Source organism: Achromobacter insolitus (genome assembly GCF_002209555.1).
GTDB classification, from domain to species: domain Bacteria; phylum Pseudomonadota; class Gammaproteobacteria; order Burkholderiales; family Burkholderiaceae_B; genus Achromobacter; species Achromobacter insolitus.
This window is the reverse complement of sequence record NZ_NJIF01000008.1, coordinates 167960-222586: the sequence shown is the minus strand read 5'-3', so window position 1 is coordinate 222586 and position 54627 is coordinate 167960. Positions and strand designations below refer to the sequence as shown.

General features: G+C 65.9%; 58 protein-coding genes (1 of these 58 running past the window's edge). 32 read left to right on the top strand and 26 right to left on the bottom strand.

The window, feature by feature from the left end; all coding sequences use genetic code 11:
- Positions 1–86 precede the first annotated feature (86 nt).
- From infA to CEY08_RS22950, 4 genes are all read right to left on the bottom strand, one after another.
- Positions 87–350, bottom strand: coding sequence for a translation initiation factor IF-1 (gene infA / locus CEY08_RS22965; protein WP_042794781.1), 264 nt, complete (start codon positions 348–350; stop codon positions 87–89).
- 500 nt (positions 351–850) lie between these two features.
- Positions 851–1387, bottom strand: a complete 537-nt coding sequence (locus tag CEY08_RS22960) for an SRPBCC family protein (protein ID WP_042794780.1) — start codon at positions 1385–1387, stop codon at positions 851–853.
- Positions 1384–1746, bottom strand: coding sequence for an ArsR/SmtB family transcription factor (locus tag CEY08_RS22955; RefSeq protein ID WP_076815091.1), 363 nt, complete (start codon positions 1744–1746; stop codon positions 1384–1386). The genes CEY08_RS22960 and CEY08_RS22955 overlap by 4 nt, the downstream gene beginning before the upstream one ends.
- 53 nt (positions 1747–1799) lie before the next feature.
- Positions 1800–2231, bottom strand: a complete 432-nt coding sequence (locus CEY08_RS22950) for a GFA family protein (RefSeq protein ID WP_063643339.1) — start codon at positions 2229–2231, stop codon at positions 1800–1802.
- 196 nt (positions 2232–2427) lie between these two features.
- Here CEY08_RS22950 and phnC point away from each other — a divergent pair, with 196 nt between their 5' ends.
- The 3 genes from phnC to phnE all read left to right on the top strand — a co-directional run bounded on the left by phnC (position 2428) and on the right by phnE (position 5154).
- On the top strand, positions 2428–3264 hold the full coding sequence (gene phnC, locus CEY08_RS22945) for a phosphonate ABC transporter ATP-binding protein (RefSeq protein WP_042794778.1): 837 nt from the start codon (positions 2428–2430) through the stop codon (positions 3262–3264).
- A gap of 32 nt (positions 3265–3296) precedes the next feature.
- Entirely contained in the window at positions 3297–4277 is a 981-nt protein-coding gene (gene phnD / locus CEY08_RS22940; protein WP_063961579.1) for a phosphonate ABC transporter substrate-binding protein, read from the top strand.
- Positions 4278–4359: 82 nt separating this feature from the next.
- Complete coding sequence (gene phnE / locus CEY08_RS22935) at positions 4360–5154, top strand: phosphonate ABC transporter, permease protein PhnE (protein ID WP_063643335.1); 795 nt, start codon at positions 4360–4362, stop codon at positions 5152–5154.
- A gap of 31 nt (positions 5155–5185) precedes the next feature.
- Here phnE and CEY08_RS22930 read toward each other — a convergent pair whose 3' ends face one another.
- Genes CEY08_RS22930 through CEY08_RS22920 form a run of 3 tightly spaced genes read right to left on the bottom strand, consistent with a single transcriptional unit; the run spans position 5186 to position 8566 of the window.
- A complete protein-coding gene (locus tag CEY08_RS22930; RefSeq protein ID WP_076815089.1) occupies positions 5186–5704 on the bottom strand; it encodes a GAF domain-containing protein in 519 nt (172 codons plus the stop codon).
- Positions 5701–6675, bottom strand: a complete 975-nt coding sequence (locus CEY08_RS22925) for a Bug family tripartite tricarboxylate transporter substrate binding protein (protein ID WP_063643330.1) — start codon at positions 6673–6675, stop codon at positions 5701–5703. The genes CEY08_RS22930 and CEY08_RS22925 overlap by 4 nt, the downstream gene beginning before the upstream one ends.
- 55 nt (positions 6676–6730) lie before the next feature.
- Complete coding sequence (locus CEY08_RS22920) at positions 6731–8566, bottom strand: gamma-glutamyltransferase family protein (protein WP_076815087.1); 1836 nt, start codon at positions 8564–8566, stop codon at positions 6731–6733.
- 106 nt (positions 8567–8672) lie between these two features.
- On the opposite strand from CEY08_RS22920, the gene CEY08_RS22915 reads away from it, so the two are divergent.
- Complete coding sequence (locus CEY08_RS22915; RefSeq protein WP_076815085.1) at positions 8673–9638, top strand: LysR family transcriptional regulator; 966 nt, start codon at positions 8673–8675, stop codon at positions 9636–9638.
- Positions 9639–9647: 9 nt separating this feature from the next.
- Here the strand turns inward: CEY08_RS22915 and phnN are convergent, their stop codons facing one another.
- The 4 genes from phnN to phnF form a co-directional block, all read right to left on the bottom strand.
- Positions 9648–10226 carry a phosphonate metabolism protein/1,5-bisphosphokinase (PRPP-forming) PhnN gene (gene phnN / locus CEY08_RS22910; protein ID WP_042794773.1) on the bottom strand — a complete coding sequence of 193 codons (579 nt, stop codon included), beginning with the start codon at positions 10224–10226 and terminating at the stop codon, positions 9648–9650.
- On the bottom strand, positions 10223–10966 hold the full coding sequence (locus tag CEY08_RS22905; protein ID WP_076815083.1) for a DUF1045 domain-containing protein: 744 nt from the start codon (positions 10964–10966) through the stop codon (positions 10223–10225). Before CEY08_RS22905 ends, phnN begins: the two co-directional genes overlap by 4 nt.
- Before the next feature lie 2 nt (positions 10967–10968).
- Positions 10969–12168, bottom strand: coding sequence for an alpha-D-ribose 1-methylphosphonate 5-triphosphate diphosphatase (locus CEY08_RS22900; RefSeq protein WP_063643319.1), 1200 nt, complete (start codon positions 12166–12168; stop codon positions 10969–10971).
- 113 nt (positions 12169–12281) lie between these two features.
- On the bottom strand, positions 12282–13004 hold the full coding sequence (gene phnF / locus CEY08_RS22895) for a phosphonate metabolism transcriptional regulator PhnF (RefSeq protein ID WP_042794770.1): 723 nt from the start codon (positions 13002–13004) through the stop codon (positions 12282–12284).
- 184 nt (positions 13005–13188) lie between these two features.
- On the opposite strand from phnF, the gene phnG reads away from it, so the two are divergent.
- From phnG to CEY08_RS22850, 9 genes are all read left to right on the top strand, one after another.
- Complete coding sequence (gene phnG, locus CEY08_RS22890; protein ID WP_042794769.1) at positions 13189–13659, top strand: phosphonate C-P lyase system protein PhnG; 471 nt, start codon at positions 13189–13191, stop codon at positions 13657–13659.
- A gap of 1 nt (position 13660) precedes the next feature.
- Positions 13661–14278, top strand: a complete 618-nt coding sequence (gene phnH / locus CEY08_RS22885) for a phosphonate C-P lyase system protein PhnH (RefSeq protein ID WP_076815081.1) — start codon at positions 13661–13663, stop codon at positions 14276–14278.
- A gap of 1 nt (position 14279) precedes the next feature.
- Positions 14280–15395, top strand: a complete 1116-nt coding sequence (locus CEY08_RS22880; protein WP_076815079.1) for a carbon-phosphorus lyase complex subunit — start codon at positions 14280–14282, stop codon at positions 15393–15395.
- Entirely contained in the window at positions 15392–16285 is an 894-nt protein-coding gene (locus CEY08_RS22875) for an alpha-D-ribose 1-methylphosphonate 5-phosphate C-P-lyase PhnJ (RefSeq protein WP_076815077.1), read from the top strand. The genes CEY08_RS22880 and CEY08_RS22875 overlap by 4 nt, the downstream gene beginning before the upstream one ends.
- The gene (phnK, locus tag CEY08_RS22870; protein WP_042794765.1) at positions 16282–17058 is read left to right on the top strand and encodes a phosphonate C-P lyase system protein PhnK; all 777 of its coding nucleotides are present in this window, start codon (positions 16282–16284) and stop codon (positions 17056–17058) included. Before CEY08_RS22875 ends, phnK begins: the two co-directional genes overlap by 4 nt.
- A 2-nt stretch (positions 17059–17060) precedes the next feature.
- Positions 17061–17783 carry a phosphonate C-P lyase system protein PhnL gene (phnL, locus tag CEY08_RS22865; RefSeq protein ID WP_076815075.1) on the top strand — a complete coding sequence of 241 codons (723 nt, stop codon included), beginning with the start codon at positions 17061–17063 and terminating at the stop codon, positions 17781–17783.
- On the top strand, positions 17783–18994 hold the full coding sequence (locus tag CEY08_RS22860; protein WP_076815073.1) for an alpha-D-ribose 1-methylphosphonate 5-triphosphate diphosphatase: 1212 nt from the start codon (positions 17783–17785) through the stop codon (positions 18992–18994). Before phnL ends, CEY08_RS22860 begins: the two co-directional genes overlap by 1 nt.
- Before the next feature lie 21 nt (positions 18995–19015).
- A complete protein-coding gene (locus tag CEY08_RS22855) occupies positions 19016–19558 on the top strand; it encodes an MOSC domain-containing protein (RefSeq protein ID WP_042797276.1) in 543 nt (180 codons plus the stop codon).
- A 140-nt stretch (positions 19559–19698) separates the two neighbouring features.
- Positions 19699–20133, top strand: coding sequence for a hypothetical protein (locus CEY08_RS22850; RefSeq protein WP_042797275.1), 435 nt, complete (start codon positions 19699–19701; stop codon positions 20131–20133).
- 16 nt (positions 20134–20149) lie between these two features.
- Here CEY08_RS22850 and CEY08_RS22845 read toward each other — a convergent pair whose 3' ends face one another.
- A complete protein-coding gene (locus CEY08_RS22845; protein WP_232033805.1) occupies positions 20150–20542 on the bottom strand; it encodes a hypothetical protein in 393 nt (130 codons plus the stop codon).
- 148 nt (positions 20543–20690) lie between these two features.
- Positions 20691–21986 carry a dicarboxylate/amino acid:cation symporter gene (locus CEY08_RS22840; RefSeq protein ID WP_088607809.1) on the bottom strand — a complete coding sequence of 432 codons (1296 nt, stop codon included), beginning with the start codon at positions 21984–21986 and terminating at the stop codon, positions 20691–20693.
- Positions 21987–22344: 358 nt separating this feature from the next.
- Here CEY08_RS22840 and CEY08_RS22835 point away from each other — a divergent pair, with 358 nt between their 5' ends.
- Both CEY08_RS22835 and fba read left to right on the top strand, forming a co-directional pair.
- Positions 22345–23244: an SMP-30/gluconolactonase/LRE family protein gene (locus CEY08_RS22835; protein ID WP_076815070.1), complete on the top strand. Its 900-nt coding sequence runs from the start codon at positions 22345–22347 to the stop codon at positions 23242–23244.
- A gap of 205 nt (positions 23245–23449) precedes the next feature.
- Positions 23450–24514 carry a class II fructose-bisphosphate aldolase gene (fba, locus tag CEY08_RS22830; RefSeq protein WP_042794761.1) on the top strand — a complete coding sequence of 355 codons (1065 nt, stop codon included), beginning with the start codon at positions 23450–23452 and terminating at the stop codon, positions 24512–24514.
- Positions 24515–24619: 105 nt separating this feature from the next.
- Here fba and CEY08_RS22825 read toward each other — a convergent pair whose 3' ends face one another.
- On the bottom strand, positions 24620–25075 hold the full coding sequence (locus CEY08_RS22825) for a GFA family protein (RefSeq protein WP_042794760.1): 456 nt from the start codon (positions 25073–25075) through the stop codon (positions 24620–24622).
- A 259-nt stretch (positions 25076–25334) separates the two neighbouring features.
- Here CEY08_RS22825 and CEY08_RS22820 point away from each other — a divergent pair, with 259 nt between their 5' ends.
- From CEY08_RS22820 to CEY08_RS22800, 6 genes are all read left to right on the top strand, one after another.
- Positions 25335–26216: a phosphoribosylaminoimidazolesuccinocarboxamide synthase gene (locus CEY08_RS22820; RefSeq protein WP_049075485.1), complete on the top strand. Its 882-nt coding sequence runs from the start codon at positions 25335–25337 to the stop codon at positions 26214–26216.
- A gap of 1380 nt (positions 26217–27596) precedes the next feature.
- Complete coding sequence (locus CEY08_RS30020; protein ID WP_042794758.1) at positions 27597–27755, top strand: DUF5993 family protein; 159 nt, start codon at positions 27597–27599, stop codon at positions 27753–27755.
- A 10-nt stretch (positions 27756–27765) separates the two neighbouring features.
- Positions 27766–28338: a disulfide bond formation protein B gene (locus tag CEY08_RS22815; RefSeq protein WP_042794757.1), complete on the top strand. Its 573-nt coding sequence runs from the start codon at positions 27766–27768 to the stop codon at positions 28336–28338.
- Between the two features lie 104 nt (positions 28339–28442).
- Positions 28443–28964, top strand: coding sequence for a 5-(carboxyamino)imidazole ribonucleotide mutase (gene purE, locus CEY08_RS22810; protein ID WP_042794756.1), 522 nt, complete (start codon positions 28443–28445; stop codon positions 28962–28964).
- Positions 28965–28969: 5 nt separating this feature from the next.
- Entirely contained in the window at positions 28970–30160 is a 1191-nt protein-coding gene (locus tag CEY08_RS22805; RefSeq protein ID WP_042794754.1) for a 5-(carboxyamino)imidazole ribonucleotide synthase, read from the top strand.
- 14 nt (positions 30161–30174) lie between these two features.
- Positions 30175–31227, top strand: a complete 1053-nt coding sequence (locus tag CEY08_RS22800) for an L-threonylcarbamoyladenylate synthase (protein ID WP_042794753.1) — start codon at positions 30175–30177, stop codon at positions 31225–31227.
- A 38-nt stretch (positions 31228–31265) separates the two neighbouring features.
- Here CEY08_RS22800 and CEY08_RS22795 read toward each other — a convergent pair whose 3' ends face one another.
- The 4 genes from CEY08_RS22795 to CEY08_RS22780 are packed head-to-tail and all read right to left on the bottom strand — an operon-like array spanning position 31266 to position 34456.
- Positions 31266–32093, bottom strand: a complete 828-nt coding sequence (locus tag CEY08_RS22795) for an IclR family transcriptional regulator domain-containing protein (RefSeq protein ID WP_042794752.1) — start codon at positions 32091–32093, stop codon at positions 31266–31268.
- Positions 32093–32734, bottom strand: coding sequence for a 3-oxoacid CoA-transferase subunit B (locus CEY08_RS22790; RefSeq protein WP_042794751.1), 642 nt, complete (start codon positions 32732–32734; stop codon positions 32093–32095). Before CEY08_RS22790 ends, CEY08_RS22795 begins: the two co-directional genes overlap by 1 nt.
- 27 nt (positions 32735–32761) lie before the next feature.
- Complete coding sequence (locus tag CEY08_RS22785) at positions 32762–33442, bottom strand: 3-oxoacid CoA-transferase subunit A (protein WP_063643258.1); 681 nt, start codon at positions 33440–33442, stop codon at positions 32762–32764.
- Between the two features lie 15 nt (positions 33443–33457).
- Positions 33458–34456, bottom strand: a complete 999-nt coding sequence (locus CEY08_RS22780) for a Bug family tripartite tricarboxylate transporter substrate binding protein (protein ID WP_042794749.1) — start codon at positions 34454–34456, stop codon at positions 33458–33460.
- A gap of 334 nt (positions 34457–34790) precedes the next feature.
- Here CEY08_RS22780 and CEY08_RS22775 point away from each other — a divergent pair, with 334 nt between their 5' ends.
- The 7 genes from CEY08_RS22775 (at position 34791) to CEY08_RS22745 (ending at position 42041) form a co-directional block, all read left to right on the top strand.
- Positions 34791–35813 carry an amino acid ABC transporter substrate-binding protein gene (locus CEY08_RS22775; RefSeq protein WP_063643251.1) on the top strand — a complete coding sequence of 341 codons (1023 nt, stop codon included), beginning with the start codon at positions 34791–34793 and terminating at the stop codon, positions 35811–35813.
- Positions 35814–35959: 146 nt separating this feature from the next.
- Complete coding sequence (locus CEY08_RS22770) at positions 35960–36826, top strand: IclR family transcriptional regulator (protein ID WP_063643488.1); 867 nt, start codon at positions 35960–35962, stop codon at positions 36824–36826.
- A 274-nt stretch (positions 36827–37100) separates the two neighbouring features.
- A complete protein-coding gene (locus tag CEY08_RS22765; protein WP_063643487.1) occupies positions 37101–38009 on the top strand; it encodes an arginase family protein in 909 nt (302 codons plus the stop codon).
- 42 nt (positions 38010–38051) lie between these two features.
- Positions 38052–38840 (top strand): ABC transporter substrate-binding protein, encoded by a 789-nt coding sequence (locus CEY08_RS22760; RefSeq protein ID WP_042794747.1) that lies wholly within the window; start codon positions 38052–38054, stop codon positions 38838–38840.
- A gap of 30 nt (positions 38841–38870) precedes the next feature.
- On the top strand, positions 38871–39563 hold the full coding sequence (locus CEY08_RS22755; protein ID WP_076815068.1) for an amino acid ABC transporter permease: 693 nt from the start codon (positions 38871–38873) through the stop codon (positions 39561–39563).
- 4 nt (positions 39564–39567) lie between these two features.
- Positions 39568–40320 (top strand): amino acid ABC transporter ATP-binding protein, encoded by a 753-nt coding sequence (locus tag CEY08_RS22750; protein ID WP_042794745.1) that lies wholly within the window; start codon positions 39568–39570, stop codon positions 40318–40320.
- A 161-nt stretch (positions 40321–40481) separates the two neighbouring features.
- Positions 40482–42041, top strand: a complete 1560-nt coding sequence (locus tag CEY08_RS22745; protein ID WP_076815066.1) for an acetolactate synthase large subunit — start codon at positions 40482–40484, stop codon at positions 42039–42041.
- Here the strand turns inward: CEY08_RS22745 and CEY08_RS22740 are convergent.
- The 8 genes from CEY08_RS22740 to CEY08_RS22705 all read right to left on the bottom strand — a co-directional run bounded on the left by CEY08_RS22740 (position 42038) and on the right by CEY08_RS22705 (position 49560).
- Positions 42038–42748, bottom strand: coding sequence for an ABC transporter ATP-binding protein (locus CEY08_RS22740; RefSeq protein ID WP_076815064.1), 711 nt, complete (start codon positions 42746–42748; stop codon positions 42038–42040). The genes CEY08_RS22745 and CEY08_RS22740 overlap by 4 nt on opposite strands.
- Positions 42745–43509 carry an ABC transporter ATP-binding protein gene (locus tag CEY08_RS22735; protein ID WP_042794743.1) on the bottom strand — a complete coding sequence of 255 codons (765 nt, stop codon included), beginning with the start codon at positions 43507–43509 and terminating at the stop codon, positions 42745–42747. Before CEY08_RS22735 ends, CEY08_RS22740 begins: the two co-directional genes overlap by 4 nt.
- A complete protein-coding gene (locus CEY08_RS22730; RefSeq protein ID WP_063643235.1) occupies positions 43502–44530 on the bottom strand; it encodes a branched-chain amino acid ABC transporter permease in 1029 nt (342 codons plus the stop codon). Before CEY08_RS22730 ends, CEY08_RS22735 begins: the two co-directional genes overlap by 8 nt.
- A gap of 2 nt (positions 44531–44532) precedes the next feature.
- Positions 44533–45414, bottom strand: coding sequence for a branched-chain amino acid ABC transporter permease (locus CEY08_RS22725; protein WP_042794742.1), 882 nt, complete (start codon positions 45412–45414; stop codon positions 44533–44535).
- 31 nt (positions 45415–45445) lie between these two features.
- A complete protein-coding gene (locus tag CEY08_RS22720; protein WP_059380192.1) occupies positions 45446–46606 on the bottom strand; it encodes an ABC transporter substrate-binding protein in 1161 nt (386 codons plus the stop codon).
- Positions 46607–46642: 36 nt separating this feature from the next.
- On the bottom strand, positions 46643–47467 hold the full coding sequence (locus CEY08_RS22715; protein WP_076815063.1) for an alpha/beta fold hydrolase: 825 nt from the start codon (positions 47465–47467) through the stop codon (positions 46643–46645).
- Positions 47464–49023 carry a benzoate-CoA ligase family protein gene (locus tag CEY08_RS22710; protein ID WP_076815061.1) on the bottom strand — a complete coding sequence of 520 codons (1560 nt, stop codon included), beginning with the start codon at positions 49021–49023 and terminating at the stop codon, positions 47464–47466. The genes CEY08_RS22715 and CEY08_RS22710 overlap by 4 nt, the downstream gene beginning before the upstream one ends.
- A gap of 66 nt (positions 49024–49089) precedes the next feature.
- Entirely contained in the window at positions 49090–49560 is a 471-nt protein-coding gene (locus CEY08_RS22705; protein ID WP_076815059.1) for a DUF4863 family protein, read from the bottom strand.
- Between the two features lie 176 nt (positions 49561–49736).
- On the opposite strand from CEY08_RS22705, the gene CEY08_RS22700 reads away from it, so the two are divergent.
- From CEY08_RS22700 to boxA, 4 genes are all read left to right on the top strand, one after another.
- The gene (locus CEY08_RS22700) at positions 49737–50645 is read left to right on the top strand and encodes a helix-turn-helix transcriptional regulator (RefSeq protein ID WP_042794737.1); all 909 of its coding nucleotides are present in this window, start codon (positions 49737–49739) and stop codon (positions 50643–50645) included.
- 144 nt (positions 50646–50789) lie between these two features.
- Entirely contained in the window at positions 50790–52448 is a 1659-nt protein-coding gene (gene boxC, locus CEY08_RS22695; protein ID WP_076815058.1) for a 2,3-epoxybenzoyl-CoA dihydrolase, read from the top strand.
- Between the two features lie 57 nt (positions 52449–52505).
- Positions 52506–53933, top strand: a complete 1428-nt coding sequence (gene boxB, locus CEY08_RS22690; protein WP_042794736.1) for a benzoyl-CoA 2,3-epoxidase subunit BoxB — start codon at positions 52506–52508, stop codon at positions 53931–53933.
- A gap of 54 nt (positions 53934–53987) precedes the next feature.
- Positions 53988–54627, top strand: partial view of a benzoyl-CoA 2,3-epoxidase subunit BoxA gene (gene boxA / locus CEY08_RS22685; RefSeq protein WP_076817849.1) — the 5' portion only. It continues 596 nt past the right edge of the window; only the first 640 of its 1236 coding nucleotides appear in the window; it begins with the start codon at positions 53988–53990; its stop codon lies off the right edge, out of view.

Sequence of the window (54627 nt, the reverse complement as noted above, 5' to 3'; positions counted from 1 at the left end):
CTCCACGCATTACGGCATCGCGCGGCCCAAGGTTAAGGCTCGCGAGAAAAGGGGAGCCGGCGCAAGGCCGGCCCTGTCGCGCCGGCTTAGCGGCGGTATTGCTGAGGACGCTGCGGCGCGGGACCGCGTTCGTCCTTGTGGCGGAAGTTGATGCGGCCCTTGGTCAGGTCATACGGCGACATTTCCAGGGTGACGCGGTCGCCAGCCAGGATGCGGATGCGGTGCTTGCGGATGCGGCCGGAGGCGTAGGCGCCGACTTCGATGCCGTTATCCAGCGTGACACGGTAGCGGCTATCGGGCAGCACTTCGTCAACGATGCCATCCAGTTCGATGAGTTCTTCTTTAGCCATTCTTTTCTCCTATCAAAACGCGCAGCCATACCGGCGGCATGGCGCGCCGCGCGAAGCGGCAAGCGCGTCGGACCCGGACTAGCAGGTCCAGCGGTTTGAACGTAAAACGTCCGGGCAAGCGCGGGTATGGGCCATGGCATCCGAAGCGGATGTCTGAATTGACGGATACTCGCGCCGCGTGGGCAGTGTGCGCGCGATGCGCGGCTTGGTCGCGGCGGCGCGTTTTGCGCAAATCGCCGGAAGAAGCGGGGTGGAGCGTTTGCTGCCAGGCCGCGCAACGGTAGAGAAGCAGGCGCGCCTGGCGGCGGGTTTGTTCCGGGAAAACCGGGCGAGTTCCGGGTTGCCCCGGAGCGTTGCCCGCACGCGGTACAGGTTGGCACTCAGAGTGACCGAAGCCCGGTTTTTGCGGAAAAATCACGGACTTATGTTACTGCATCGAGCAATAATTAGCCAGTATTTATCTGTAGCCACGCCGTGATAGTTGCTACTCGGCGACTCTGCTAGCCGGAGATCCGGCCCCGGTATTCCTGTTCCACTTGACCCAGGACGGACCAGAACGGGCCGGGGGCGCGGCCGGCCAGCCGGGCCTCCAGCACGCCCAGGTGCACATGCCAGCCGCCGGCCACGTCCACCATGGCGTCGCGCGAGGCCAGCTTGCGGTGCGTCAGCACCAGGCGCGTTTCCTGGCCTTGCGGCGTCAGCTCGAACGTGACTTCGGAAGGATGGCCGGGGGAACCGCCCCAGGTAAACGCGAGCAGCCGTGGCGGCTCGCAGCGCGTGACGATGCCTTGCGTCGTCACGCCGTCTTCATATGGCTTGTACGCTTCTGGGACCGGCTCGGCGACCGAAGACAGGTCGGCATGCATGAAACGCAGCGTGACGCCGCCGCCTTCGCGCAGGTCCATGTCGCCTGTGGCCAGCCAGCGGCCGCGTTTTTCCGATTCGGTCAAGAATGCCCAGACCTCCTCGACGCTGGCGGGCAGGATCCGCGTGAAGCGGATGGAGGTGGGGTCAAGAACGACGCCGTGATCACTCATTGAGGTTCTCCAGGAGACGCGGCCGGGGAACGGCTGGCGACGAGCGCGGCTTCCAGCGCGCCCAGCTTGCCCGACCAGAATTGTTCATAGAAGCGCAGCCATTGCATGGCCTCGGCCATGGGCTCGGGATTGAGGCTGCATATGTGCGTGCGGCCATGGATGGCCCGCCGGACCAGGCCGGCGCGTTCCAGGGCCTGCACGTGCTTGGAGGCGCCCGCGAAACTCATGCGGTGGGGCGCCGCCAGCTCGCCGATGGTCTGCTCGCCCTGGGCCAGGCTGCGCAGCATGTCGCGGCGCGTGGGGTCTGCCAGCGCGCGAAAGACGGCATCAAGGATGGGGGAGGGGATTGATTCAACCATGAGGTTGAATATAGGCCAGCCTCCGCGGGAGATTCAACTATATGGTTGAATTTTTATGTAACCGCCTGCGGATGATCTTCTTCCATTGCGCCATACGCGTCCGGGTACTGCGGCAGGTCGTCGGTAATGTCGTACCAGGGCGCCTTGCTGGCCACATGGCAGTGCGCAGCTGGCTTGATCCCCGGATCGTCGTCCAGCGGACCCAGCGGCAGGCCGTAGACGTCCGGGGTCTGGTCGAAGCGGGTGAGCAAGGGCGTCCCGCAGGCTTCGCAGAAGCCACGATAGCTGCCCGGGGACGAGCAGTACCAGGTGACGTGGTTTTCTCCGCGTGTCCAGGCAAAGTCCTTGGCCTGGACCGTCGCGCGGCTGCGGAATGCGGCGCCATGTGCTTTGCGGCAGATCGTGCAGTGGCAATTGAGGGCGTCGGTGAGCGGGCCGGTGATCTCGTAGGCGACTCGGCCGCACAGGCAGGAACCTTTGATCATGATGAACGCCAGGCTGGTGGGGGAATATCCCCAATATACCTGCGGCGCGTGGCGCGGGAACCGGCTTTTATGACGAACGTCTTTCAGATCGTTGCGGCGTCCCTATTTTCAGCCAAATGAATCAATCCGCGGGTCATCGTGCTGTCATGCCACGAAAACAGAATGCCGCCATGAACACAACCATGGGGATTCAACGATGACTTACGCCATCGAAGTACAAGGGCTCTGCAAGAGCTTTCACGCTGGCGCCAAGGCGCTTGACGGCGTGAACCTGCAGGTCGCCGACGGCGAGATGGTTGCCTTGCTGGGCGCTTCGGGGTCAGGCAAGTCGACGCTGCTGCGCCATCTGTCGGGTTTCGTGGCGGGAGACTCGGGCAGCGTCGCCGTCAACGGCCGCATGATCCAGCGCGACGGCCGCCTCAGCCGCGACGTGCGCGCCGCGCGCGCCAGCATCGGGTTCGTGTTTCAGCAATTCAACCTGGTGGGCCGTCTGCCGGTCATCACGAATGTGTTGACCGGCTTGCTGCCGCGCGTGCCCCTGTGGCGCAGCCTGACGCGCTGGTTCCTGCGCGGCGAAGTGCGCCAGGGTCTCGAAGCGCTTGCCCAGGTTGGTATAGACGACTACGCATTTCAGCGTGCCTCCACGCTGTCCGGCGGCCAGCAGCAGCGCGCAGCCATCGCCCGAACCCTGGTGCAGAACGCCCGCGTCATCCTGGCCGATGAGCCCATCGCATCGCTGGACCCCGAATCGTCGCGCCGCGTGATGGACACGCTGGCCCAGATCAACCGCAGCCGCAAGGTGGCCGTGGTGGTGTCGCTGCACCAGGTGGACGTGGCCCTGCGCTATTGCCCTCGCGTGGTGGCGCTGCGCCACGGCAAAGTCGTCTATGACGGTCCCTCCGCGAACCTGACGCCCGCCATGCTGAGCGAGCTGTACGGCTCCGAGCTAAGCGAGCTGCTTCCCGAATACGCGCCGCAAGCGCCCGCCAGGCCGGGCATGGCGCCGCTGTCCCGTTTGGCGCGAGCCGCGTGATCTTCCGAACCCTTTCTCCCCGGAGCCTTTCCATGCTACGCAGAACCTTTGTCACCCTGATCGCCGCCGCCGCCCTGTCCACCCAGGCCTACGCGCAAGATGCCAAGACCTTGAACTTCGGCATCATCTCGACGGAGTCGTCCACCAACCTGAAGTCGGTGTGGCAGCCCGTCATCGACGACCTGAGCCGCGCCATCGGCGTGCCGGTCAAGCCTTTCTTCGCCTCCGACTACGCCGGCATCATCGAAGGCATGCGCTTTAACAAGGTGCAGATGGGCTGGTTCGGCAACAAATCCGCCATCGAAGCCGTGGACCGCGCCCAGGGCGAGGTGTTTGCCTCCGTCATCGACAAGGACGGCAACCCCGGCTACTGGTCGTTGCTGATCGTCAACAAGGACAGCGACCTGAAGACGCTGGACGACGTGCTCAAGCGCGGCGGCGCGCTCAGCTACGGCGCGGGCGATCCCAACTCGACTTCGGGCACGGCCGTGCCGGGCTATTACCTGTGGGCCGCCAACAAGATTGAACCCAAGACCTTCTTCAAGACGGTGCGCGCCAGCAACCACGAAACCAATCTGCTGTCGGTCATCAACAAGCAGGTGGACGTGGCCGTCAACAACACCGAGGCGCTGGAGCGCTATCGCCTGAACACGGGCAAGGACGCCAACGACAGCGTGCGCGTGCTGTGGAAGTCGCCGCTGATTCCCGCGGATCCCCTGGTCATGCGCAGCGACCTGCCTGCGGACCTGAAGGCCCGCATCCGCGACTTCTTCGTCAACTACGGCAAAGGCAAGGACGCCGAGCGTGAACTCGCGAATCTGAAGGCGCTGACCTACCAGGGCTTCCGCGCTTCCGATAACCAGCAACTGGTGCCGATCCGCCAGATCGAACTGGCGCGCGAGAAGGCCAAGGTCGAAGCCGACACCACGCTGGGCCAGGCCGAAAAGCAGAAACAGTTGGCCGAACTGGACAGCAAGCTGGCCAGCCTGGGCCAGCCCGCCGCCAAGCAATAAGCCTCGTACCGGCAAGCCGGAACGCCGCGGGGCGCGCCGGCTTGTCCGCCACTGATCACTACAACGCGGATCGCCTTTTCATATGAACGTAGCCATGCAGACCTCTCGCCTTTCCGCCGCGCCGCGCTCGTCGCTGCCAGTCCTGCTCGTATGGGCCGTCGTGCTGGCGCTGCTGGTCATGTCGTGGAAGGGCGCGGACATGCGGCCGCTGGACCTGTTGCGCGATTCGGGCAACATGGCGCAGTTCGCGGCCGACTTCTTTCCGCCGAATTTCCGCGATTGGCGCATGTACCTGGACGAGATGATCGTCACCGTGCAGATCGCTGTCTGGGGCACCTTCATGGCCATTGTGGTAGCCGTGCCGCTGGGGCTGCTGTGCTCGTCGAACATGGTGCCTGCCTGGGTGTACCAGCCCATGCGGCGCCTGATGGATGCCTGCCGCGCCATCAATGAAATGGTGTTCGCGATGCTATTCATCGTGGCGGTGGGCCTGGGCCCATTCGCCGGGGTGCTGGCGCTGTGGGTGCACACCACGGGCGTGCTGGCCAAACTGTTCTCGGAAGCGGTCGAGGCGATCGACCCGCGTCCCGTGGAGGGCGTGCGCGCGACCGGCGCCAATGCGTTGGAGGAAATCGTCTATGGCGTGATCCCGCAGGTGTTGCCGCTGTGGATCTCGTACTCGTTGTACCGCTTCGAGTCCAACGTGCGTTCGGCTTCGGTGGTCGGCATCGTGGGCGCGGGCGGCATCGGCACCGTGCTGTGGGAAATCATCCGCAGCTTCCGCTACGCCGAAACGTGCGCAGTGATGATCATCATCGTCGCCTTCGTGGTGGTGATCGACATGGCGTCGGCCCGCATCCGGCGCGCGCTGATCTGAGACGACGGGGCCCTTGCGGGCCCCGCCATGCTCACGCCGGCGGCTGCAGCGCCTGGAACGCCGGCAAGGCCAGCAGGCCCGCGAGCTGCGCCGCTTCTACGTCGGCGTCCGAGACCGCCACGCGGGGCATCAGGAAGTTGACGGTGCCCAGGCAGACTCCGCCATACACGACCGGCACATTGATGACGGACCGCAGGCCCAGCCGCTGGATGGCGTCATGGTCGTCGAAGAACTCGCGGATTGCTTCCTCGCCTTCGCCCACGAACAGCTTTTGCTCCAGCAGGACATGGCGGCCCCACGCCGTGCCGTTCTTGTCCTTGCTGCCGCCCGGCGGATAGGCTTCGGGGTTGGAACTGTACAAGCGCACCACCCGCATCGCTTGCGCGTCATAGCGGTTGACGGTGCACAGCGCATGCCCAAGGGCGGCGTGCGCATGGGCGTCGATGGCGCGGAAGGCGGCCGCCGGATCGGCGGCGGCGTAGGCGAGGACGACGGCGGATACGCCAGCTTGCGCCGGCGGCGGCGAGACGCGGTTGCTGCTGACGGTCATTCGGCGGTGATTCCCAGTTCTTTGATGAGCTTGCCGTACTTGTCGGCGTCGCGCGCCAGGATCTGGCTGAATTGTTCGGGCGTGGTGTCGGTCAGCAGCACGCCCATGTCGGCCATCTTCTTGATGACCTCGGGGCGCTTGAGGATCAGGTTGATCTCGCGGTTCAGGCGCGCCGTCAGTTCGGGCGGCATGCCGGCCGGGCCAAAGGCGCCATACCAGACCGACAGTTCATAGCCCGGCAGCGTCTCGGCGACCGTGGGCACGTCGGGCAGCAACGGCGAACGCGCTTCCTCGGTGACCGCCAGGAGCTTGAGCTTGTTGCTCTGCACGTGCGGCAGCGTCTGCGTGCCGGCGCTGAACAGCACCTGCGTGCGGCCCGCCACGGTATCCAGCACCGCGGGCGCGCCGCCGCGATAAGGGATGTGCATCATCTTCACGCCGGCGGCTTTCTCGAACAGCGCCGCGCTCAGGTGGTTGGTGGAACCCTGGCCGGCGGAGGCGTAGGCCACCGTGCCGGGATTGGCCTTCAGGTAGGCGATGAATTCCTTCAGGTTGGAGGCGGGCACGGACGGGTTTACCACCATGGTGTTGGTGACCAGGGCGAGCTCGGCAATGGGCGTGAAGTCCTTCACGCCGTCGAACGGCATGCTGGAATACAGGGCCTGGTTCATCGTGTGCGTGCTCATCGAGCCCACCAGCAAGGTGTAGCCGTCGGGCTTGGCGCGCGCCACGAAGGTGGTGCCGATATTGCCGGATGCGCCCGAGCGGTTTTCCACGATGACCGGCTGGCCCAGCGATTGGGTCAGTCCCTCGGACAGCACGCGTGCCAGGATGTCGGTAGAGCCGCCGGCGGCCCACGGCACGACCAGCGTGATGGGTTTTTCGGGCCACGCGGCATGGGCCAGCGCGGGCGCGGACAGCGCCAGTCCCAGCGCGAACGTGCGCAGCAGTCGTTTGAATTGCAGTTTCATGGTGTTTACCCCTTTGCTTGGTGTCCGGTCTGTGTGCCGGTTGAATGAAACAGGTTCAGCGGCCAGCGGCATAGCCCTGCATGCCGCGCGGGTTGGCGCCGGCGCGCAGCAGCAGCCGTCCGCCGGCCGCGGGCTCGCGGGTGCAGGCGCTGATGCGGCCTTCGGACCAGTCCGGTCCCACCTTGACCTCGTGGCCCGCCGCGCGCAAGGCATCCAGCGTCGCGGACGGCATCCGCGATTCCACGGTCAGCCGGTTCAAGGTCAGGTTGCGGGGCCAGAACGAGCCCGGAAAATGATCGATATGCCAGGAGGGCGACTCGATTGCCTCCTGCAGGTTCATACCCATGGCATGGCGCAGGAAAAACGCCACGGTCCATTGGTCCTGCTGGTCGCCGCCTGGCGTGCCGAAAGCCATATAGGGCTGCCCGTCGCGCAAAGCCAGGCCGGGCGACAGCGTGGTGCAGGGCCGCTTGCCCGGCTGCAGCTGGCCCGGCACGCCTTCGTCCAGCCAGGTCATCTGCAGGCGGGTGGTCAGCGGGAAACCCAGGCCGGGCACGACCGGGCTGGAGGACAGCCAGCCGCCCGAGGGCGTGGCGGCCACCATATTGCCGTCGCGGTCGATGACGTCTATCTGGCAGGTGTCGCCCACGAAGATCTCGCGCGCGGCCCACTCGGCCACCGGCGGCAGCGCCGCGAAGGTCGGTTCGCCCACGCCGAAGCGGGTATCGGACGCGGCCAACGTGCGCGCGGCTGCGTCCAGGTCGGGCAAGCGCGGCGCCAGCCCCCCGGGGCTGCCCGGCCGAAACTCGGACGAGGCGTGATCGCCGATGCCGGCCGCGCGGGCGCGCGCGTAATCGTCGCCGAGCAGGGCGGCTAGCGGTACTTGCGTGAAATCGGGGTCGCCATACCAGGCGCAGCGGTCGGCGAAAGCCAGCTTCGCCGCTTCGGCCACGCGGTGCACGAATTGCGGGGAAGTGGGCTCCAGCCCGTCCAGCTTCAGATGCCGCAGCATCGCCAATTGCTGCAGATGGACCGGCCCTTGCGACCAGACGCCGCATTTGGCTACGGTGTAGCGGCCGTACTGGACCGTGAGGGGTTCGTCGTAGGTGGCGCGCCAGTCCGCCAGGTCGGCCTTGCGCAGCAGGCCGCGGTTGCGCTGGCCGGTGGTATCGCGCACCGCCGCCTGGGTGTAGTAGTCGTCGATGGCGTCGGCCACGAAACCGCGGTACCAGATATCCAGCGCGGCATCGATGCGGCCGCGGCGGTCGGTGCTCTTGGCGTGCGCATCGTCCAGGATGCGCGTATAGGTGGCGGCGATGGCGGGCGTGCGGAACAGCGCGTCTGGCGCGGGCACGCGGCCGTCGGGGAGCCACACGTCGCGCGAGCTGGTCCATTCGTCGCGAAACAGCGCCTGTACCGCCAATATGGCCTGCGAGATGCGCGGCACCAGGGGAAATCCTTCGCGCGCATAGTCGATGGCCGGGCGCAGGACCTCGGCCAGCTCCCAGGTGCCGTAGTCGCGCAGCAAGGTCAGCCAGGCGCCGAACGCACCGGGGACGGTGGCGGGCAGCAGGCCTATGCCGGGCACCAGTTCCACGCCCAGGCCGCGAAAGTATGCGGGCGTGGCAAGCGCGGGCGCGGGGCCCTGGCCGCATAGCGCCCGCATGCGCTGTTCCCGCTCGCTCCACAGCAGGATGGGCACTTCGCCGCCGGGTCCGTTCAGGTGCGGTTCGACGATCTGCAATGTGAAGCCGCCCGCGACCGCCGCATCGTAGGCGTTCCCGCCGCGTTCCAGCACGCTCATGGCCACTTGCGAGGCCAGCCAGTGGGTGGAGGAAACCACGCCGAAGGTGCCGCGTATTTCAGGGCGAGTGGTGAAGGATGCGCTCATGGGACCATTCCGGGCTGCGAGGAGGTGTTTCAGTATAGGGTCATGAAATAACTGTTTTTTCCTTTGTTGGCATAATTGAATAACCGTTTGGTTATAGGAAAAGCTCTTGAACTGGGATGCCGCACGTCTTGCCAACCGTCTCAAGCATCGTCACCTTACGCTGCTGATCGATATCGCCAAGCACGGTTCGCTCACGCGGGTGGCGGCGGCTGCGGGCATCAGCCAGCCGGCCGTTACCAAGGCCTTGACGGAAATCGAGGACATCTTCGGCGCGCCGCTCTTCACGCGCACCGGGCGAGGCCTGCAGCCCACGCCATTGGGCAACCTGGCCCTGGTGCGCGCGCGCCACATGCTGAACGACCTGGATTTGTGGGCGCGCGAGGTCGAAGCGCTGCACGCCGGCCGTTCCGCGCATCTGCACGTGGGCGTAGTGCCCTACGTGTCCAGCGCGCTGTTGACGGTGGCGATCAGCCGACTGCACCAGCGCCACGGGGTGACGCTAAGCCTGCACCGCGCCACGACCGACCACCTGGTTCCCATGCTGCGCCAGCATGAGCTGGATTGCATCATCAGCCGTGCCACCTCCACCCTGGCGCCGGACGACCTGATCCACCGCGTGCTATACCGCCAGCGGCCCCGCCTCATCGCGCATGGCCGGCTTGCGCAGCGGCTTGCGCGGCGCAAGCCGGATTGGGCCGCGGTGGCGGCGATGGACTGGGTGCTGCCGGCGGCGAATACGCCCACGCGGCAACTTATCGTGGAGCATTTCATCCGCGCCGAGCTGCGGCCGCCGTCACCAGTGCTGGAGGCCTATTCCACCGACGTGATCGAGGGCATGTTGACGATGAACGAGACCTTTGTTTCGGTCGTGCCGGAAGATATCGCTCGTGAACTCTGCCAGCGCGGCAAATTGGGCATGGTGCCCTGGGACTTCGGTTGGGAACTGCCGCCGATCAACCTGATCCGGCGCAGGCGGGACCAGCCGCTGGCAGCGGAAGAGTGCTTTTCGGAGATTTTGCTGGACCTGTGCGGAGACGCTGCCGCGCCTTGGGCGCAGGGCGCTTCGCGCTGAAGCGCCGCGCTACGCGCCGAGCTTGCCGCGGGCGATATCCAGCAGGACCGCTGCGGCGGTCTCCGGCGCCGCATCGTTGCAGACCCGCAGCAGCCGACATTGCCGCGGCACCGGAAATGCCTGCGTGGCGCGCGCCAGGCGCAGCGCGATCTGCTCCGTGCTTTCCCGGCCGCGTCCCGCCAGGCGGCGCGCGAGCAGAGCAGGGTCCACCGTGACTTCCACCGCCGTCAGCGCCGGATAGCGCGAATGCGCTTCTTCCAGGTGCGCGCGCGAGCCGTTGACGATGACCGCGGCGCCGCAGGACAGCCAGGCGTCGATCTCGATGCCGATGCCGTATTGCAGGCCGTGGCTGGTCCAGCGCAGCGCGAAGCACCCCAGCGCGGCGCGGCGTCCGAACTCGTCTTCGGTCAAGCGCAGCGCGTCCTCGGTGCCGCCGCTGTCGCGCGTGATGTAGCGGTGCGCAACCAGCACCGGCTCGTCGCCGCGCAACTCGGCGCGCAGCAGGCGCAGCATGGTGTCCTTGCCGCTGCCGGACGCGCCCATCAAGTAGATCAGCCGCGTGCCGTCGGCGGGAGCGTAGGCCGTCATGTGGCCGCGGGACCCTGCAGATAGGCGGCGCCCGCTGCGTCGGTGCAGGAGCCGTCAAAGCCATAGTGGCGCGCGGCGACGAAGTCCGCGCCCGGGGCGGACTGCACATAGACGCTGATTCCGGGCACGTACATGGCCTGGCCGCGCAAGGGCTGCGCGAACGTGGCAATGCCGGCCTGCGCCTGGGCAAGCGCATCGTCTCGCAGCTTGCCGGTCAGGGTGATGTGAAAAACGTAGGTGTCGAATACGTACGGATAGCCCCAGCGCGCCAGCATCGATTGCTGCGCCGGGCTCAACGACTGCGGTTGGCGGCGCGCGATTTCCTCGGGCGTTGCGGGCGCGCGCAAGGAATCCAGGTCGCGCACGGCCGCCTCGGCCAGCGTCTGGATCCGGGCCCGGCCTGGCGCATCGGACGCTGCGATGCGCCAGGCCAGGAAACCGCGCAGCGGTTCGCATTCCAATTCCAGCGAGAAAGGAGCGTTGCCTTCGGCCAGTCGGCGCGCGGCGGCGTCGACCTGTTGCGGGCTGGCGCCCGGACTCAGGCGAAAGGGCGGTTTCAGCGTTGCGTGCAGGCCGTAGTGGCGAGGTGCTTCGGTCCAGGCGCGCGACTCGGCGGGTTGGTCCGGCAGCGGCGGCAGGGCCTCGCCGGTGTCGGCGCAACGGCCCAGCCAGCGGCTGCCGTGTTCGCGCCAGAGGCCCGTGGGCGCCAGGTACAGGGCGTAGCGATGGGCAAGCGGCATGGTCAGGCGGCCATCCTCTGGCTGTGGCTGTCGCCGAAGGCGCGTGTGGCATAGCGCAGCTCGCCGCCCACGATGGCGGCGCAGACGCGGGGCAGGCCCGGCACCTGGTCGTCCACCACGATGGCATCGGCGATCAGCCCTGGCGCCAGCGCGCCGCGGTCCTTCAGGCCGGCGGCGCGCGCCGGGTTCAGCGACACCAGCTCCCAGGCTTGCGCCAGCGGCAGCACGCCATCGTTGACCAGCCGCATCACGGCGGCCAATGGAGCTGGGTAGTAGTAGTCGGAGGTCAGGATGTCGCACAGGCCCGCGCGGATCATCTCGGTGGCGCTGGGCGCGCCTGTGTGGCTGCCTCCGCGCACGACATTGGGCGCACCGAAGACCACGGAGTCCCCCAGGTCGCGGGCGACGCCGGCAGCCTCGCGGGTCAACGGAAATTCCGCCACGCCGCAGCCCAACTGGTGGTAGTAGCGGCGCGTGGCGGCATCCGGATCGTCGTGCGAGGCCACCTTTAAGCCGGCTTCCTGCGCGCAGGCGGTCAGCTCGCGCATTGCGTCCGCCACCGAATCGGCCGCGGACATGGCGGCGCGGATGCGATCCTGGAAGACGTCCAGGTCGCACTCTGCGCGGTTCGCGTACTGCATCAGCTTGCGTTCGTCACCGAGGCGGCGCGCCATGCTGGGCAAGTGGTCGTTCAGCGCCAGGAAGCGGACACGGCCATCGCGTATCCACTGCTGGGCGGTTTCCAGGCCGCCCACGTGATGCGTTTCGAAGCGCAGATGCACATAGTGCCGGGCGCCCATGATGTGGCGCATGGTTTCCAACGCGCTGAACATGCGCTCGGCATAGGCTTCGCCGCGCAGTCCGCCTTCCCAGGACAGGGTGACGCCATGGAATTCGGTCGTAATGCCATTGGCCAACAATTGGCGATCCACGTCGAGCAGGGCGCTGTCATACGGAAACGTCACACTGGGCCGCGGCATGATGGCGCGTTCGAAGGCGTCGCCGTGCAAGTCCACGATACCGGGCAGCACCAGCAGATTTCCGGCGTCGAACCACGGCGCCGCGCTCCGCTGCGCCGCGGGCGAGCCTTCAATGAGTCCGCCATGGAACCGCAGGCTGGCCTGTTCGACGCCGCGCGGCGTCAGGATGCGTTGGCCTGTTACACCGGCCAGGGGCGATGGGGCGTGCGTGTGTGTGTTCATGGCGTGACGTTAGCGGGATTGCATTACAACCAGATGTCTAGATGAGTTGGGCGGCGTGGCGGGCAATCGTCTACCGCCTGCGCGCTATTGCGCGCGCAGGCGGAGGTATGCGGTCAGCTGTCGTCCGTCACCATCAACTGCACCATGTCGCCCACGAAGCGGGCGACGCTGTATTGCAGCGGCGCGCCTTCCTGGTCCACGTTCAATGCCTCCACTTGCAGAATGGGGCGGGTCTTGGGTTGGCCCAGCAGGCGGGCGATTTCAGGCGTGGGCAGGGCGGCGGTGATGCGCGACCACTTCCGTGTGTAGTCGCCGATGCCATAGTGGGCATAGACCTTGGAGATCGAGCGCAGGGATGCCAGCCGTTCCGCGAAATCGGGAAACCGCTTTTCGTCGAAGAAATGTTCCGACGCGCTGATCGGGCGGTTCTCCGCCTTGCCGACGATCTGCACGCGCAGCAGCGGCGCGGTGCGGCCCAGGCCCAGGTGCTTGGCGATGTCGCCCGCCCGCAGGCTCTGGCTGCCCAGGACTTCCTGGTGGCCCAACATGCCTTGGCTGCGCAGGTTTTCGGAAAAGCGCGTGCGTTTGCCGATGGCGTAGTCGATCGCATGTTCCTGGACGAAGGTGCCGCGTCCTTGCTCGATGCGGACCAGTCCGCCCTGTTCGAGTTCGCCCATCGCGCGGCGGATTGTGTGGCGGTTGACGGAAAACTTGGCGGCCAGCTCGGGCTCGGACGGCAATTGCTCGCCTGCCGCATAGAGCTTGTTGCGGATGTCGTCCGCAAGCGCTTCGCCGATTTGCCGCCAGACGGCGATGCCGGAACCTCTTTCGACCATAGGTTGTGCTCGTGCTGTCACATCAGCTTCATGAAGAATGGCTGTGATTGTGCACCATGCCGCGGCCGCCGGAAAGGCGCTGCGCGCACGCTGCAACTGTCATCAAAAATTCACGCCAGGCTGTTGAACTTCCATTTCGGAGCGATCATACTCCATCCGGTCGTCTAGACGTTTAGAGGAAAAAATGGATCACCCGAAGACAGGGCAGGATGCGGCGAACGCCCGGCGCGCCGCCTGGATGCGCGTGCTGGCGCTGGCCGACCCGGCCGCGCTGGACGGCGCTTTTAGCGCGCTGGCGGGCAAACCCGAGCACCAGACTCTGCGCCCCGCGCAGACCGGCATGGCCATGGTGCGCGCCCGCAGCGGCGGCACCGGCGCCCGCTTCAACCTGGGCGAAATGACCGTGACACGTTGCGCGGTGACGATGGGCGAGGGCGTGGTCGGCGTGGCGTACGTACAGGGCCGCTCGCAGCGCCACGCCGAACAGGCCGCCGTGGCCGACGCGCTCCTGCAATTGCCGGAATGGCACGACACGGTACAGGCGCAGTTGATCCAGCCGTTGGCGCGCCAGCATGCCGAACGGATCGAGCGCCAGGCCCGCGTGGCCGCGCAGACCAAGGTGGAATTCTTCACGATGGTACGAGGCGAGGACTGATATGCAGCAACAGATAACTGCCGCCGCGGCCTCGGGCCGGGCTCTGCTTGCGGGTTTCGCGGATCCTGTCGGCGATGCGCAGGCCACGTTCCGCGCCGCGCTCAATGCGATGGCGCATCCGGGACGCATCCATGACATCGTGGCCGCGCCGGGCGTTCCCGCGGGCCTCTCTCCCGCCATGACAGCAATGCTGCTGACGCTGGTGGACGTGGACACGCCGCTTTGGCTGCCGGAGACCGTCAGCGCGGATGCGATCGCGTTCCTGCGCTTTCACTGTGGTTGCCCCATCGTGCCCTCGCCATCGCTGGCGCGCTTTGCGGCGGTGCCCGCTGGCGGCAAAGCGCCCGCGCTGTCGGCCTGCCACCAGGGCGATCCTGCCTATCCCGATTTGTCGACCACCTTGCTGATCGAGGTCGAATCGCTATCGACAGGCGAGCCCGCGATTCTCAGCGGCCCAGGCATCAAGGGCCAGCAGACCCTCGCCGCGTCAGGTCTGCCCGAAGGCTTCTGGCGCGAATGGCGCATCAATCATCAACGGTTTCCGCTGGGCGTCGATGTGTTCCTGACGCAGGAACGGCGGATTTGCGCGTTGCCGCGCAGCACGCGCAGGGAGAACTGACATGTACGTAGCCGTCAAAGGGGGCGAACGCGCCATCCTCAATTCCTACCGCATGCTGGACGACTACCGGCGCGGCGATCGTGAAGTGCCCGAGCTGAGCCTGGACCAGATCCGTGAACAGATGCCGCTGGCGGTATCGCGGGTCATGGCGGAGGGCTCGCTCTACGATCCGCAGCTTGCGGCGCTGGCGATCAAACAGGCTGCGGGCGATGTGATCGAAGCGGTGTTCCTGCTGCGCGCCTACCGCACGACCTTGTCGCGCTTCGGCTACACGCAGCCTGTCGATACCGGCCGCATGCGTTTGCAGCGGCGCATTTCGTCCACGTTCAAGGACGTGCCTGGCGGCCAGGTCCTTGGGCCGACTTATGACTACACCCAGCGGCTGCTGGACTTTTCGCTGGAAGCGCAGCGCGAGGCCGATGCCTTGCCTGCGGGCGACGAGGTCCTGGACAGTGCGATGCCGCGCGTCACCGATCTGCTGGCGCATGACGACCTGATCGATGCGGAGCCCGTGCCCGAGGGCGATCCAGAACCGTTCGACCTGACCCGGCAGCCACTGGACTTTCCGGCATCGCGCGCGGCCCGCTTGCAGAACCTGGCGCGCGCAGACGAAGGTTTCCTGCTGTCCATGGGCTACTCGACCCAACGTGGCTACGGCAACACCCACCCGTTCGCCGCCGAGATCCGCTACGGCTCGCTGGAAGTGGATATGCACATCGAGGAACTTGGATTCGCCGTCACTGTAGGCGAAATCGAAGTCACCGAATGCCAGATGGTCAGCCAATTTGCCGGCTCCGCCGCGGAAGGCCCGAAGTTCACCCGGGGTTACGGACTGACTTTCGGCTATGGCGAGCGCAAGTCCATGTCGATGGCGCTTGTGGACCGCGCGCTCAAGGCGCGCGACCTGGGCGAGCGCGCGGATTCCCCGGCCAATGACCACGAGTTCGTGCTCTACCACAGCGACAACGTCGAAGCCTCCGGCTTTGTGCAGCACTTGAAGCTGCCGCACTACGTGGACTTCCAGGCCAATCTGGAACTATTGCGGCGCATGCGCGCCGAACGCGCCGCGCCCGAGGCCGCGCGCAACGATCTGATGGACGAGGCCGTTTCCTCATGACTACGCAACATGCAACGGTCGCACGCGACGACCATTACAACTTCGCCTATCTGGACGAATCCACCAAGCGCATGCTGCGCCGCGCTCTGCTCAAGGCGGTTGCCATCCCCGGCTATCAGGTGCCTTTCGGCAGCCGCGAAATGCCTTTGCCCTATGGCTGGGGAACCGGGGGCATCCAGGTCACGGCGTCCATCATCGGTTCCGGCGACGTGCTCAAAGTGATAGACCAGGGATCGGACGACACGACCAACGCAATCAACATCCGCCGCTTCTTCGGCCGCGTCACGGGCGTGGCGACGACGGAATCCACCCCGGCGGCCACCATCGTCCAGACGCGCCACCGCATTCCGGAGACGCCGCTGGCGGAGGGGCAGATCATGGTGTTCCAGGTGCCCATTCCCGAACCGCTGCGCTGGCTGGAGCCAAGTGAAACCGAAACGCGCACCATGCATGCGCTGGCCGAATACGGCGGCATGCACGTCAAGCTGTACGAAGATATCGCCCAGCACGGCCATATCGCCACCACCTACGACTATCCGGTCATCGTGAACGGCCGCTACATGATGCGGCCTTCGCCCATCCCCAAGTTCGACAATCCCAAGCTGGACGGCAGTCCCGCCCTGATGCTGTTTGGCGCGGGCCGCGAGAAGCGGGTCTACGCCGTGCCGCCCTACACCGAGGTGAAAAGCCTGGACTTCGAGGATCACCCGTTCCGGGTGGAGACCTGGAGCGAATGCTGCGACCTGTGCGGATCGCGGGAGAGCTATCTGGATGAGATCATCCTGGACGACGCGGGCACGCGCCGCTTCGTCTGCTCGGACACTGAATATTGCAATGCGCGCCAGCTGGGGCAGGGCGTAAATCCATTCACCGACGAGGCCACGGCATGAACGCCCAACCTTTGCTTTCCGTGCGCAACATGACGCGCACCTGGGACGGCGTGCACGGCTGCCGCGACGTCAACTTCGATCTGTATCCCGGTGAAGTGCTGTGCGTGGTCGGCGAATCCGGCTCTGGCAAGAGCACGCTGCTGTCGGCCGTGTCGTACCAGACACGGCCCGACGCGGGCAGCGTCTGGTACGACACGCGTGACCAGGGCTTTACCGACCTCGCCGCGCTGCCGGGCGCGCGCCTGCGATTGCTGTCGCGCACCGACTGGGGCTTTGTGCGGCAGAACGCCAGGGACGGCCTGCGGATGCAGGTCAGCGCGGGCGCCAATATCGCGGAACGCCTGATGGCCGTGGGCGACCGGCACTACGGCGACCTGCGCCAGGCCGCCGGCAACTGGCTGCAGAAGATGGAGATCGACGCGGGCCGGCTGGACGACAGGCCCACCGCATTTTCGGGCGGCATGCAGCAGCGCTTGCAGATCGCCCGCAACCTGGTGACGCATCCCCGCCTGGTGTTCATGGATGAGCCCACGGCCTCGCTTGACGTGTCGGTGCAGGCGCGCCTGCTGGACTTGCTGCGCCAGTTGGTGGCGGACTTGGGCCTGGCCGCCATCGTCGTCACCCACGACCTGGCCGTGGCGCGCCTGCTGGCGCACAGGACCCTGGTCATGCGCGGTGGCGAGGTGGTGGAAAGCGGCTTGACCGACCAGATCCTCGACGACCCGCAGCATCCCTACACCCAGTTGCTGGTGTCTTCCATTTTGCAGAGCTGACCATGCGCCAAAAGACTCCCATGATCGAGGTGCGGGGCCTCGGAAAGATGTTCACCCTGCACAACCAGGGCGGCATGCGCCTGCCCGTGCTGGAATCGGTGGACTTCGACGCGTCCGCTGGCGACTGCCTGGTGCTGGCGGGCCCGTCGGGCACCGGCAAGAGCACATTGCTGCGCTGCCTGTACGGCAACTATCTGGCGACCGAGGGCAGCATCCGGGTGCGTTGGAACGATGAGTGGGTGGAGCTGGCGGGCGCGCCCGAACAGCGCATCCTGGCGCTGCGCCGCGAGGTGATCGGCTACGTCAGCCAGTTCCTGCGCGTGATTCCGCGCGTGTCCGCGCTGGACGTGGTGGCCGAACCCTTGCGCGCGGCGGGCGTGGACGCCGAGGAGGCTCGGGCGCGCGCCGCCGAGCTGCTGCAACGTTTGAACGTCCCCCCGCGCCTGTGGGGCCTGGCTCCCGCCACCTTTTCAGGCGGCGAGCAGCAGCGCGTGAACATCGCGCGCGGCTTCATCGCCCGCCATCCCATCCTGCTGCTGGACGAACCCACTGCCTCTCTGGATGCGGACAATCGCCAGGTGGTGATCGCGCTGATCCGCGAGGCCATGGCCGAGGGCCGTTGCCTGCTGGGCATCTTCCACGATGCCGAAGTGCGCGATGCCGTCGCTACGCAGATCCTGGCATTGCGTCCCGCCCAACCCGCCCTGGCCGATCTGGAGCAATGATGCAGAGCACCTATCTCACCCATGCCCGCGTGGTCCTGCAAGACCGCGTCCTCGAGGACAGCGCCGTGCTGATCGACGACGGCCGCATCGTCGCCATCGAGCCGGCCGGTGCGCGCGCGGACCGCGAGATCGATCTTGGCGGCCAGACCCTGCTGCCGGGTTTGATCGACCTGCATTGCGACGCCATCGAAAAGGAAGCCGAGCCGCGTTCGCGCGTGCTGTTTCCACTGGATTTCGCGGTGGCCCAGGTGGATCGCCGCAACGCCGCGGCCGGCATCACCACGCCTTATCACGCGCTGTCGTTCGCGAACAGCGAATGGGGCGTGCGCAATAACCAGACGGCGGCGGAAGTGGTGCGCACCCTGCGGGCCTTTCGTCAGCACAGCCTGGTCGACAATCGCGTCCACTGCCGGTATGAAGTCACCGACGCCACCTCGGTGGACGTGCTGCGCGCGCTGATGGACGAGGGCGCGGTGGACCTGCTGTCGGTCATGGATCATTCGCCCGGGCAGGGCCAGTTCAAGACGCTGGAGTCCTATCTGCAATACATGATGGGCAACCACGCGATGAGCCGAGAACAGGCCGAAGAAGCTGCCCAGGCCAAGACGCGCGCCAAGGATGGCGCGGTGGCGCGGGTGGAGGCGCTGCTGACGCATGCGCAGGGGCGGGGCATTCCCACCGCCAGCCATGATGACGATTCGATCCATCGCATCGCCACCATGCGCAACCTGGGCGTGGCCATGAGCGAATTCCCGATCACGCTGGATACCGCGCGCGCCGCGGTGTCTTGCGGCCTGCCCACCATCCTGGGCGCGCCCAATGTGCTGCGAGGCCAGAGCCAGAGCGGCTCCATGCGCGCCATCGACGCCATCCGGGCCGGCGTGGCCAGCTGCCTGTGCTCGGACTACCAGCCCTCTGCACTGATTGCGGCCGCGTTCACGGTGGCTGCGCAGACGGACCTGACGCTGCCGCAGGCGGTTGCGCTGGTCACGCTGAATCCCGCGCAGGCTTGCGGCCTTTCCGACCGCGGGCGGATCGCGCCGGGGCTGCGCGCGGACTTGGTGGCGGTGGCGCAGGTAGGGGCGCAGCCCCTGATCAGCCACACCTGGTCGGCGGGACGGCTGGTATTCTCGGCGCACTATCCGCAAGCGCAAGCGCACGCGCACGCGAACGAGCAGCGGGCGCCCGAGGCGCAGGCCATGATGGCCTGAACCGGATACTGGAGAGAAATGATGCATCCCATCGTGACAGCCGTGGCCTGCAGCCCGATGCACGGGTTCAGCAAGCCGGTCGTGTCCGCCATCATGCTGTTGAAGGGGCTGGGGGTGGAAGGCGACGCCCACATGGGCGTCACCGTGAAACACCGCTCCCGCGTCCGGGCGGATCCCACCCAGCCCAATCTGCGGCAGGTCCACCTGATCCACGGCGAGCTGCACGACGAGCTGCAACTGGCCGGCTTCAATGTGGCGGAAGGCACCATGGGCGAAAACATCACCACCCGAGGCATCGACCTGTTGGGCCTGCCGCGCGGCGCGCGCCTCTGTTTCGGGGCGCAAGCGATCGTCGAGATTACCGGCCTGCGCAATCCCTGCTCACAGCTCGACAACTACCAGAAAGGGCTGACCGCCGCCGTGCTGGGCCGGCATCCTGACGGCAGCCTGATGCGCCGCGCCGGCATCATGGGCATCGTGATCGAAGGAGGGCGGGTGAGCGCGGGCGATGAGATCCGCGTGGTGCTGCCGGACTTGCCGCACCTGCCCCTGGAGCGCGTCTGAGGCCGGGCGGCGCAGCAGACGCGTTCCGTCGCAAAAACATCGCCGATATGCGCAGCCGGGACGCCGCGCATCTGGTTAAATGGCGGGAAAGGCGTGACCACGATTTCCGCGGCGCGCCGGCCCTTTTTCCGGAGCGCGCGATGGCACGATTCAATTTCACCCAAGATCCCGAGGAACCCGATCTGTGGGCCGCGGAAAACGTCGCCGCCGGCAAGGGACGCCCGCCGATCCACGTGATGGTCCAGACCGACGGCGAAGAACCCGACAGCAGCGCCTCCAAGGTGGTCAAGGCCATCATCGACGACCTCGACGACCAGATCCTGGCTGCGGCCGAGTTCCTGTTGGAAAACTACTCCTACGAGCACTACAAGAAGCTCGGCCTGGACGACAACCAGCTGCTGCAGGAAGAAACCCCGGAAGCCATGGCGCAACACGCGGTGCTGCGCGCCCTGTGGCTGTTCGATGAAGACGGCGACGGTTACGAACTGTGGTTCACGCTGCCCTGGGATCCGGTGCACACCTACGACGTGGAATTCGAGGACGGCGCGCCCGTCTCGTGCTCCGTCAACGATTAGGACCCGCCAAGAGCCGCTAGGGCCGTTGGTTTCGGTCCAGCTCGAACTTCGTCGCCTGGCTTTGGCCCAGCGAATCGTCATAGCGGTAAAGCATCTTCAGGGACTTGCCCTTGCGGACCGCGTTGGCGGCTATGTCCTCAAGCACGACGTCGATCTCGCGGCCGACGAATTCAGTGCAGTCCGTATCGGCGCGGGCGCCCTCGGGGATGTCCGCGTTCCTGACCCTGAGCCTGAACATCAATTGCGTCAGTTCCGTGCCGTCGGTGCGGTACTGGCGCATCACTACCGGCAGGTTGGTCACGGTGCCGCCCAGCTCGCAGGAAATGCGGGTCCAGGCGTATGAGGCGGGCGTGGCGGACATCAGGGCCGCAGCCACCAGGGCGCAGCAGCGCAGGCTCGGGCGTTTCATGGCATGAGAACTGAGCGTGGCGCCCATGCGCGCCGCGCCGGGATAGGTCGCGAAGGGCTTATATGTTGCTCTCGGCCATGCCGCCGGTCAAGCAGGCGCAAGCCATAAAAAAACGGGCCATGCGGCCCGTTTTTCATGGCCTGTTGCTTCAGGCGTGCTGGCTCGCGGCCTGTTCCGCGGGGGCCTCGTCAGAGGCGTCCGCGGTTTCGGCCGGGACTTCGCGATTGCCTTCCAGTTTGGAGATGACGGCGGTAGCCAGGCTATTGCCGACCACATTGGTTGCCGTGCGGCCCATATCGAAGAATTGGTCGATGCCCATGATCAGCAGCAGGCCGCCTTCCGGCAGGTTGAACATCGGCAGCGTCGCTGCGACCACCACGAGCGAGGCGCGCGCCACGCCGGCCATGCCTTTGCTGGTCACCATCAGCACCAGCAGCAGCGTCAGCTGCTGGGCAAAGCTCATCTGAAGGTTGTAAGCCTGCGCAATGAACAGCACCGCGAAGGACTGATACATCATCGATCCGTCCAGATTGAACGAATAGCCCAGCGGCAGGACGAAGCCTGAGATGCGCTTGGGCACGCCGAACCGGGTCAGTGCTTCGATGGTCTTGGGATAGGCGGATTCGCTGCTGGCCGTGGAGAACGCGAGCAGTGTGGGTTCCTTGATCAGGCCCCCGAGACGGAACGCGGACTTGCCCAGGAAAAGGTAGCCCACCGCGAACAGAATGGCCCACAGAAGCGCCAGGCCCAGGTAGAACTCGCCGATCAGCTTGCCGTAGCTGACCAGCACGCCCAAGCCTTCCGTGGTGATGGCCGCGGCCATGGCCGCAAACACGCCCAGGGGCGCGAAGCGCATCACGTAGTCCGTCACGCGGAACATGATCTTGGCCAGTTCATCGATCAGGTTATAGATGGTGTTGTGGCCCTTGCCGCGGATGAACGACAGGGCGGCGCCGAAGAACAGCGAGAACACGAGGATCTGCAGGATCTCGTTGTTGGCCATGGCTTCGGCGATGCTGCGCGGGAACACGTGCGTAATGAACGCCTTGAGCGTGAAGTCGCCCGTCTTCAGGCCTGAACTCATGCCAGCGTCCGGCAGCGCAAGGTTCATGTGCGCGCCAGGCTGGAAAATATTCACCAGCGCCAAGCCCAGCAACAGCGACAAGGCCGAGGCCGCGATGAACCAGATCATGGCGCGCATCCCGATGCGGCCCACGGCGCTGGCGTCGCTCATGCTGGCCAGGCCGGTCACGAGCGTGGCGAAGACCAGGGGCGCGATGATCATCTTGATCATGCGCAGGAAGATGTCGGTGATGAGACTGAAGTACGAGGCGATCTGGGCCGCCTCCTTCTCGTTCTGCGCGTACTTGTGGCAGAAGTAGCCCACCAGGATGCCCAGCACCATGGCGATGCCGATATAACGCGTCAGCTTCTTAGTGTTCATGATCAAAACGGAAAACAGGGATCGCTTTGCCCGGCCCGCGGGCGGGCGGCGCCCGGCAATGGGCGGGCTGGAGATCCGGAGACGGAATGCCAGGGTGTGCGCGAAAGATGCGGGTTTACCCTCGGGGCGCGATGTTAACGCCGCGCAGCTGACACGCAGTTGTCAGGTGGGGGACGGATAGGAAGCTTCCCCGGGGCGGGCGGCGATAGCAGATTTGTATCAATTTGGAACTGCTGCACTATCGGCCGCCAGCGTGCCAGAATGGACTGATCCCGACGCGCGCGGCAGCGGGCGGCGGGCAACGCGAACAACAGCGAACAACGGGCCCCCGCGCGGGGCCGCACAAGGAGACTAGGCAATGCCGAAACGCGAATTGTCCGTGCTGGCGTCCGGATATACCTATCTGGAGGGGCTGCGCTGGCACGAGAACCGTCTGTGGGCGTCGGACTTCTACACCGAACAGGTCATTGCCGTGAACCTGGAAGGCAAGGTCGAGCAGGTTTGCAAAGTGCCGCAGCAGCCGTCGGGCCTGGGGTGGCTACCGGACGGCCGCCTCCTCATCGCTTCCATGAAGGACCGCAAGCTCCTGCGCCGCGAGGCCGACGGCACGCTGGCGGTGCACGCCGACCTGTCGGCGCTCACGGGCGGCCCGGTCAACGACATGGTCGTGGACGCGCAGGGCAGGGCCTACGTCGGCAATTTCGGTTTCGACCTGATGGCCGGCGAGCCGGTCCGCAATACCGGCATCGTGCGCGTCGACCCCGACGGCTCGATGCGCACGGTGGCCGACGGGCTGTGTTTTCCGAACGGTTCGTTCATCACGCCGGACGGCAAGACCATGATCGTCAACGAAACCTTCGGCAACCGTATTTCCGAATTCGACATCCTGGCGGACGGCGGGCTGGGGCCGCGCCGCGACTGGGCTGACTTCGGCCCGCTGCCCGCCAGCGACGACCTGGGCGTCCTGATTGCCGCCTCCGCCATCGGACCCGATGGCGGCGCGCTGGATGCGGAGGGCGCCCTGTGGGTGGCGGACGCCATCGGCAAACGCATCGTGCGCGTCGCGCGCGGCGGCAAGATCCTGGAACAGATCGACACGGGGGAATTCGGCATCTTCGCCGCCGCCCTGGGCGGACCCGACGGCCGGACCCTGTTCATGGCCGCCGCGCCGGATTTCATCGAAGCCAACCGTCGGGCCAAGCACGAGGCCCGGATCCTGATGACGCGGGTGGACGTTCCGCACGCCGGCAGGCCGTAGCCGGCATCGTCCCGGCGCCGTGTCGGCTCCGGGACGCCATCGGTCCTTTGGGGGATCGGGAAGGGGGGGGCTGAGCCTTTCGTGCTCATCTGAATGGACCGGATACGGGCGGTTGCAAGACCTTTCGTCGAATCCCCCGTAAAATCTCCCCATTCAGCAAGACTTCAACCATCTTTCAATAGACAGTACCTAAGGAGGACCACTCATGGCCCTAGTCTCCATGCGCCAGTTGCTCGACCACGCCGCCGAGCACGGCTACGGCATTCCCGCTTTCAACGTCAACAACCTGGAGCAGGTCCAGGCCATCATGGAAGCCGCTGCGGAGACCGACAGCCCGGTGATCATGCAGGCTTCCGCCGGCGCGCGCAAATATGCGGGCGAAGGCTTTCTGAAGTACCTGATCCAGGCCGCCGTGGAATCCTATCCGCACATCCCCGTGGTCATGCACCAGGACCACGGCCAGTCGCCGAAGGTCTGCCAAGGCGCCATCGACCTGGGCTTTTCCAGCGTCATGATGGACGGCTCGCTGAAGGAAGACGGCAAGACCATCGCCGACTACGACTACAACGTGGAAGTGACCAAGAAGGTCGTGGACACCGCCCATAAGCTGGGCGTGACGGTCGAAGGCGAACTGGGCTGCCTCGGTTCGCTCGAAACCATGCAGGGCGACAAGGAAGACGGCCACGGCGCCGACGGCAAGCTGACCATGGACCAGCTGCTGACCGATCCGGAACAGGCCGCCGACTTCGTGCGCAAGACCCAGCTGGACGCCCTGGCCATCGCCATCGGCACCAGCCATGGCGCCTACAAGTTCACGCGCAAGCCCACCGGCGACATCCTGTCGATCTCCCGTATCAAGGAAATCCACGCCCGCCTGCCCAACACCCACCTGGTGATGCACGGCAGCTCCAGCGTGCCGCAGGAACTGCTGGCCGAAATCCGCGAATTCGGCGGCAACATGAAGGAAACCTACGGCGTGCCCGTCGAGGAAATCCAGGAAGCCATCAAGTACGGCGTGCGCAAGATCAATATCGACACCGATATCCGTTTGGCCATGACCGGCGCGATCCGCCGCTTCTTCGCCGAAAACCCGGAAAAGTTCGACCCGCGTGAATACCTGAAGCCGGCCCGCGCCGCCGCCAAGGCCATCTGTGTGGCTCGCTACACCGAATTCGGCACCGCCGGCAACGCCAGCAAGATCAAGCCGTTGCCTTTGACCGAAATCGCCGCGCAATACGCGTCGGGCAAGCTGGCCCAGGTGGTCCAGTAAGCACGTGCACGGCGCGCCGGACGCCATCGGCATCCGGCGCCTCCATGCAATGAAAGAGCGGTCCGCAAACCATGCGGACCGCTCTTTTTTTGTCTGTGCCGTGCCTCAGGGGGCGGGCGAGTTGCGTGGGAAGTGCGGCACCGTCCGGTCCACGTGGTGCCAGGACGGCGCCGATTCGGTCCAGAGGCTGGCTCGGGCGCGGAATGCCTCGGGGTCGTCCAGCGAACCGGCCCGCACGATTTCGTAGCCCATGCCTGCCGAATTGCCAAATAGCGGGGTGCCGCAGTCCGCACAGAAGCTGCGCATGACGGTATGGCCGGATTCGCCCCGGTAGCGATGCTCCTTGGCGCTGCCGCGCAACAGTGTGATGGAGCCGGTCGTGAAAATCAGGGCGTGGGCGGGGGCGCCGCCACTGGAATACTGGCAGTCGCGGCAATGACAGGTGGCTGCCATGATGGGTTCGTCCGTAATGGCGTATCGGACGGCGCCACACTGGCAACCGCCAGTGAAATGCACTTGCGCGTCGGCGTGGGCGCTGCGTTTGAGTGAAGCATCCTGCATACGACTCTGTCTCCGGGTGTGGGGCGGCGTCGTGACGCCAAAGGCGGCCGGCGCGCATCGTGTTGGAGATCAGAGCCTAACCCGGCCGCCGGGCGGCGTCGAGCGGTCCGGCAAAACTGGCCTATTTGCAGTAACCTATGCGCTTTGCAGGGCCCGCGCGCGCCGCGCCAGCCTTGTCCGCGTTTCCGGATTCCGTTCTACTTCCCGCCCTGGCGCTTGCCCGAGGCGGGAATCTTCATTATTGCCATAGGCCATTCCCGTGACTTCTGCTTTGCATCAATCCAGCATCAAGTCCTTGCCGCTGCTGGGCCGCGGTAAGGTGCGCGACATGTACGCGGTGGGCGACGACAAGTTGCTGATCGTCGCGTCGGATCGTATCTCCGCGTTCGACGTGATTCTTGACGACCCCATCCCCGGCAAGGGGCAGGTGCTGACCGAACTGACCGAGTTCTGGCTGCAGAAGCTGGCCCACATCCTGCCGAACCACTCCACGGGCATCAAACCCGAAGACGTGGTGGCGCCGGACGAAGTGGACCAGGTGCGCGGCCGTGCCGTGGTGGTCAAGCGCCTCAAGCCCATCCTGGTGGAAGCGGTGGCCCGCGGCTACCTGATCGGTTCCGGCTGGAAGGACTATCAGGCCACGGGCGCCGTCTGCGGCATCAAGCTGCCCGCCGGCCTGCAGCAAGCCAGCCAATTGCCCGAACCCATTTTCACGCCCGCCGCCAAGGCTGAATTCGGCATGCACGACGAAAACGTGGACTTTGCCCACGTGGTCAAGGAAGTCGGTCAGGAAATGGCCGAACGCATCCGCGACGTGACCCTCAAGCTGTACGCCGAAGCCGCCAAGTTCGCTGCCACCAAGGGCATCATCATTGCCGATACCAAGTTCGAATTCGGCCTGGACGACGATGGCACGCTGTACCTGATGGATGAAGTGCTGACGCCGGACTCCTCGCGTTTCTGGCCGGCCGACGGCTATCGCGTGGGCATCAGCCCCCCCTCGTTCGACAAGCAGTTCGTGCGCGACTGGCTGGAAACCCAGACGTGGGACAAGACCCCGCCCGCGCCGCGCCTGCCCCAGGACGTGCTGGAAAAGACCGCCGCCAAATATCGCGAAGCCCTGGACCGCCTGGTCGCCTGACCGCTGCCGGCCAAGGAAAACCCGCTCCTAGGGAGGGCCGGAGGAGGAAAATCCGGATCGGTTTTGTGACGCGGGGTTCTTGAGCCGCCGGCGTCCGAACTGCGGGATTCCGATGCTCGCCCCAATGGGGCTGCGCTTCGGATCCCTCCGCCCGGCCACCGGCTCACGGCATCTGCCCATGAGCGCGGTCCAAAATCAGCGTATTGCGGGACCGCCAGCCGGGGACCCCGGAGCCATACGAAGCGCAGCCCCACCGGGGCGAGCATCGGAATGGCGCAGGGCAGCCTCGGCGGGCTGAAGAACCCTGACATCCGCAAGCTCGAAGCCCTGCCGCTGCGCACTTCCGTTTTGCAAGGCTGGGGTTCCTGAGCCGCCGGCATCCGGACTGCGGGATTCCGATGCTCGCCCCAATGGGGCTGCGCTTCGGATCCCTCCGCCCGGCCCCCGCCTCACGGCATCTGCCCATGAACGCGGTCCAAAACCAGCGCATTGCGCAACTGCCAGCCGAGGACCCCGGAGCCATACGAAGCGCAGCCCCACCGGGGCGAGCATCGGAATGGCGCAGGGCAGCCTCGGCGGGCTGAAGAACCCTGACATCCGCAAGCTCGAAGCCCTGCCGCTGCGCACTTGCATCTTGTGAGGCAGGGTTCTTGAGTCGCCGGCGTCCGGACTGCGGGATTCCGATGCTCGCCCCAACGGGGCTGCGCTTCGGATCCCTCCGCCCGGCCACCGGCTCACGGCATCTGCCCGTGAACGCGGTCCAAAACCAGCGCATTGCGCGACCGCCAGCCGAGGACCCCGGAGCCATACGAAGCGCAGCCCCACCGGGGCGAGCATCGGAATGGCGCAGGGCAGCCTCGGCGGCTACAGCACCCTGACATCCGCAAGCTCCACGCCTTGCCGCCCCGCACTTGCATCTTGTGAGGCAGGGTTCTTGAGTCGCCGGCGTCCGAACTGCGGGATTCCGATGCTCGCCCCAACGGGGCTGCGCTTCGGATCCCTCCGCCCGGCCGCCGGCTCACGGCATCTGCCCGTGAATGCGGTCCAAAACCAGCGCATTGCGCGACTGTCAGCCGAGGACCCCGGAGCCATACGAAGCGCAGCCCCACCGGGGCGAGCATCGGAATGGCGCAGGGCAGCCTCGGCGGGCTGAAGAACCCTGACATCCGCAAGCTCGAAGCCTTGCCGTACCGCACCACCCCAGGAAATTGGATTTATGTCCCGCTTCCTGGGGGGCGCTTCAATTGGAAAGGGTTTTTCGCCCTGAAGCCACGTGCCCTACAAGAGTTGTCAGGGCTTTCGATAGGATTTATTGCGAATTGTGACGTTATAATTCCCGGCTGCTTGCATGGGGACGTTCCCCAGAAAGGAGCTCCCAGCATGGTAATGATGTTGCCTTTCCTGACTGGCCTGGTCGCAGTGTGGTTCGGAATGCTAGGCAGGCGCCGTCCCTGCGTGACCTTCTGGCTGCTGACGCTGGCGCTGTTTGCCGCCTGGTGCCAGTACCACATGAACAGCCCGCTCGCATTGTCGTTCTGAGGGCGGGGCGATGATCTTCTCCCGCAATCCCGCGCGCGGCTCGCGCATCCTGAACGGCCTGGCGCTGCTGGGTATCACCGGCGCCCTGGCCATGGCTTTTTTCTGGCAGATCGCCTACGACGAGCTGCCTTGCCCGCTGTGCCTGCTGCAGCGCGTGGCGCTCTTGCTGGCAGGCGTGGGTTTTCTGCTGAACATGCGCCTGGGCCCTTCGCCCATGCACTACGCGATGAGTATCGCGGCCGCGCTGGGCGGCATGCTGGCCTCCGGCCGCCAGGTGCTGCTGCACATCGCGCCCGGAGACCCGGGCTACGGTTCACCGATGCTGGGCCTGCACTTCTACACCTGGGGGTTCATCGCCTTCAGCGCGATCATCGTGTTCTGCACGGCAATGCTGGCCGTCGACCGCAAATGGGGTGACAACATGCTGCGCAAACCCGTCTCGCTGCTGGGTGTGCTGGTCATGGCCCTGTTTTTCCTGATGGCGCTGGCTAATGTAGGCAGCACCACGCTGGAGTGCGGTTTCGGGCCTTGCCCGGACAATCCCACCAGCTATCAGTGGCTGGATTCCGCCGCCGCTACCTAGGCGTGTTCCCGCGCCGGGTAAAATACCGGGTTTCGCGGCATCCGTCCGCGGTCCTTTGACTCTCCGCGGCGTTGTGCCGCGGTCTCAACTCTTTGACACCGGTTATGACAGCCAAGACTTCCGCAGCGGCAGAGGCCACCCCCGTGGTGGGCGTGATTATGGGTTCTTCCAGCGATTGGGAGGTCATGAAGCACGCGGTTACCATGCTGGAGGAATTTGGCGTTCCCTACGAGGCGCGCGTGATTTCCGCGCACCGCATGCCGCAGGACATGGCTGACTATGGCGCCGCGGCGCATGCCCGCGGCCTGCGCGGCATCATCGCTGGCGCCGGCGGCGCGGCGCACCTGCCGGGCATGATGGCCGCCCTGACCGAAGTGCCGGTGTTCGGCGTGCCGGTGCCCTCCAAATACCTGCGCGGCGAGGACTCGCTGCTGTCCATCGTGCAGATGCCCAAGGGCGTGCCGGTGGCCACTTTCGCGATTGGCGAAGCCGGGGCCGCCAATGCGGCGCTGCACGTGATCGCCACCCTGGCTGGCACGGACGCCGGCTTGCATAAGAAGCTGGTGGCGTTCCGCGCCCGCCAGACGCAAGCCGCGCGCGACATGAAGGTTCCGCCCGAGGCCTGATCAGAATGACTCAATCGACTCCTTTCATGATTGCTCCCGGCGGCTGGCTGGGTCTGCTGGGCGGCGGCCAACTGGGCCGCATGTTCTGCCACGCGGCCCAGAGCCTGGGTTACAAGGTCGCGGTGCTGGATCCGGCCGCCGAATGTCCGGCGGGCATGGTGGCCGACCTGCACATCCAGGCGGCCTATGACGACGAGGCCGGCCTCGAGCGCCTGGCCCATACCTGTCAGGCCGTCACCACCGAATTCGAGAACGTGCCCGCTGACAGCCTGCGCACGCTGGCCACGCGCTGCCGCGTCAGCCCGGCCGGTGATGCCGTGGCCATCGTGCAGGACCGCATTGCCGAAAAGACCTTTATCGCCGCGCAGGGCATCCCCGTGGCGCCGCATGCGGCCATCCGCAGCGAGGCCGATTTGCGCGCCGCGCCGCAGGGCTTGTTCCCCGGCATCCTGAAAGTCGCCCGCCTGGGCTATGACGGCAAGGGCCAGGCCCGCATCAGCACGCGCGAGGAGGCGCTGGCCGCCTTCGCCGAGTTCGGCGGCGTGGCCTGCGTGCTGGAAGCGCTGATGCCGCTGGACTACGAAATCTCCGTGGTCCTGGCACGCGGCTTCGATGGCGCGAGCGTCGTGTTCCCGGTGGCGCGCAACGTGCATCGCGACGGCATCCTGGCAGTATCTACCGCCGCGCCCGTGCAGCAGGACGCGGCCCATGCCGAACGGCAGGCGCGCGCCACGCAGGCCGCCCAAGCCATCGCGCAAGGCCTGGGCTATCACGGCGTGCTGTGCGTGGAGTTCTTCGTGCTCAAGGACGGCAGCCTTATCGTTAACGAGATCGCGCCGCGTCCGCACAATAGCGGCCACTACACCATGGACGCCTGCCTCTCCAGCCAGTTCGAGCAGCAGGCGCGCGCCATGGCCGGCTTGCCGCTGGGCGGTTCCGACCTGCTGGCGCCCGCGGTCATGTTGAACATCCTGGGCGACATCTGGTATCCGTCGGCCACCGCCACGACCCAGCGCGAGCCCGATTGGGCCGCGGCGCTGGCCGTGCCCACGGCCAAGCTGCACTTGTACGGCAAGCGCGAAGCGCGCCGCGGCCGCAAGATGGGCCACATCACCATCGTGGCGCCCACCCTGCAACAGGCTCGCGACGACGCTGCCCGCGTGGCCGCGGCGCTGGGCATGCAGGCTCCGGAGTAGGGCGCCGCGATTCCATGACCTCCTTGTCCCCGTCAGCTTCCGCCAGCGCCGCGGAGATCGCCCACGCCGCGCAGCGCATGCTGGACGGCGAGTTGGCCGCGTTTCCCACCGAGACCGTCTACGGCCTGGGCGCGGACGCGGAGAATCCGCAAGCGGTCGCCAAGATCTATGCGGCCAAGGGCCGGCCGTCCAATCACCCCGTCATCGTGCACATCGCGCCGCAAGGCGACCTGTCGTACTGGGCGGCGGAAGTGCCGCAAGAGGCGCGTCTGCTGATCGACGCGTTCTGGCCAGGTCCGCTGACGCTGATCCTCAAGCGCGCGGCGCATATCGCCGACACGGTCAGCGGCGGCCAGGATAGCATCGGCATCCGCTGCCCATCGCATCCCGTGGCGCAGGCACTGCTGGCAGCGTTTGCCGCAGGCAAGCCCAACGGGCAGGGCGGCGTCGCCGCGCCGTCGGCCAACAAGTTCGGCCAGGTATCGCCAACGCGCGCCGAACACGTGCGCAGCGAATTCCCCGAGGAAGTCGCAGCCGGCATGCCGGTGCTGGAAGGCGGCGCGTCGGAAGTCGGCATCGAATCCACCATACTCGACCTGTCGCGCCTGGACCGCGGCGCGGGCCCGGTGCTGCTGCGTCCCGGCCACATCAGTGCCGCGCAGATCGAAGCCGTGCTGGGTGTGCAGGTTTTTGCCCCCGACGCAACCGCACCGCGGGCCTCGGGCACATTGAAGGCGCACTACGCGCCGCGCACGGCGCTGGAACTGGCGAATGACGCGCGCCTGCGCGACGTGGCGCAAGGACTGGGCTTGCCCGAAGGCAAGGTCGTGGTGGTTGCCTACGGCGACCGGCCGGCTGCGCTGGACGCCCGCGTGCAATGGCAGCCCGTGCCCGCCGATCCGGCGCGCTACGCCCAGGCGCTTTATGGCTTGCTGCGCGATCTGGACAAGCAAGGTTATGCGCGCATCATCGTGCAGGCGCCACCCGCCACCGACGACTGGCACGCCGTCAATGATCGCATCGGCCGCGCCGCCGCGGCCTTCACGCTGGACACGACGGACCTGTAAGTCCAGAGGCGGCGCGCGGGCTTGCCCCGTCCGTGGCCTCAGGCCACCAGGAACTCTCCGATTCTTTCCACGGCCTGCCGCAAGGGCGGCAGGAAGTCTTCCGTCAGGCGGTTCAGCGGCACCCGCGCCGCTTTGACGCTGACATTGACCGCGCCGCAGGCCTTGCCGCTGGCCGAACGCACGGGCACCGAGATGGCACGCACATTCAATTCCAGCTCCTGGTCGACGACCGCGTAGTCCTGTTCGCGGATGCGCGCCAATTCGGCGCGCAGCTTGTCCTCGGCGATGACGGTGAATTCCGTGTACGGCTGCAGCTCTGTCGCCGCGAAATAGCGTGCCAGCGCCGGCTCCGGCAACTGCGCGAGCAGCACCCGGCCGATGGACGTGCAATAGACGGGCAGCCTGCTTCCCAGCCCCATCGACGTGGCCAGCAGACGGTGGACTTCCGAGCGCGCCAGATAGAGCATCTCGTGGCCTTCCATGATGGCCAGGGCGCAGGTCTCGTTGACCGTTGCGCTCAGCTCCTCCAGCACCGGCTGTGCCAGCGATACGAAGGGCGTGGAGGAGAAGTAGGCGTAGCCCAGGCCGAGGATGCGCGGGGTCAGCACATAGAGCCTGCCGTGCTGCTCGGCAATGCCCAGCAGGATCAGCGTGTGCAGGCAGCGCTGCACCACGGCCCGGGGCAGGCCCGCGCGGCGGCTCAGTTCGGCCGCGGTCTGGGGATGGCGGCGCGTGCCGAAGGCGCGGATCACGTGCAGGCCGCGCGCAAGTGTCAGCATGTAGTCCGGATCGCCGCGCAGATGGTCGGGATGATCTTCCGCCGCAAGCGGCGCGGCGTAGCCGGGCGGAGGAAGATTGGGCCGCATCAGGCTGCGCGCAATGGCGCGCCGGTGCGCGCCTGGAGGGCTGTCAGGGTCATGCCGTCGATCATATCCCGAACCAGCAGCCCGTCCGGCGTTACCTCGATGACGGCCAGGTCCGTGTAGATGCGATCCACCACGCCGGCGCCGGTCAGCGGATAGGTGCAGCGTTCGACGATCTTGGGTTCGCCGCTCTTGGAGGTGTGCTCCATCATGATGTAGACGCTGCGCGCGCCGACTGCCAGGTCCATTGCGCCGCCCACTGCCGGCGCTTCTCCCGGCTTGGCCAGCGACCAGTTGGCCAGGTCGCCATTGGCGGCGACCTGCATGCCGCCCATGACGCAGATGTCCAGGTGTCCGCCGCGCATCATCGCGAATGAATCCGCGTGATGAAAGTACGCGCCGCCTGCCAGCAGGGTAACGGGCTGCTTGCCTGCATTGATCAGGTCCAGGTTGATATCGGCTTCGGCGGGGGGCGGCCCCATGCCCAGGATGCCGTTTTCGCTGTGCAAGATGATCTCGCGCCCGGCGGGCAGATGGGCGGCCACCAGCACGGGCATGCCGATGCCCAGGTTGACATAGCTGCCGTCGGGAATGTCCTGGGCCAGGCGGCGCGCCATGGCCTCGCGGGTCAGGGGTTGGAACATGTGGACTCCTTCTGGGTTCGGGGGCTGCTAGCTCGAGAACGCCGCGTTGGCCACCTGGGTGACGCGCTGGACGAATATGCCCGGCGTCACGACGGATTCGGGGGATAGCTCGCCCAGCGCCACCTTGGCGCGCACTTGCACGATGGCGGTCTTGGCCGCCATGCACATGACGGGGCCGAAGTTGCGCGCGCTCTTGTTATAGGTGAGGTTGCCCCAGCGGTCGGCCAGGTCCGCCTTGACCAGCGCGAAGTCGCCGTGCAGGGGCTCCTCGAAGACATGGCCGCGGCCACCGATCATGCGGGTTTCCTTGCCGCGCGCGAGTTCGGTGCCGTAGGCCGTGGGGGTGTAGAACCCGCCCAGGCCGGCGCCGGCTGCCCGCAGGCGTTCGGCGATGGTGCCTTGCGGCACGCATTCCAGTTCGATGCGGCCTTGGCGGTAGAGCTCGTCGAAGACCCAGGAGTGCGAGGCCTTGGGAAACGAGCAGATGACCTTGCGCACCCGGCCGGCCTTGACCAGCGCGGCCAGGCCGGTTTCGTGATTGCCGGCGTTGTTGCTGACCACGGTGAGATCACTTGCGCCTTGCGCGATCAGCGCGTGGATCAGTTCCGTGGGCATGCCGGCGCCGCCGAAGCCGCTGATCAGCACGGTGGCGCCGTCGTGGATGTCCGCGACGGCAGACTCGGGCGTGTCGTAGAACTTGTCGATCATGGTTGGGCTCCGCGTTCAGTCCACGCTGATGCGCGCCTGCTTGATGATCTCGGCGTAGCGCGCCGAGTCGGTCTTCATCAGCGCGGCGAATTGCGCGGTGGTGCCGCTGGCCGGCAGGAATCCCGCGTCCAGGAATTTCTGCTTGACGTCGGGCTCCTTGACGATCTCGCTGATCTCGCGCGCCATGCGTTCTATGATCGGCGCGGGCGTGCCTGCGGGCGCCATCAGGCCAGCCCAGGAGCCGGTGACAAAACCGGGCAGGCCGGCTTCTTCCATGGTCGGAATGGAGGGCTCGGTCGGCCAGCGTTGCTTGCCCGTGAACGCCAGTGCCTTCAGCCGGTTCTGTTTCACGTATTGCATGGGAACCAGGATCGGATCGAAGACCATGGAGACCCGCCCGCCCAGCAGATCAGCCAGGATGGGCGCGCTGCCCTTGTAGGCGACGTGGGTCATCGTGATCTTGCTTTGCAGCGCGAAGTCGGCGCCAGTCAGGTGCGCGCTGGATCCGTTGCCGCTGGACGCATAGGTGAGTTTGTCTGGATTCTTGCGCGCATAGTCGACCAGTTCGGCAACCGTTTTCACCGGGATGTCTTCGGCGACGAACAGGAACAGCGGCAGGTCCGCCATCTGCACCACGGGCGTCAGGTCGGCCGGGCGATAGCCCAGCTTGTACAGATGGAAATTGATGATGTAGGCCGGCAGGATGGACAGGAAGGTGTAGCCGTCTGGCTCCGCTTTTGCCGCCACGGCCGAGCCCACGCTGCTGTTCGCGCCGGGCCGGTTCTCGATGATGATGGTCTGCTTCAGGCGCGCGCCCAGCTTGTCCATCACGATGCGGGTGACGATGTCGGTCGACCCGCCGGGCGTATAAGGCACGATGATCTTGATCGGTTTGCTGGGCCAGGCATCAGCGGCATGGCCGGTACCGCTGGCCAGTCCTGCCGCCGCCAGCGCGGCGGCCAGCAGGGTCTTGAAGATATCGCGGCGGGACTGCAAGAGGCTTGCACGGGTCATGGGTGGGTCTCCTCCATGAGTCGGCCGGTATCCACGCCCGGCCGTATTTTTGAGAGATCGCGGCTCCGGCAGCAGCGGGCCCGGAACGCGAAAAAAGTATGGCACGCAAGGCAAGCCCTCATCGGCGGCGGGCGAGAGGATAAAGTTCGTTCACCGGACAACGCCGGCATGGACTGGAAAGCCGCGCCCCGCTCCGGGTTTCCACTAGGCGCCGCCGCGTTGTTCACGCCGTGGACATCGCTTAATCTGGCGGCCGGCCCAGTAAGGCAGGGCTCGGTTTCAAACGCAGCCGGCTTACAAGCCGGCGCGGGCATCCATCTCAGGAGAAGTGATCATGAAGCGGTCCATCTTGTTTGCAGCCAGCGCCATTGCCCTGGCTTGCGCATCCCAGGCGGCGGTGGCGGGGCCCACCCTCGATGCCGTAAAGAAAAAGGGATACGTGCAGTGCGGCCTGACCGACGGCGTATCCGGCTTTTCGGCGACCAACAGCAAGGGCGAATGGGAAGGCATGGACGTGGACATCTGCCGCGCGGTGGCGGCGGCCGTGTTCGGTGATCCGACCAAATTCAAGGGCACGCCGCTGTCCACGCAGCAACGCTTCACCGCGCTGCAATCCGGCGAAGTGGACGTGCTGCTTCGCACCGTTACGCTGACGCAGACTCGCGATACCTCGCTGGGCCTGGCGGCCGTGGCCGCGAGCTTCTACGATGGCCAGGGCATCCTGGTGAACAAGAAGCTGGGCGTGAAAAGCGCCAAGGAACTCAATGGCGCCACCGTTTGCGTGCAGCCCGGCACCACCACCGAGCTCAATCTGGCCGACTGGTTCCGCACCAACAACATCGAGTTCAAGCCGGTGGTGATCGACAAGGTGACCGAAGTCGTGCGGGCCTTCGAGTCGGGACGCTGCGACGCCTTCACCGATGACGCTTCGCAACTGGCCGCGGTCCGTGCGACGCAGGTCGCCAAGCCGGACGACTACGAAATTCTGCCGGAACGCTTCTCCAAGGAGCCGCTGGGCCCGATGGTGCGCCAGGGCGACGAAAACTGGCTCGGGATCGTGCGCTGGACCTTGTTCGCGCTAATGGAGGCCGAGGAATACGGCATCACGCAGAAGAACGTGGACGAAATGCTGAAGAGCAACAATCCCAATATTTCCCGCATCCTGGGCGTGACCCCGGGCGCGGGCAAGAACATGGGGCTGGACGAGAAGTGGGCCTACAACGCCATCAAGGCCGTGGGCAACTACAGCGAAGTGTTCGAACGCAACGTCGGCAAGGACAGCAAGCTGGGCTTGCAGCGCGGCACGAACGCGTTGTGGAACAAGGGCGGCGCCATGTATCCCTGGCCGATCCGCTAGAGCCGCACTCCAGTCAAGACGGCCCGGTACGCCGGGCCGTTTTTGTCGCCCCGGCCGCCCCAAGACAAAAGCGCGACATCGCCATGCGATACGTTCGCACCGTAATGCGGTACGCTATGCGCTTTCCATTGGACGCCCCACGCGCCATGACGCAAATCCGAAACGCCGAGGATTCCCCTTTGTTCATCGCCGCGCTGGCGCGCGGCGTTTCCGTGCTCCGAGCCTTCAGCGAGGGCCAGCCTGCCATGACCTTGCCGGAACTGGCGGATGCCACTGGCCTGAGCAAGAGTTCGGTGCAGCGCTTCGCCCATACCTTGTGGACCTTGGGTTATTTGCGCAAGGATCCTCTGAGCAAGAAGTTTTCGCTGGGGCCCTGGTCGCTGGAACTGGGCATGAAGTACGTCCAGACCAGCCCGCTGGTGCTGGGTGGCAATCCGTTCCTGCACTCGCTCAACCGCAACAGCCAGGAAACCTGCAGCCTGGCCGAGCCCGACGGTCTGGACATGGTCTATGTGGCGCGCTTTGCCACCCACAAGGAAATGTTCGTGAACATGCCGGTGGGCATGCGCCTGCCGCTGTATTGCACGGCGGCGGGCCGCGCCGTGCTCGCCAGGCTGGATCCAGGGGTGGCGCGCGACCTGCTGGAGCGCTGTGACCGTAAGTCCTACACCGCCGCCACGATCACCGAAATGGACGCGTTGCTTGCGGAGCTGGACTTCGCGCGGCGCCACGGTTATGCGCGTTCGGACGGCGAGTTCTATCCCGGCGACATCACGGTCAGCGCCGCGGTGCTGGATGCCGGCGGCACGCCGGTGGGGGCGGTCAACGTGTCGGTGCCGTCCAGCCGTTGGTCATTCGAGCAGGCGCAGGCGGTGTTCGGCCCGCAAGTGGTGGAAACGGCGCACGCTATCAGCGCGTCGCGCACGTTGGGGCGGTCGCGCCCGTTCTATGAAATGGAGCCGCCGGGCGGCGCCTTGCGCGACGCGATGCCGTTCGCAAGCGACGAGGGTTGATTCGCGGCTGCCTTGCCGGGGCATCGCGCGGGCCGCTTTGCGGACTAATTTCATACTAAATAAGTAGGGTATTCATAAATCCGATTAGGGGAAACTCCCTAATTGGCCGGATGCTTGTACGCACGCTACTCTTATTTCGACATGATCATATCGCACAGCGATTTGATTGAATCTAAATAGTGATCCAGGCCCGGTTCGAGAGGACGGGTCGTCACACAGGAGCCGAGTTGTGCAGCAGCCAGCCGAAGTCTGTTTTCATCCCGTCGCGGGGTTCATGGGCCTGCCTTCCGCCCGCGCCACGGGCACGGGCGCGGCGCGCGCCTGCGTAGTGGGCATTCCGTTCGATTGCGGCACGCACCCGTTCCGTGTCGGTTCGCGCCAGGGACCGGATGCGATCCGCGAGCAATCCCGGCTGCTGCGGCCCATCGACATCTTCCGGCGCCATGGCATCGACAATCCGCCGGAGTTCCTGCGTGCCATCGATGTCGGCAACGTGGCTTGCCATCCGGGCGATCCGGATGCCTCCTACCCGCTCATCGAGGCTGGCATCGGCGCCATTCTGGATGCGGGCGCCATTCCGATTTCCATGGGGGGCGATGGCGCGGTCACGCTGCCGCAGCTGCGAGCCGTGGCGCGCCGCCATCCTGATTTCGTGGTGCTGCATTTCGATTCGCACACCGACACTTACCCCATACCCGGGTACAACACGGCGACCACGTTCACGCGTGCCGCCGAAGAAGGATTGCTGGACGTTGCGTCCAGCTTCCACGTCGGCACGCGTGGCAGTTCCTTCATGCCGGGCGTGTTGGAGTTCGGCCGCGAGGTCGGCTACACGATCCTGCCCTACGACGATTTCGACCAGGACCAGAAGGGCGCCCTGGCCGAGATCAAGCAGCGCATCGGCCAGCGGCCCGTGTACCTGTGCTTCGATATGGACATCTTCGATCCCTCCTGCGCGCCGGGCGTGTGCACGCCGGAGTGGGGCGGGCTTTCCGCCAAGGAAGGGCTGGCGCTGCTGCGTCAGCTGGCGGGCCTGAACTTCGTGGCGTTCGACGTCAACACCGTGTCGCCGCCGCAAGACGTGCAGGGGGCCACGGCCTTCCTGGCCGCCACCGTCATGCAGGAATTCTGCGCGCTGGCGGCGGTAGCGGTGCAGCAGTATCCGCAGGGGCGTCCGGCCTGAGCCGGCGCAAACCCTCCGATGACTTCATTCAAGGGGAAAACGATGAAACTCAAATCCATTCTGCTGGGTCTGGCCACTGCCGGCCTGCTGGCCCAAGCCGGTGCGCAGGCGCGCACGCTGGAGGAGATCCGCGCGGATCAGAGCCTGAACGTGGTGACCACGGCGTCCGCGCCGCCGCACGGCTTCAAGAATCCGAAGTCGAATCAGCTCGAAGGCATCATGGTGGACGTGGCCGCCGCCGTGGCCAAGCACCTGAAGGTCTCGGACAAACTGTCCGACGTGCCGTTCTCCGGCCTGATTCCCACACTGACCTCGGGGCGAGCCGACGTCATGTCCGCGCCGCTCTTCATCACCGAAGAGCGTGCACGCGCCATCGATTTTTCGGCGCCGGTCTATGAATGGGGCGAGGGCATCGTGGTCAGCGACAAGGCGGACAAGAAGTACGCCAAGTTCGAGGACATGAAGGGCCAGCGCGTCGGCGTGCTGGTGGATTCGGTGCAGTTCAACATGATCAAGGACATGCCCGGCACCAAAGTGTCGACCTACCAGGACTACTCCACGCTGCTGGCCGACGTTCGGGCTGGACGCATCGACCTGGGCATCGTGGATCCGCCCAGCATCATCTACCAGATCAAGACCAAGAACATCCCGGGCGTGAAGCTCGATACGGGCTACCAGCCACAGCGCAAGTGGCAGGTGGGCATGGCCGTGCAAAAGGGCAACGCCGCGTTGCTGGAGGCAGTCAACGGCGCGCTGGCGCAAATGAAGCAGAACGGCGAACTCGCCGCCATCGGGCAGAAGTGGGGCGTTGCCGACCTGATGAGCAAGTGACGCGGCAGCGGCACGGATAAGGAGCACGACGTGGATCTCGAAACCCTGCGCATGTACCTGACCCCTCTGGCCGAGGGCACGGTCTGGACCCTGGCGCTGTTTTTCTGTTCGGCATTCCTGGCGGTGGCCCTGGGCCTGCTCGTCTGTCTGTGCCGCCTGTCGCCGTCGCGGCTGCTCAGCCGGGGCGCGCGCTTCTACATAGATGTGATACGCGGCACGCCGCTACTGCTGCAGCTGTTCTACATCTATTACGGCCTGCCGGAAATGGGCGTGGTCATCAACGGCTTCGTCGCCGGCGTGCTGGGCCTGACGCTGAATTTTGGCGCCTACCTCGCGGAGCTTTTCCGCAGCGGCATCCAGTCGGTGGACTCCGGCCAGTACGAGGCGGCGCGCGCGCTGGGACTGGGCAAGATGCAGCGGCTGCGCCGCATCGTGTTGCCTCAGGCATTGCGCACCGTGTTCCCGGCGCTGGGCAACTACGCGTTGGTGCTGATCAAGGAAACGTCGCTGGTTGCCGTCATCAGCGTCTATGAGCTGATGCGCGCCGGCGAGATGCTGGCGGGAGCCACCTTCCAGGCGCTGACCGTCTACACCATGGTGGGGATCATCTATTTCGCCATGTGCAGCGTGCTGTCCTACGTGTTCCGCCGTTCCGAAAAACGCCTGACCGTGCCGGGCTATTGGAGCGGCGCGGGCGAAAACCATGACATTTCCAAGGCCTGATGCGATGGATGGATTGAACTACGCCGCCCCTATCATCACGATGCAGGGCGTATGCAAATGGTATGGCGACTTCAAGGTGCTGGACGATCTTGCGCTGGAAGTGCTGCCGGGCGAGAAGCTGATCCTGTGCGGACCGTCAGGTTCCGGCAAGTCCACCACCATCAGGCTCCTGAACCGGCTGGAGGAACACCAGAAAGGGCGCATTGTGGTGGACGGCATCGAGCTGAACGACGATCTGAAGAATATCGAGCGCATCCGCGCCGAGGTCGGCATGGTGTTCCAGCACTTCAACCTGTTCCCGCATCTGACGGTGCTGGAGAACTGCACGCTGGCCCCGATGCTGGTGAAAGGAGTGCCGCGCGAGGAGGCCGAGTCCCGGGCCATGGAATACCTGGAACGGGTAAAGATCCCGCAGCATGCAGCCAAATATCCGGGCCAGTTGTCAGGCGGGCAGAAGCAGCGCGTGGCGATTGCCCGGGCCTTGTGCATGCGGCCGAAGATCATGCTGTTCGATGAGCCCACTTCCGCGCTGGATCCGGAGATGGTCAAGGAAGTGCTGGACACCATGGTGGCGCTCGCCCGCGATGGTATGACCATGGTGTGCGTGACGCACGAAATGGGTTTCGCGCGCGAGGTCGGCGACCGCGTGGTCTTCATGGACCAGGGGGCGATTGTTGAATCCGACACGCCCGACAATTTCTTCCGCGCGCCGCGCACCGAGCGCGCGCAGGCGTTCCTGGGGCAAATACTGGCCTGAGGCCGACTGCGAAAATTCCGCGTGGCGGAACCTGTGGAATGGTTCCATGACGGCGCCCTGAAATGGCTCTAGCCGGTTTCGGCTACGCTACCTATCATGCATGTCACGCGGGCGCGCATGCGCCCATGCACCGCCAATGGAAAATGATCAGGGAAAAAACGATGAACGGCGCTGATAGTCTTTGCGATACCTTGCTTGCCAACGATGTGGATGTTTGCTTTGCCAACCCCGGCACATCGGAAATGCACTTTGTCGCGGCATTGGATCGCAAGCCCAAAATGCGCTGCGTGCTGGGCCTGTTCGAAGGCGTGGTGACGGGCGCGGCCGACGGCTACGCGCGCATGGCCGACAAGCCCGCCGCCACCTTGTTGCACCTGGGGCCGGGCCTGGGCAACGGCCTGGCCAACCTGCACAACGCCAAGCGCGCCCGCACGCCCATGGTCAACATCGTGGGCGATCATGCTACCTACCACGTCCAATACGACGCACCGCTGACGAGCGACGTGGAGGGCGTTGCACGCCCGATGTCGCACTGGGTCAAGCGCACGATGAAGGCCGCGGACCTGTCCGCGGACGCCGCCGAGGCGGTAGGCGTGGCGCGCCGCTCGCCGGGCAACATCGCCACGCTGATCCTGCCGGCCGACACGGCCTGGACGGAACTGCCCGCCAATGCGAGCGCACCGGTACTCGCCAGGCACGAGGCCTTGACCCAGACCTCGACCGAAGCGGTGCGCGCGGCGGCTGCCGCGATACGTTCCGGTGAAGTCACGACCTTGATGCTGGGTGGCGCGGCGCTGCGCGAACGCGCGCTCAACGCCGCTGGCCGCATTGCGCGCGCCACCGGCGTGCGCCTGGTGTCGGAAACCTCCAACCGCCGCATCGAACGCGGCGGCTCGCGCACTCCGGTCGACCGCCTGCCGTATCCGATCGACCTGGCAGTGGCCAAGCTGAAGGACGTGCGGCATCTGGTGTTGGTGGGCGCGAAAGCGCCGGTCGGCTTTTTCGCCTATCCCGGCAAGCCCAGCCTGCTGGCGCCCCCGGACGCCAACAAGGTCGTGCTCGCTACGCCCGAGCAGGACCTGGCGCATGCGCTGGAGTGGCTGGCCGACGAACTGGGCATTGCGCCGGACGCCCCGCGCCTGGCTGCGCCGGCCGCCAGCTACGAAGTGCCGCAATCCGGCAAGCTGACCGGCGCCGCCGTCAACATCCTGATCGCGCACCATTTGCCGGAGCAGGCCATCGTCTGCGACGAGTCCATCACCCAGGGCCGCGAATTCCCTATCTATAGCGCCAGCAGCGCGCCCCACGATTGGCTGATGCTGACCGGTGGCGCCATCGGCATCGGCCTGCCCATGGCCACTGGCGCGGCGGTGGCCTGCCCTGACCGCAAGGTCGTCACCTTGCAGGCGGACGGCAGCGGTATGTACACCTTGCAGGCACTGTGGACGCAGGCGCGCGAGAACCTCGATTGCCTGACGGTGATCCTGGCCAATCGTTCCTACGCCACGCTGCACGGCGAAATGAAGAACGTGGGCGTCATGGAGCCGGGACGCAACGCCCGGCGCATGCTGGATCTGCAAGAACCGCACCTCGAATGGACGCATCTGGCGCGCGGCATGGGAGTCGAGGCGGTCAGCGTGGACACCGTGGAAGGATTTGCGCGCGCGCTGCAGGAAGGCCTGAAGCGCCGCGGCCCGTTCCTGATCGAAGCCGTGATCTAAACGCCCAGATAGCGCGTCAGCTGCTCGGGCTGCCGGGCCAGCGACGCGCTGTCGCCGTCTTGCACGATCTGGCCCTTTTCCATCACCAGGCACCGGTCGGTATGTTCCAGCACCGCGCGGTAATTGCGGTCGACGATCAAGGTGGACATGCCGCTGGCGCGGATCTGGCGGATGATCTTCCAGATCTCGGCCACGATCAGCGGCGCCAGGCCCTCGGTGGCCTCGTCCAGGATCAGCAATTCGGGATTGGTCATCAGCGCCCGGCCGATGGCCAGCATCTGCTGTTCACCGCCCGATAGCTGCTGGCCGCCATGGCCCAGGCGCTCCTTCAGCCGCGGAAATACGTCCAGAACCCGGGCATAGCTCCATTCCTGGCGTCCGTCCCTGCCGGCGCGCGCCGCCACTTGCAGGTTCTCGCGCACATTCAGATTGGGAAAAATGCCGCGCCCTTCGGGCACGTAAGCCACTCCCATGCGGGCGATGGCATGCGGCTGTGCGCGGGTGCAGTCGCGGCCATCCACGCGCACGCTGCCCTGGGTGCTCTTGACGTGGCCCATCAGGCTGCGGATCAACGTGGTCTTGCCCATGCCGTTGCGGCCCACCAGGCCGACGGATTCCCCGGGTGCGATATGCATGTCGACGCCGCGCAGCACGTGGCTGGCGCCGTAATAGACCTGCAGGCCGCCGGCTTCGATCAAGGCGTTCATAGGCTGGCTCCATGCGCTTCTTCGCCCAGGTAGGCGGTGCGCACATCGGCATTGGCGCGGATATCGGCGGGCGTGCCGCTGGCGATGGTGGCGCCGTTGACCATGACGGTAAGGGTTTCGGCGACGCGGAAGACTGCGTCCATATCGTGTTCGACCAGCAGGATGGCGTGACCGGGCTTGAGCGTCTCCAACAGTTCCAGGATGCGGTCGGTTTCCTCGGGGCCCATGCCGGCCAGGGGTTCGTCCAGCAGCAGCACCTGCGGCTCGCCCGCCAGGCACATGGCGATCTCCAGCTGCCGCTTGCGGCCGTGCGGCAGCAGGCCGGCCTCGCGAGTGGCCTCGTCCGCCAGACCGGTGCGCTCCAGCGCGTGGCGCGCAAGTTCCGCGCTGTGGCGGCATTCCGAGGCGGGGCGCCACCAGTGCCAGAAGCGTTGGCGCCGAGCCTGGGCGGCCAGTCTGCAGTTTTCGAACACGCTCAGCTCGGGAAAGATCGTAGACCGCTGATAGCTGCGGCCCAGGCCCGCGCGCGCCCGGTCGGGCTGGCGCCACGCGGTGATGTCGCGGCCGCCCAGCATGACCTGGCCGCTGCTGGGCGCCAGTTCGCCCGACAGGATGTTGATCAGCGTGGACTTGCCAGCGCCATTGGTGCCGATGACGGCGTGGACCTGGCCGCGCTGCAATTCCAGCGATACGCCATTCACCGCCGTCAGGCCGCCGAAACGGCGCGTGACCGCCTTGGCGGCAAGCAGGATGTCAGACATGCGGTTCTCCCTGGATAGGCAGGCGGGCGGGGGCGGTGCTTGAGGCCGGAGCCGGGGCCCGCCCTGCGCGCCGCTGCCGCAGCTGCGCCGGCAAGCCGGCCAGGCCATTGGGCAACAGGGCCACCAGCGCGATGATGGCCACGCCCAGGGGCAGGTGCCAATGGCGCGCGTACTCGCCGAACAGTTCCTGCGACTGGAACAGCTCCTGCAGCAGCACCAGCGCCACGGTGCCCAGCACCGCGCCGCCCAGGCTGCCCATGCCGCCCAGGATCACCATCAGCAGCACCAGTCCGGACTGTTCCCAGGCCAGCAATTCCGGGGTGACGAAGCCATCCTTGAGGGCGAACAGAAATCCCGCCAGGCTGGCCAGCGTGGCGCCCACCACATAGGCCGCAAGCTTGTATGGATAGGTCGAGTAGCCCGCCGCGCGCATGCGTTGTTCGTTGATGCGTATGCCGGCCAGCGCGGCGCCGAAAGCCGAACGCCGCAACAGCGCCAGAAAGCCCCAGGCCAATGCCAGGCAGGCCAGCACGAAGAAGTAGAACGTCCTGGCGTCGCTCAGGTCGAAAGGCATCCAGCCGCCCACGGACAGCTCTGGGCGAAAGTACAGATAGATGCCATCGCTGCCGCCGCCGATCTTGGTGTCGTGGAACACGTAGTAGGCCATCTGCGAGAAAGCCAGCGTGACCATGATGAAGTACACGCCGCGCGTGCGCAGCGCCAGCGCGCCGGTCAGAAGCGCGTAGGCCGCGGCGGCAAGCAGGGCGGCGGGCAGCAGCCACCAAAGGCCGGCGGCTTCGGATTCGGGCGACAGCAGCGCCGCGGCATAGGCGCCGATGCCGAAGAAGGCGGCGTGGCCCAGGCTGACCAATCCCGCGCCGCCCACGAGCAGTTGCAGGCTGAGCGCGAAGATCGCATAGATCATGATCTTGATCGCCAGGCCGGTGTAGTAGTCGCTGCCGCTCCAGGAAAAGGCCGCCAGGGCCAGCAGCGCCGCAAGGGGCAATAGTCGGTTCAACATGGTCAGCCCTGCTTGAACAGCCCTTCGGGCTTGCAAAGAAGTATGAATGCCATCAGCAGGTAAACCAGCACGCCTGCCGCGGACGGAAACAGCACCTGGCCGAACGTTTCCACCACGCCCACCAGCATTGCGGCCAGGAATGCGCCGCGGATCGAGCCGATGCCGCCGATCACGACCACGACGAAGCAGATGATGAGCACCCCATTGCCCATGCCCGGATAGACGGAAGACACCGGCGCGGCGATGCTGCCCGCCAGGGCGGCCAGCGCCACGCCCGCCGCGAACACCAGGCGGTAGAGTTTGTTGATGTCTATGCCCAGCGAGCCGATCATTTCGCGGTTGCTCGCGCCTGCCCGCAGCATCATGCCCAGCCGTGTGCGCGTGATGACCCAGTACAACAGCAGCGCCACCGCAATGCCGACCGCCGAGATGAACAGCCGGTAAACCGGATAGGTCATCACATCACCCAGCGCGATGCTGCCTTGCAGCCACGCGGGCAGCGGCACACCGTGAACGTCATTGCCAACCAGGATGCTGCGCAGCTCTTCGAAGACCAGGATCAAGCCATAGGTCATCAGCACTTGCTGCAGGTGGTTGCGCTTGTACAGGTAGCTGAAGAAGGCGGCCTCCAGCAGATAGCCCAGCGCGCCGGCCGCCAGCACGCAGACGGCCAGCGTGGCGAGAAAGCCGCCGCCCAGCCAGCGGTCGACGGCCGGGCCCAGGGCGAAGGCCATGTACGCCCCTATCATGTAGAAACTGCCGTGGGCAAGGTTGATGATGCCCATGATGCCGAAGATCAGCGTAAGCCCGCTGGCCACCAGGAACAGCAGCAAGCCGTACTGGAAAGCGTTCAGGCTCTGGATGAGCAGGATGCTGATGTCCATGGGGCCTCCCTGTGGCGGATTGCAGCAGGTGTCAGAGCTTGCAGCCGCGGGCCGGATCGGCCAGCTTCTTCACCGCGACGTCCACGACCTTGTTCTCCAGTCCGTCGACGCGGCGCAGATAGATGTCCTGCACGGGATTGCCGGCGCTGGACAGCGTGAAGGGGCCGCGCGGGCTATCCACCGTGGCGCCGCGCATGGCCTTGCGGAAATCCTCTTTCTTGGCGAAATCGCCCTTGACCGCGGCCAGGCCCGATTGCATCAGCTGCGCCGCGTCATAGCCCTGCACCGCGTAGACGTCGGGCTGCGCCTTGTATGCCTTGCTGTAATCGGCGCGGAAGGCATTGTCACGCGGCGTGTTCAAGCCGTCGGCGTAGTGCAGCGTGGTCAGCAGGCCTTGCGCTGAAGCGCCCTGGGCCTCCAGCGTGCCGTCGGTGAGAAAGCCCGAGCCGTACAGCGGGATGGTCTTGCCCAGGCCGGCCGCATGGTAGTCCTGCACGAACTTCACGGCTCCGCCGCCCGCGAAGAAGGTGAACACCATGTCTGGCTTCAACGCGGCGATCTCGGTCAGAAGCGGCTGGAACTCCACGTTCGGAAACGGCAGGCTCAGTTCCTTCACGACCTTGCCGCCGGCCTTTTCGAAGCCTTCCTTGAAGCCGCCGATGGCCTCGTCGCCGGCCGCATATTTCCAGGTGATGGTGACGGCTGTCTTATGGCCCTTGGCAAAGGCCACCGGACCCATGGCGTAGGCTGGCTGCCAATTGGTGAACGATGTGCGGAAAATGCCCGGGCCGCACAGCGGACCGGTAATGGCGTTGGCGCCCGCGTTGGTCACGATCAGCGTGGTGTCGGCATCCTTGGCGGCCTTGGCCAGCGCCATCGCCACCCCTGAGTGCACGGTGCCGATCAGCACATCCACCTGGTCGCGTTTGATCAGGCGGTTGGCGTTTTCGGCGGCCTTGGCGGGGTTGGACTCGTCGTCCACCTTGAAGTATTCGATCTCGCGTCCACCCAGCTTTCCGCCTTGCTCGGCGACATACAGTTTGAAGCCGTTCTCGATGGCGTTGCCCAGCGCGGCGTAGGTGCCGCTGTAGGGCAGCATGAAGCCGACCTTGATCTTGTCGGCGGCCTGGGCGCCGGTGGCGGCGAGCGTCAGAGCCGCGGCAAGCGCAGCCCGGGTCAGGGCGTGGTTCATGGTTAGTCTCCGTGCTTGTTATGGGCCGACGCGAGGTCAGCGGGGTTGTGCCAGGCCGCCGACGAAGCCGGCGACGGCCTGGATAACGCGGGCCGGCTGATCCTTGTGCGGCGAATGGCCGCAATCCGGGATCTCCAGCAGTTCGGTCTGAGGCGCGAGCCGGCGGATGCCGCGTATCTGCGCCAGCGTGCCGTATTCGTCGTCCAGGCCCTGGATGGCAAGCACCGGACAGGCAATGCGTGACAGGTATTCGTCCAGGTTCCAACGGCGGAAGGCCGGGTCCAGCCAGATGTCGTTCCAGCCCCAGAATGCCGAATCCGGGTTGGCGTGGTAGCGGCCCAGCCTGACGGGCAGGTCTGTCTCCAGATAGGCCTGGCGCGCTTGCGCGATGCTGGCGACCGACACGTCTTCGACCAGGATATGTGGCGCGGCGGCCACCACGCCGGCGACGGCGTCCGGATGCATGGCTGCATAAAGCAGGGCGATCGAGCCCCCGTCGCTATGGCCGAACAGCACCGGTTTGTCCTGCCTGGCGTCCACCTCCAGGGCGCTCAACAGCGCGGGCAGCACCTCGCCGGCCTCGCGGTGCATGAAATCCACCGCGCGTTTCTCGTCCGGGCGCAACGGCGTGGACTGTCCGTAGCCTTCGCGCGAATAGACCAACCCGCGGCAGCCGGCCGCCTGGCACACGCGCACGGGCCAGTCCTTCCACATCGATACCGAGCCCAGCCCTTCATGCAGGAACACCATCAGCGCAGCGCCAGGACGGTCGGACCCGATCCATTGGCATTCCAGGCGCAGGTCCCGTCCGCCAGCGTGCAGCTCGGCAAAGACGGTCTCGGCGATGTCGCACGCGCTCATAGCGTCGCCTCTTCCAGCTGGCGCAGGCGAAAGCGCTGAATCTTGCCCGTGGCGGTCTTGGGCAGTTCGTCGGTGAAGTTGATCTGGCGCGGATACTTGAACGGCGCCAGGTGTTGCTTGACGTAGCTTTGCAGCGCGGCTCCGGTCTGCGCGTCGGGTTCGAAGCCTGGGCGCAGCACGACGTAGGCCTTCGTTTTGACCAGGCCGTCATGGTCCGGCACGCCAATCACGGCCGCTTCCAGCACGGCCTCGTGCTGTACTAGGATGTTCTCGACCTCCACGGGCGACACATATTGTCCGCTGACCTTGATCATGTCGTCGCTGCGCCCGGCATACGTGTAATAGCCGTCCGCGTCGCAGGTGTACTTGTCGCCGCTCTTGAGCCAGTCGCCCAGGAAGCACTGGCGCGTCTTGTCGCGGTTGTTCCAGTACATGAGGGCGGCGCTCGGCCCCTTGATGTAGAGATCGCCGATGGCGCCGGGCGGCACCAGGGCGCCGCTTTCGTCGCGCAATTGCACTTCGTAGCCCGGCACCGGCTTGCCCGTGGTCCCGTAGCGCAGCTGTCCGGTCTGGTTGGAGATGAAGATATGCAGCATCTCGGTGGAGCCGATGCCGTCCAGGATCTCGCAGCCGAAATGCCGCGTATAGCGTTCGCCGATGTCACGCGGCAAGGCTTCGCCGGCGGATGTGCAGATCCGCATGGCCACCTGGTCGCGGGAGGGCAGGTCGGGCGAAGCCAGCATGCTGGCGTATAGCGTGGGCACGCCATAGAACACCGTGGGGCGATGCTGGGTAAGGCGCTTGAAGACCGCTTGCGGCGTGGGGCGTTCACCCATCAGGATGACGGTCGCCCCGACCGACAGGGGGAAGGTCAGGCCGTTGCCCAGGCCATAGGCGAAGAACAGCTTGGCGGCGGAGAACACCACGTCATCCTCGCGGATGCCGAGCACCGGCTTGGCATACAGCTCGGCGGTGTGCCACAGATTGCCGTGGGTATGGACCACGCCTTTGGGCTTGCCGGTGGAGCCGGATGAATACAGCCAGAAGGCGATCTCGTCGGACAGGGTGCGCGCAGCGGGAGCGAGCGGCGCGGCCGCCAGCAAGGATTCGAATTCGCGCGCGGCTTCGGGCAAGGGGCCGGCGGGTTGCGAAACCACCAGATGCTCCACATCGGCGCCGGCTTGCGCGAGCGCTGTCTGCGCCACCGGCAGCAAGGCGCCCGACACGAACATCGCGCGCACACGGCTGTGGCCGATGATGTATGCATAGTCGTCCGCGGTGAGCAGGGTATTCACGGCTACCGGCACCACGCCCGCGTGCAGCGCGCCCAGGAAGACCACCGGCCAGTCGACGGTGTCCTGCATCAGCAGCAGGATGCGCTCCTCGCGCCGCAGGCCCAGCTGGCGCAGGGCGCCGGCCATGCGGGCCACGCGTTCCGCCAGTTCGCCGTAGCTGATCTGGCGGGTGTCGTCGATGTAGGCTGGCTTGGCGGCGCGCGGCGCATTGAGCGCCGCCAGGTGGCTGGCGAAGTTGAGTTCGGCGGGACAGGTGTTCACGGTTGTCTCCTGATGTCCTGTGGGTGGGGGCCGCGCTGTGTGTGTTTTTCTGGCGGCGGGGCGGCGCTAGGACCGCGTGAATTCGATGGCGCCGCCCGGCAGCAGGTACAGCACCAGCGCGCGGCCGCCGCTCACGGTCGGGCTGTGCGCGCTGCCGGGGCCGTAGACCAGCCAGCCGGCGCCGTGGCCGTCGAAGCGGGCGCCCTCGGTCAGCGGCATGATCATGTCGATCTCGCCATTGGGATGCTCGTGATGGGGGCCGGCCAGATCGTCCATGTCCACGACGTCGACCGAACAGTCCGCCAAGTCCGGCGCGGGCTTGATGACGCGGCCGTAGCGGATGCCGCCGCCTTCCCGGCTGCACATCCAGCCCTCGGTCACGCCTTGCCTACAGGCGGCGTATATCTCCTGGAAGAGGGCGCTTTGCGGCCCGGCTTCGCGATTCAGGCTTTCCTGGAGCGCTGCGTCCAGTGGCTGGCCCGCGGTAAGGCGCGTGACCTCGCGCATCAGGGCATGGAATTGATCGGGCGTGCTCACCTGGCTCCTCCTTTACACTGTCGGCGCTTCAGAATCGATATGAAATCGACTGCTGTTTTTTTGCATATGAGCCGCTTTCGACTCGCTGAATGGAAAAATAGTGCTTCCATTGATTATGGTCAAGCACTATAGTGCATAAAACGTGGTAATCAGGGTTTTTGCGGAGTCACGTAAACATGAATCAAGCGCTAGACGCGGCGCCATCCGAACCCAGGCGGGAAGCCTTCCTGGTGGCATTGGGCGAGCGGGTGCGCCGCCTGCGGGCCATACGCGGAATGACCCGCAAGAGCCTGTCGCAGGTAACCGGTGTGTCGGAACGCCATTTGGCTAACCTGGAGCACGGCGTAGGCAATGCCTCCATCCTGGTGTTGCTGCAGATCGCCCGGGCCTTCAACTGCGCGCTGGCCGAACTGGTGGGCGACGTGACCACCGAGTCGCCCGATTGGCTGCTGATCCGGGAACTGCTCAGCGGCCGCACGGAATCCGACCTGCAGCGCGCACGTGAGGCCCTGACCCAGTTGTTCGGCGTAGGCGCGGGCGCGCAGCGTCCCAACCGCACCCAGCGCGTGGCGCTCATTGGCCTGCGTGGCGCGGGCAAATCCACGCTGGGCCAGATGCTGGCCGACGACCTCGGCTACCCCTTCGTCGAGCTGAACCGCGAGATCGAACGCGTGGCCGGGTGCAGCATCCTGGAAATCCACAATCTGTACGGTCCCAACGCCTATCGCCGCTACGAACGGCGGGCGCTGGAAGAGGCCGTGCAGATCTACCCGGAAATGGTGCTGGCGACTCCGGGCGGGCTGGTTTCCGAGCCGGCCACCCTGAACCTGTTGCTGGCGCACTGCTATACGGTGTGGCTGCGGGCCACCCCCGAGGAGCATATGGGCCGCGTGATGGCGCAGGGCGACTTCCGCCCCATGTCGGGCAACAACGAGGCCATGGCCGACTTGAAGCGCATCCTGGCCGGCCGCGAGGCCTTTTATGCCAAGGCCGACCTGACCTGGGTCACCAGCAACCTGGACGTGCAGGAAAGCTTTGCGGGCTTGCGGACCCAGGTGCGCAAGGCTTGCGGCCTGCCGCTGTAGGCGGGTTTCGACGCTTGCCAGGCAGGCAATATGCATTTTTGTGCATGCCCCGCTTGACGGGGCTTTTTTTGTCCTCTAATCTGCACAATAATTCATGTAGTGCAGTATTTTTCCTGTTTTGGCAGGCGTACGAGGAGACACACAATGAGCAGCACCCTCAACCGGGTTGATTTCCGGACCGACCCCGAGCAGTACCGCCACTGGCGCCTGAGCTTCGACGGCCCGGTTGCCACGCTGGCCATGGATGTCGCCGAGGACGGCGGCTTGCGTCCGGGCTACAAGCTCAAGCTGAATTCCTACGACCTGGGCGTCGACATCGAACTGCACGACGCCCTGCAGCGCATCCGCTTCGAGCATCCGGAAGTGCGCACCGTTGTCGTGACCAGCATGAAGGATCGGATTTTCTGTTCCGGCGCGAACATCTTCATGCTGGGCCTGTCCTCGCACGCCTGGAAGGTGAACTTCTGCAAATTCACCAACGAAACGCGTAACGGTATCGAGGACTCGAGCCGCCACAGCGGTTTGAAGTTCATCGCCGCGCTCAACGGCGCTTGCGCCGGGGGCGGCTACGAGCTGGCCCTGGCGTGCGACGAGATCATGCTGATCGACGACCGCTCTTCCGCCGTGGCCTTGCCCGAAGTGCCGCTTTTGGGCGTGTTGCCCGGCACCGGCGGACTGACCCGCGTGACCGACAAGCGCCGCGTGCGGCACGACCACGCGGACATCTTCTGCACCCTGGTCGAAGGCGTGCGCGGCCAGCGGGCCAAGGACTGGCGCCTGGTGGATGACGTGGTCAAGCCGGCCCGCTTCGAGGCGGCCGTGCGCGAACGCGCGCAGGCGCTGGCGCAGGGCAGCGACCGCCCGGCAGGCGAGCAGGGCATCGCGTTGACGCCGGTGCAGCGCGCGGAAAGCGCCGACGGCCTGTCCTACCGCTATGTGGACATCCAGCTGGACCGCGAGAAGCGCCAAGCCACCTGGACGGTGCGCGCGCCCGAGGGTTCAGTGCAAACCGAACTGCAGGAGATCGTCGCCGCAGGCGCCGCGTGGTGGCCGCTGCAGATGGCGCGCGAACTGGACGATGCCATCCTGTCGATGCGCACCAACGAGCTGGACATCGGCACCTGGATCATCAAGACGGAGGGCGATGCCGCGCTGGTGCTGGCCGCCGACGCCGCGCTCCAACAGCATGCGGACCATTGGTTCGTGCGCGAAACCGCCGGCATGCTGCGCCGCACGCTGGCGCGCCTGGACATTACCTCGCGCAGCCTCTTCGCGCTGATCGAACCGGGCTCCTGCTTTGCCGGCACGCTGCTTGAGCTGGCGCTGGCCGCCGACCGCAGCTACATGCTGGACAACGAGGACGAATCCGCGCCCGCGCAGATCGTGGTGGGCGAGCGGAATTTCGGCGCCTATCCGCTGGTCAACGGCCAGAGCCGCCTGCAACGCCGCTTCTATGAAGAGGAAGCGCCCCTGGAAGCGGTGCGCGCGCGCGCCGGCCAGCCGCTGTCGGCCACCGACGCGCTGGAGCTGGGCCTGGTCACCTATGCGCCCGACAACATCGATTGGGACGACGAGGTGCGCATGATGCTGGAGGAGCGCCGCGCGCTGTCGCCCGACGCCCTGACCGGACTGGAAGCCAACCTGCGCTTCGGCGGGCAGGAAACGATGGAGACCCGCATCTTCGGGCGCCTGACCGCCTGGCAGAACTGGATCTTCAATCGCCCCAACGCCGCTGGTGACAAGGGCGCGCTCAAGCTCTACGGCAAGGGCGAGCAAGCCGCATTCGACTGGAACAGGGTCTGACGGCCCCGCGACACCGCGCCGCGCACCGCGGCCACCCCCAAGGAACAGGAGCGAGACATGTCTGGCATCAACTACACCGATAAGATTCCCAACAACGTCAATCTGTCCGGCGACCGCACCTTGCAGCGCGCGCTGGAGCACTGGCAGCCCAACTACCTGCAATGGTGGCAGGACATGGGGCCCGACGGCTCCCATGGCTTCGACGTTTATCTGCGCACCGCCGTCAGCGTGCAGCCCGACGGCTGGGCGCACTTCGACCACGTCAAGATGCCGGACTACCGCTGGGGGATTTTCCTGGCCCCGCAGGATGGCCAGCGCAAGATCCACTTCGGCGAGAACATGGGCCGCGACGTCTGGCAGGACGTGCCCGGCGAGCACCGCGCCAACCTGCGCCGCATCATCGTCACGCAAGGCGACACCGAGCCGGCATCGATCGAGCAGCAGCGCCACCTGGGCTTGACCGCGCCCTCGCAGTACGACCTGCGCAACCTGTTCCAGATCAACGTCGAGGAAGGCCGGCACCTGTGGGCCATGGTCTATCTGCTGCACCGCTATTTCGGCCGCGACGGCCGCGAAGAGGCCGACGCGCTCTTGCAGCGCAGCTCGGGGGATTCCGACAATCCGCGCATCCTGGGCGCGTTCAACGAAAAGACGCCCGATTGGCTGGCTTTCTATATGTTCACGTACTTCACCGACCGCGACGGCAAGTTCCAGCTGTGCGCGTTGGCGGAGTCCAGTTTCGATCCGCTGGCGCGCACCACCAAGTTCATGCTGACCGAGGAAGCGCACCACATGTTCGTGGGCGAATCAGGCATCTCGCGCGTCATCCAGCGTACCTGCGAAGTCATGAACCAGCTCAAGACCGATGACCCGGACTCGGTGCGCGCGGCCGGGGTGATCGACCTGCCCACCATCCAGCGCTACCTGAATTTCCACTACAGCGTCACCATCGACCTGTTCGGCGCGGACCAGTCGTCCAACGCCGCCATCTTTTACGGTTCGGGCCTGAAAGGCCGCTACGAAGAGAGCAAGCGCACCGACGACCATCAATTGAAGAACGACACCTACCGCGTGCTGGCCGTGGAAAACGGCAAGCTCCGCGAGACCGAGGTGCCGATGCTGAACGCCTTGAACGAAGTGCTGCGAGACGATTTCATCCGTGACTCGGTTGCCGGCATAGGCCGTTGGAACAAGGTCATTGAAAAGAGCGGCGTGCCGTTCCGCCTGCAGGTGCCGCACAAGGCCTTCAACCGCCAGATCGGCACCTTGGCCGGCATCCGCATGTCGCCCGAAGGCGAGATCCTCTCTGAATCGCAATGGCAGGCCAACAGCCACAAATGGCTGCCCACGCCGGAAGATCGCGCATTTGTCGCGTCGCTGATGGGGCGCGTCACCGAGCCGGGCAAGTTCGCCAACTGGATCGCGCCTCCCGTCATGGGCATCAACCGCCAACCGGTGAATTTCGATTACGTCCGTTTCAACTAAAGCGGGGCGGCGGCCGCGCATGCGGCCGCCTACCGGAGCATGGGGAAGACCGAGATGAACGCTCCCTTACCAGCAGAAGTCCTGAAGCAGCATCTGATCGATCCCGAGATCTGCATCCGCTGCAATACCTGCGAAGAAACCTGTCCGATCAAGGCGATCACCCACGATTCGAACAACTACGTGGTGGATCCCGATATCTGCAACGGCTGCATGGCTTGCGTGCCGCCATGCCCGACGGGAGCCATCGATAACTGGCGGCTGATGGTGCGCGCCGAAGCCTATGGTGTGCAGGAGCAGTTGGGCTGGGAGGAATTGCCTGGCGAAAAAGCCTTGCCCGAGACGGCGGCTGCGCTGCCGGCCGACGATGTGCCGGCAGCAACGGACCTGGCCGCGCCGGCGCCATTCAGCGCGCCTGGCGCCACCGTCCCGCCCTGGTCCGCCGCGCATCCCTACGTCAACTTGTACACGCACAAGACGCCGATGACGGCCACCGTGGTCGGCAATTACCGCGTGACGGGCGCCGACACGGAAAGCGACATCCACCATATCGTGCTCGACTTCGGCGAACTGCCATTCCCTGTGCTTGAAGGGCAGTCCATCGGCATCCTGCCGCCGGGCGTGGACGCGCAGGGGCGGCCGCATCACGCGCGCCAGTATTCGCTGGCCAGTCCGCGCGACGGCGAACGTGCCGGCT

Bases quoted from the DNA above. Each gene is read 5' to 3' on its own strand.
- infA (WP_042794781.1), bottom strand. From the start codon at position 350: ATGGCTAAAGAAGAACTCATCGAACTGGATGGCATCGTTGACGAAGTG.
- CEY08_RS22960 (WP_042794780.1), bottom strand. From the start codon at position 1,387: ATGAGTGATCACGGCGTCGTTCTTGACCCCACCTCCATCCGCTTCACG.
- CEY08_RS22955 (WP_076815091.1), bottom strand. From the start codon at position 1,746: ATGGTTGAATCAATCCCCTCCCCCATCCTTGATGCCGTCTTTCGCGCG.
- CEY08_RS22950 (WP_063643339.1), bottom strand. From the start codon at position 2,231: ATGATCAAAGGTTCCTGCCTGTGCGGCCGAGTCGCCTACGAGATCACC.
- phnC (WP_042794778.1), top strand. From the start codon at position 2,428: ATGACTTACGCCATCGAAGTACAAGGGCTCTGCAAGAGCTTTCACGCT.
- phnD (WP_063961579.1), top strand. From the start codon at position 3,297: ATGCTACGCAGAACCTTTGTCACCCTGATCGCCGCCGCCGCCCTGTCC.
- phnE (WP_063643335.1), top strand. From the start codon at position 4,360: ATGAACGTAGCCATGCAGACCTCTCGCCTTTCCGCCGCGCCGCGCTCG.
- CEY08_RS22930 (WP_076815089.1), bottom strand. From the start codon at position 5,704: ATGACCGTCAGCAGCAACCGCGTCTCGCCGCCGCCGGCGCAAGCTGGC.
- CEY08_RS22925 (WP_063643330.1), bottom strand. From the start codon at position 6,675: ATGAAACTGCAATTCAAACGACTGCTGCGCACGTTCGCGCTGGGACTG.
- CEY08_RS22920 (WP_076815087.1), bottom strand. From the start codon at position 8,566: ATGAGCGCATCCTTCACCACTCGCCCTGAAATACGCGGCACCTTCGGC.
- phnN (WP_042794773.1), bottom strand. From the start codon at position 10,226: ATGACGGCCTACGCTCCCGCCGACGGCACGCGGCTGATCTACTTGATG.
- CEY08_RS22905 (WP_076815083.1), bottom strand. From the start codon at position 10,966: ATGCCGCTTGCCCATCGCTACGCCCTGTACCTGGCGCCCACGGGCCTC.
- CEY08_RS22900 (WP_063643319.1), bottom strand. From the start codon at position 12,168: ATGAACACACACACGCACGCCCCATCGCCCCTGGCCGGTGTAACAGGC.
- phnF (WP_042794770.1), bottom strand. From the start codon at position 13,004: ATGGTCGAAAGAGGTTCCGGCATCGCCGTCTGGCGGCAAATCGGCGAA.
- phnG (WP_042794769.1), top strand. From the start codon at position 13,189: ATGGATCACCCGAAGACAGGGCAGGATGCGGCGAACGCCCGGCGCGCC.
- phnH (WP_076815081.1), top strand. From the start codon at position 13,661: ATGCAGCAACAGATAACTGCCGCCGCGGCCTCGGGCCGGGCTCTGCTT.
- CEY08_RS22880 (WP_076815079.1), top strand. From the start codon at position 14,280: ATGTACGTAGCCGTCAAAGGGGGCGAACGCGCCATCCTCAATTCCTAC.
- CEY08_RS22875 (WP_076815077.1), top strand. From the start codon at position 15,392: ATGACTACGCAACATGCAACGGTCGCACGCGACGACCATTACAACTTC.
- phnK (WP_042794765.1), top strand. From the start codon at position 16,282: ATGAACGCCCAACCTTTGCTTTCCGTGCGCAACATGACGCGCACCTGG.
- phnL (WP_076815075.1), top strand. From the start codon at position 17,061: ATGCGCCAAAAGACTCCCATGATCGAGGTGCGGGGCCTCGGAAAGATG.
- CEY08_RS22860 (WP_076815073.1), top strand. From the start codon at position 17,783: ATGCAGAGCACCTATCTCACCCATGCCCGCGTGGTCCTGCAAGACCGC.
- CEY08_RS22855 (WP_042797276.1), top strand. From the start codon at position 19,016: ATGCATCCCATCGTGACAGCCGTGGCCTGCAGCCCGATGCACGGGTTC.
- CEY08_RS22850 (WP_042797275.1), top strand. From the start codon at position 19,699: ATGGCACGATTCAATTTCACCCAAGATCCCGAGGAACCCGATCTGTGG.
- CEY08_RS22845 (WP_232033805.1), bottom strand. From the start codon at position 20,542: ATGAAACGCCCGAGCCTGCGCTGCTGCGCCCTGGTGGCTGCGGCCCTG.
- CEY08_RS22840 (WP_088607809.1), bottom strand. From the start codon at position 21,986: ATGAACACTAAGAAGCTGACGCGTTATATCGGCATCGCCATGGTGCTG.
- CEY08_RS22835 (WP_076815070.1), top strand. From the start codon at position 22,345: ATGCCGAAACGCGAATTGTCCGTGCTGGCGTCCGGATATACCTATCTG.
- fba (WP_042794761.1), top strand. From the start codon at position 23,450: ATGGCCCTAGTCTCCATGCGCCAGTTGCTCGACCACGCCGCCGAGCAC.
- CEY08_RS22825 (WP_042794760.1), bottom strand. From the start codon at position 25,075: ATGCAGGATGCTTCACTCAAACGCAGCGCCCACGCCGACGCGCAAGTG.
- CEY08_RS30020 (WP_042794758.1), top strand. From the start codon at position 27,597: ATGGTAATGATGTTGCCTTTCCTGACTGGCCTGGTCGCAGTGTGGTTC.
- CEY08_RS22815 (WP_042794757.1), top strand. From the start codon at position 27,766: ATGATCTTCTCCCGCAATCCCGCGCGCGGCTCGCGCATCCTGAACGGC.
- purE (WP_042794756.1), top strand. From the start codon at position 28,443: ATGACAGCCAAGACTTCCGCAGCGGCAGAGGCCACCCCCGTGGTGGGC.
- CEY08_RS22805 (WP_042794754.1), top strand. From the start codon at position 28,970: ATGACTCAATCGACTCCTTTCATGATTGCTCCCGGCGGCTGGCTGGGT.
- CEY08_RS22800 (WP_042794753.1), top strand. From the start codon at position 30,175: ATGACCTCCTTGTCCCCGTCAGCTTCCGCCAGCGCCGCGGAGATCGCC.
- CEY08_RS22795 (WP_042794752.1), bottom strand. From the start codon at position 32,093: ATGCGGCCCAATCTTCCTCCGCCCGGCTACGCCGCGCCGCTTGCGGCG.
- CEY08_RS22790 (WP_042794751.1), bottom strand. From the start codon at position 32,734: ATGTTCCAACCCCTGACCCGCGAGGCCATGGCGCGCCGCCTGGCCCAG.
- CEY08_RS22785 (WP_063643258.1), bottom strand. From the start codon at position 33,442: ATGATCGACAAGTTCTACGACACGCCCGAGTCTGCCGTCGCGGACATC.
- CEY08_RS22780 (WP_042794749.1), bottom strand. From the start codon at position 34,456: ATGACCCGTGCAAGCCTCTTGCAGTCCCGCCGCGATATCTTCAAGACC.
- CEY08_RS22775 (WP_063643251.1), top strand. From the start codon at position 34,791: ATGAAGCGGTCCATCTTGTTTGCAGCCAGCGCCATTGCCCTGGCTTGC.
- CEY08_RS22770 (WP_063643488.1), top strand. From the start codon at position 35,960: ATGACGCAAATCCGAAACGCCGAGGATTCCCCTTTGTTCATCGCCGCG.
- CEY08_RS22765 (WP_063643487.1), top strand. From the start codon at position 37,101: ATGGGCCTGCCTTCCGCCCGCGCCACGGGCACGGGCGCGGCGCGCGCC.
- CEY08_RS22760 (WP_042794747.1), top strand. From the start codon at position 38,052: ATGAAACTCAAATCCATTCTGCTGGGTCTGGCCACTGCCGGCCTGCTG.
- CEY08_RS22750 (WP_042794745.1), top strand. From the start codon at position 39,568: ATGGATGGATTGAACTACGCCGCCCCTATCATCACGATGCAGGGCGTA.
- CEY08_RS22745 (WP_076815066.1), top strand. From the start codon at position 40,482: ATGAACGGCGCTGATAGTCTTTGCGATACCTTGCTTGCCAACGATGTG.
- CEY08_RS22740 (WP_076815064.1), bottom strand. From the start codon at position 42,748: ATGAACGCCTTGATCGAAGCCGGCGGCCTGCAGGTCTATTACGGCGCC.
- CEY08_RS22735 (WP_042794743.1), bottom strand. From the start codon at position 43,509: ATGTCTGACATCCTGCTTGCCGCCAAGGCGGTCACGCGCCGTTTCGGC.
- CEY08_RS22730 (WP_063643235.1), bottom strand. From the start codon at position 44,530: ATGTTGAACCGACTATTGCCCCTTGCGGCGCTGCTGGCCCTGGCGGCC.
- CEY08_RS22725 (WP_042794742.1), bottom strand. From the start codon at position 45,414: ATGGACATCAGCATCCTGCTCATCCAGAGCCTGAACGCTTTCCAGTAC.
- CEY08_RS22720 (WP_059380192.1), bottom strand. From the start codon at position 46,606: ATGAACCACGCCCTGACCCGGGCTGCGCTTGCCGCGGCTCTGACGCTC.
- CEY08_RS22715 (WP_076815063.1), bottom strand. From the start codon at position 47,467: ATGAGCGCGTGCGACATCGCCGAGACCGTCTTTGCCGAGCTGCACGCT.
- CEY08_RS22700 (WP_042794737.1), top strand. From the start codon at position 49,737: ATGAATCAAGCGCTAGACGCGGCGCCATCCGAACCCAGGCGGGAAGCC.
- boxC (WP_076815058.1), top strand. From the start codon at position 50,790: ATGAGCAGCACCCTCAACCGGGTTGATTTCCGGACCGACCCCGAGCAG.
- boxB (WP_042794736.1), top strand. From the start codon at position 52,506: ATGTCTGGCATCAACTACACCGATAAGATTCCCAACAACGTCAATCTG.